Source organism: Moraxella sp. CTOTU48717 (assembly GCF_032057165.1).
GTDB lineage: Bacteria > Pseudomonadota > Gammaproteobacteria > Pseudomonadales > Moraxellaceae > Faucicola > Faucicola tetraodonis.
On sequence record NZ_DAMBBC010000011.1, the window covers coordinates 1 to 57671 of the forward strand.

Below are 57671 nucleotides of genomic sequence, written 5' to 3' on the forward strand. Positions count from 1 at the left end.
CTACAGTTTGTGGCTGTAGTCGCTGCCAGTGAGTGCGTATTATACGCTTTTCTTTCCCCCTGTCAATACCACTACGAAAAGTTTTTTCATTTATTTTGCAGTTGTTGATAACTCCCTTTATTTTGTGGGTATTTACTGCCATTTGATATATAATTGAATATATTGTTTAAGCAATTTTTCGTTAGGCGATGTTCGGTGGTTTTGCGGTTGTCGTCTTTCATTTTTTTATATTCATGTCAGAAAATATGTGAGGGCAAACAATGTCTGTACAACCTCCTTCCCCTGCTGGTAATGATTTTAGACTACCTGTCCACCAAGTAGATGCCACTAAAAAACGCGTACACCCCCGTTTTGTGACGGGTTTTTATCAAAACATCCGCGTTGTAAGTATGTATTTTTTATTGTTGTTGTTTTTGGTGTTGCCATGGATTCGCTATGGCGGACACCAAGCAATATGGTTTGATTTCTCGGGTTCTAAGATTGTGCTATTTGGGCTAACTTTTTTACCCCAAGACGTTTTTATTTTTGCGTTTTTCTTTATGGTTGCTGCCTTTTTATTGTTTATGGTGACCGTTTATGCCGGTCGTGTGTGGTGTGGCTATGCCTGCCCACAGACGATTTGGACGCATATGTACCAATACACTGAGAAGCTTATCATCGGTGATCGTAATAAGCAGTTTAAATTAGATAAAGCGCCTTGGAATGGCGAAAAAATCATGAAACGCGGCTTGGTGTATCTGATTTGGTTTATCATGGCGTTGGTGACTGCATTGACGTTTAGTAGTTATGCCGTTGGGACTGATTATCTTTATCATAGTTGGCAATGGTTTGGCGGTATTCCTGTACCAGATTGGACGCCATTAACTTGGGTTTCGGTACTTATTTTTACCTTTGCGACATTTGCCAATGCAGGCTATATGCGTGAGCACTTTTGTACCCATATTTGTCCCTATGGCCGCTTCCAAAGTGTGATGTTCGATAAAGATACGTTAATTGTAACCTATGACTATAAACGTGGTGAGCCACGTGGCGCGCGTAAAAGAGGCGGTGAAGATGAGAATTTAGGTGACTGTATCAACTGTCTGATGTGTGTGCAAGTGTGTCCGACGGGTATCGATATTCGTGATGGTTTGCAAGTTGAATGTATTCAGTGCGCGGCCTGTGTCGATGCGTGTAATTACATCATGGATAAAGTCAATAAACCACGCGGTTTGATACGGTATAGTACCGAACGCCAATTGGTAGAGAATGAGCCAAGTAAAATTTTGCGTCCACGGTTTTTTGCTTATTTGGCGGTGATTGCGTTGTTGATTGGGACGGGGGTTTATTTTTTAACCAGCCGTGTACCACTGCAGATTGATATTCGCCGTGACCGTAACCAGTTGTCGTCAATCAATGCGCAAGGTTTGGTAGAAAATAACTACATCATCAAAATTACCAATAAAACCCAGCAAAACCATGATTATGCGGTGACGTTGACACCACAACCCGGCTTAAAACTTGATAGTCGCTTTAAAACCATTCCATTAGAAGCAGGCGAAAGTTATGACTTCCCTGTCAGTGTGCTGGGCGATCCAAAAGTGATTACCCAAAGCAATATCCCTATCCAAATGCAAGTGGTGAGCGTGGATGATGGCGGCAAATATAAAGCGGTAAAAGATAACGTATTTACCACAGATAAATAAATTTAATTGCCTAAAGAAGCTGATTTTGATAATCGGCTTTTTTTGTGCCAAATTATTGGCGCACGTTATTGGGGCATGGGTTTTTCTGCTATACTAGCTTTTTGATTGTTATCTGCTGAGTGGTCTATGGCAACACCAACAAATTCTCCTGCTTCATCAACTTCTAATCAGTCGATATCCAAACTTTGGTATAAAAATTATATGGTTTGGATTTTTGTTATTGGTTTGCCGCTATTTGTGGTAGTCGCCTGTATCTGGTTCGTGTTTTACTCGGTGAGAATCCAAGACTCCACCGTGCGTGATGACTGGTACATGGATGGTAAGACCTTATATGCGGATGTGTCCAAAGACAAACTGGCGCATGATTTGGGGCTAACCGGTCAAATGCTGATTAGTCATCAGGCAGTCAATTTTAAACTTGAGGCGCCCGCTAGTGACAAGTTTAAAGCACCTGAGCAATTGGCAGTGGAGATTTCCCATGCCACCCAAAAGCAAAAAGACCGTGACATTATTGTCAAACGGTTAAGTGATGGCAGTTATGCGGGCAATGTGCAGCTAGATCCGTCTAAAGGCAAATACTATATTGTGGTGCATGACCCAGCCAATAGCTGGCGGCTGCGTGCGATTGAGGAATTGCCGATGGCGAAGTCGATTGCCTTTAAGCCACTAACTGCGTTTGATAAAAAATCTTAGTTTCAGTCAACTAATTAGAGGTACTGGGTTACAGGTACTAGGTTACAGCTACTTGGCTTCCTTGTACCTTTCATAAATATCCTCATCAGTAAAATGCTAAAAAATCTTGCTGGATATTTAGAAGCCCCTGCTTGTTAGTTAAAAAAATGGTAACTGAGGGTAAATTTTTAACAACTCTCCCAAATCCCCACTTGTCCTTCGTGCAATTTTGGCACACCGCCAAGCACGCGCCACGGCATGGTCGTGCCATGAAAATCACTACCGATAGACACCTTTAACTCATGCTCTTTAATCACTCTATCGACCATATGGCGGGTTGAAGTCGGCTCATTGCTGGCGGGCAATTCCACCGCATCGCCACCGCTACTGGCAAAATCTGCAATCAGTTTACGCACTTTGTTGGCGGTTAAATTATAACGGGTCGCATGAGCCAAAGACGCTTTGCCACCACACTCATGAATCAAATTGATGCAATCTTTAAGCGATAAGCCATCGAGTGCCACATAGCAAGGTTTATGGTCAGCCAAATAGCCGGTAAAGGCTTTTTGCACATCACTCACCAAGCCTTGATCCGCCATCACTTTGGCAATGTGGGTACGACCGACCGCTTGCGGATTACCTTTGGCTTGCACTAACACCGCCTGCCAAATCTCATCCATTGGGCGTTTAAAGGTACTTGCCACACGCTCGCACATCGCATAGCCGCGCGTTTCTCGATTGGCTTGGATGGCAGCGAGTTTGCTATGCATTGTTTCGATATCACCAAAGCCGTACCCCAATACATGAATCACTTTTTCATTTTGGGCAGGTTTTTTGGAGTAGCCGCCCATGACACGATGACGACAGCTGATTTCGACACCATGAATCAGCGTCATACCAAGACTTTCAGCGGTTTGGCGCGCCTCAAGGATACCAAGTACCGTATCATGGTCGCTTAAGGATAATACTTTCACCCCTTTATCATGCGCTTTTTGCACCACTTCGCTTGGGCTAAAAGTGCCATCTGAGCGGGTACTGTGGCAGTGCATATCAATCGGAAGTTGGGTATAAATAGGACTGCTAGACAAGATATCGAGATTTAAAGAATTCACAAATACGCCTTAATTACAAAAGCTGGTTGCCAACAATAGGACAAAAAGGGGTTAAGACAAAGAGGGGTTAACTCTGCGCTGGCTCGCTCACAAGGGCACGTGATTAATGAAGCAAGGAAAATCGCAAAGTTACTTTTCGATTTTAGCATATCCGTGTAAACTAGCGGCTAAGATTTTTGTTAGAGATGACTATGAGCGGTTTATTGGATTTGCTACCTTTACTGGCATTTTTTTACTTTTCCAAACAGCAAGGGGTATTGGCAGGTGCGGCGGCGTTATTGATTACCACACTGGTGGTATATGTCGTGCATTTTGCCCGGCAAAAAGGCAAGCTCAATAAACAGCAGTGGGTCACGCTGATTTTAACCGTGGGATTTTGTGGGTTAAGCTTAATTTTCCATGACGAAGCATTTTTAAAATGGAAATCAACCGTCATCAATAGCGTATTTGCGGTTGCCCTCATTATCAGTGTTGCGATAGGTAAACCGCTATTAGAACTGGCAATGAAAAATGTGTTTCGATTGACCCAATCGGGCTGGAATAGACTCACCCTTGCTTGGGCAGGGTATTTCTTGCTGATGGCAGGTTTGCAATATTATTTTGCGTTTTTTACCAACAACGATACCTGGATTAATTTTAAAAGCTGGGGATGGATACCGGTGATGCTCGTGTTTTTAATCGGGCAATTTGTGTTCTTAAAAAACCATCTAAATCCAGATATACAGCAACAAATCAATGATAAAGGAAAAAACTAAAGGAGAATATGGATGGCACTTTATATTATTATTGGTCATGACGTCCCTGATAGCCTTGAGCTACGCAAACAATTCCGTTCTGCTCATCTTGAGCGTCTTACGCAGTTAGATGAGCAGCGCCGTCTCATCATCGCAGGCCCTACGCCAATTGCGCATGGAGAGCCTGAAATGAGTGGCAGTGTATTGGTCGTGGATTTTGACAGCGATGAAGCAGTGCAAGCTTGGGCAAGTGAAGAGCCTTACTTATTAAATGGTGTGTATAGTCATGTGGATATCAAACCCTTTATCCAAGTTTTTCCTAAATCAGTGAGTTAATGTTGGGTTTAACAGTTGTTTGTAGTACAAAATTGGTAAAGTCTGGGTGGTGATAGGTGGTAAGCATGAAAAAATTAGTGGGCACGTTGGCAAGCGGCGCAGTGTTATTGACGGTATTACAGGTGACAAGCCTGACCCATGCAGCACCGCAAGTTGTCGTCACTGACCCAAAAACAGGACAACCACTCGCCAAACAGCCAGAGATTGCCTCAAGCGTTGCCAGTAGCACCTCACCCATGCAAAACCCCAAACAACCTACCCTTGCCCAGCTCAACCAGCCCACTGACAGCCAGTTGTCTAAAGCCAACCAACAACTATTGGCAAAAAATGCTGAATTACAAAACCAAGTCGATAGTTTAAATACGCAGGTCAAAGTACTTATCAATGAGCGCAGTGGACAAATTTTTATCTACGGGGCGGTCACTGCACTGCTCAGTGGGATACTTGGTATCGCACTGGGCTGGATGGTCGCGGGACGTAAAGGTCGTTGGTAATCGACTTTATAAGACTGACATTGACTTGCTATGATGCCAAATAACCAAACCGACTTGCCAAAAAAGCCCACCGTCGCCATCATTGGCGCGGGTCCTGCTGGCTTGATGGTGGCAGATTATCTGCGCCAGTTTGATGTTACAATCCACGTATTTGAACAAAAACCTTCCCCTGCCCGCAAACTGTTGATGGCCGGTAAATCTGGACTCAATATCTCGCACGCTGAGCCCGTTGATACCTTTGTCACACGCTATCAGCCCAACGACTGGCTAACGCCGCATATTGAAGATTTTAATGCGGCGCATATCCGTGATTTTATGACCCGCTTGGGGATTGAATCTTTTGTTGGCTCGACAGGTCGCATCTTTCCTACCATGATGAAAGCCTCGCCACTGCTGCGGGCGTGGTTGCAAGCGCTGCAGCAGGATGGTGTAACGTTTTTTTATCGGCATAGCTGTGACAACATTGAGGGCAAGCAAGCGACTTTTTCGGTAGTGCATGAAAGCGGTAACCTGACTGTTAGCAAAAGCTTTGATGCGATTGTGTTGGCAACGGGCGCGATGTCATGGTCGCGGCTCGGTAGTGATGGCAAATGGCAGGCATGGCTCAGCGATACAGAATTGACGCCGTTCTATGCCAGCAATGTCGGTATCTGTCGCCCACTGTCACAGCCTTGGTCAGCGCATTTGCACCGCGATTTTGGCAAAGCGTTAAAACGCGTGAAAGCTCAGGTGACGTTGCCCGATGGCAAAATTGAGCAGGGTTTTGGTGATATTATTCTCACCCATTATGGTATGGAAAGCGGGCTGATATATCGGCTCAATCGTGCCATGCGCGAGCAATTAAATCATACGGGCAAGGTATCACTACAACTTGATTTGCTGCCTGATGTGTCTGACGAAAAATTATTGAGTAGTTTAAAAAACCCCAAAAAACAATCGCTAGCTAACCTTTGGCGAAAGGCGGGACTTGATCCGGTCAAAATCGCCTTACTCAGAGAAATCGTCGCAAAAACGCACTGGCATGATGCCGATAAAATGACAAAGGCAATCAAGCAGTTAACGGTAGAATTCGATAGTTTTCGACCGATTGAAGAAGCAATTAGCTGTGGCGGCGGGGTAAAACGTACAGCATTAACCGAGGATTTTGCGCTAAAATCCAATCCTTATGTGTTTTGCTGTGGCGAAATGCTTGATTGGGATGCGCCAACGGGTGGCTATCTGCTGACGGCTTGTTTTGCCACAGGTCGAGCCGCCGGACAAGGCGTGGCGCAGTTTTTAGCGTTATCCAAAAAATTGACGCAATGCACTTGACGCAATGCATTGGACGCAATGCACTTGACATAAGGCACTTGACATAAGGCACTTATCGGCTGTGCAGATAGCGACTGTAAAAGTAGGCAAGCAGCAGCACGAGCGCACAAATCGGTAAGCAGACAGGCAAAAACAGCGGATTTTGCATACCGCCGAACACTACCATCAATGAGCCCAATGCCGCCAAAATTGGCGATATCACACCCAATAACATACTTTTGATATGACCTTGTTGCCATAATCGAAACACCGCAAAGTAAAATACCAAATACAGCAAGTAACTTACCACAATCGCGATTTCTGAGATATCCATATCGCCAAGCAGCTGACTTTTCATCACCACATAATGCACAGCCGCCCAAAACATAGATAAGGCAAAACCTAGCAGCGCTGAAGCAACCGATAGCTGATAGTTGGGCGAGACGTGACGCAATTGCGCGCTAAACGGAATCAATGATTTGAGCGCTAAAGAATGGGGCAGACGAATCAGCCCTAATACCAAGCCATTCACCGTACCCATCACCGAAATCACCACAAATACCAAAAAGGCCTTGGCAGCGGTTTCGCCAAATAATTGGGTTGCCACCACATACACGCTTTCATCACCCAATGCCATCACTTGCTCGGCGCCTAGATACGAGGTGAGTCCAACAAAGTACAGCAAATAGCCCAATAAAATCAACATAGGCGCGACGACTAAGGCAATGGGTAAATTACGTTTGGCATGTTTGATTTCCCCTGAAATACTGGTAGAGACCACCCAGCCATCAAACGAAAACGCAATCGGACCGATGGCGCCGAGCCATGCCAAAGACTGGGTCGCTTGACGCGCAGATTCACTTGGATGAGTTAACGCAGCCACAGGGTCACCATATACAAACGCCATCACCCCTAGCACAAATAACGGAATTAATTTAACGACAGTGGCAAAGACTTGGAAACGCCCTGCAAACACTGCTGCCATCACATTAAACAGATAACAAATGACAAACCATGTCAGACCGATGCCCATTTGTAATTCAAGCGATGCCTCTTTCACCCCAAATAACAGGGCGGTGTAAATACCTACTACCCACGTCACCACCACGCCAAGCGTCGGGTAATACAAAAACAATTGAAACCAGCCAATCATGGTAGAAAAATGTGGACTGACAAATTCATCGGCATAGCCAATCAAGCCGCCGTGGGCATCGGTACGTTTTGCCAGCTCAGCAATCGATAGCGAACCAAAAATAATCGCCACCGCTGCCAATACAAAAACCACCACGCCCAATGCCACATTGCCATTGGTATATTTTAAAACATTGTCTGCCTTAAAAAATATCCCTGAGCCAATCACAATCCCCACAATCATTGCCAATGCGGTGATTAGGTTATAACGCCCGTTACTTGATTGATTCATGTTGTTACCACACCCAAAAAAAGCTGCATGCCATGTTGCAACGATAAAAAATCAGTTATGCTATACCCCCTAATCGCTGTTTTCAAGTCTTGTATTAGTAATATTTTACTTAGCACTAACTTTTAGTTATTTATTATGGATCACTGATGCCACAATCTAGCCAACCTCCTGTCTCAAGCACTACCCCAGCATCAACCATTCAAACCGCCAAACTGCACTGGCAGTTAGACGATAACGGCGTGACTGTCCCCCTCTCTAGCGAATTTGATGATGTTTATTTTTCCAAAACGGATGGCTTGGCAGAATCTCGCTATGTTTTTATTGATGGCAACGACTTAGCCACTCGCCTCGCTAATTTGCGGAACTTTGAACGATTTGTCATCGGTGAAATTGGTTTTGGTACAGGGCTTAATATCTTGGCTATTTGGCAACTGTGGCAACAAATCAGACCTGACAATCACAGCCATTTACATATCATTACCACCGAAAAATTCCCCTTAAGCAAAACTGACCTTGAACAAGCGCTGAGCGTCTGGACAGCGCTTGCTGGGTTATCACAACAGCTCATTGACAACTATCCACCGCCACTGGCTGGCTGCCATCGTTTGAACTGGTTTGATGAACGATTGACGATTGATTTATGGCTTGGCGATGCGACGAGTAGTTTGTCGCAAGTGACTGGGCAAGGTAAAGTCGATGCGTGGCTGCTTGATGGGTTTGCGCCGAGCTGTAACCAAGAGCTTTGGTCAAAGGATTTATTGGCTCAAATCGCAAGATTATCCAAACCTCACACGACTTTGGCGACATTTAGCGTGGCAAGCGCAGTCAAACAGGGGCTAAAACATCACGGTTTTACTTTAGCCAAACGTAAAGGCTTTGGCAAAAAGCGAGAAATGCTCACCGCAAGCTTTCAACCTAAGTTAACATCCGCCAGTTTTTGCGAGCTTTATTTTCGCTATAACAAGAAAATTAAACCATTTTTTGTCACCCTACCCTTTACTGACACGTTTGAATCCCGACGTCGTCAGCGTCGAAAAGCCAATAACGTTAAAGGCTTTAAACTACCCAATTTTTCTGCTATTACAAAACCGCTGTCTGTGGCGGTGATTGGCGCGGGTGTGGCGGGGTTAAGCAGTGCGTATGCCTTAGCCGCCCGTGGACACAAGGTCACCATTTTTGATAAAGCGCAACCATTGGCAGGGGCATCGGGCAACATCCGCGGTTTTCTTGCGCCAAAACTTACCAGCCTAAAACGCCTTGAAACCAATCTACATGCGATTGGTTATTTGGCAAGCTGTCGATTTTACCCTTATTTGACCGCACAGACCGGTATTAACATCCTACAGACCACCGGCTGTTTGGATTTACTCTCACACAATCGCTTACATCTTGATGAAGTCAAAGATTTTCCCATTGAATTTGCCCGTTTATTGACCGCCGAACAAGCCAAAGCAAAGGTCGGTTATGAGATTGGGCAAGCAATATTTTTGCCCAATGCCGGATTAATCACTACCGCAAACTTTGCCAACGCTGTTTTATGCCACCCCAATATCAGCTTTCAAACCGAGGAATTAACCTATTTTCAGCAAGATTGCGACCAAATGCTATTAACATTCACTGAGCGTCAGCAGTTTTTTGATCATGTGATTTTGTGCATGGCATTAGACACCTGCGATTTTCTACCCACCGTCAAACGCTTTAATCACAGCCGTGGGCAAGTGACGTGGTTTGCTGTCGATGCGCATGATAAAGCACAGTTGCCAAAAATGCCGCTAAAGTATGGCAGTTATTACGCCAGTTTTAATGAAAACAGTAAGCTTCATGTCATGCTTGGGGCAAGTTTTGTTAGGGATACCTTGGATACCACGCCAGCAGTTGCTGACCATCAGATGAATGTGGCTGATTTGGCGTGTGCAGTGCCCGATTTGGTCAACAACACCGATATATTTACCGTCGAAAAAAACATACCCCATTGGCAGGGTCGCGCCAGTATCCGCAGCCAAACCGTGGATTATCTACCCCTAGTTGGGCAGGTGTGGCAAGCGGGTTATGAAAGCAAAAGCCGAGTCTGGATCTTTTCGGCATTGGGGTCAAAGGGCTATGCTTATGCGCCGATTTGTAGTGAGCTATTGGTCGGTTTACTGTGTGGGGAAATATTGCCGTTAGCTAACAACATGGTCAACAGTTTAAGCCCCAATCGCAAGGTCATTCGACGCTAAGTTATTTTCTCAGCAGTTTTTGATAAATCAAACTGCGTAAACTATTTGGCAATAATCGCACCGGTAAGCGAATGGCGAGATTTTTAAGCAATTGCGCAATAGGCAAAAACCCTTGTTGATAAAAGCTTTGCTGAATAGCCCACTCGTAACGGGCATACGCCAAGCCCCCGCGCCGTTCATACATCGCATCCCCTGCCCGTGCATACACCAGCACCTCGGACAAATTGGCAAACTGATAGTCAGCGACCAACAACCGCACCCACAAATCATAGTCTTCAAACAGCGGCGCATGCCGATAGCTACCGACCGCTTGTACCGCTGATTTTTTGAAGGCAACCGTCATGTGGTTGATAGGATTGCGCGACTTGGCTGCGGCAAAAATTGCCTCGTGTGAGGTTGGCACCGTGCGAGATTTTTTCCCCTGTGATAGCTGCTTTTCAAATTCAATGATTTGCCCGCCCAACACGTCAATTTCGGGATGATTTTGGATAAAGTTGATTTGCTGCTCAAAGCGGTTAGCCACACAGATATCATCCGTATCCATACGCATGACCCAGTCATGTTGACAAGCGTTTAGACCTGCATTCAAGGCTTGTCCAAGCCCGACATTTTTTGTTAAAGCGATAATCGTTAACGGTAGTTGCGGCTTAAACTCTTGTACCACTTTTTGCAATGCCACATTGATGGGACCATCAAAAACCAACACAATCTCATCGGCTTGGCGTGTTTGATTGACCAAGCTGGCTAGACATTCGGCTAGAAATTCGGGGTTTTCTTTGTCGTATAGGGACATCAATACAGAAAATTTCATGTTAATTCATCCAGCCAAGTCAATGCCACATCCTTTTTTACTTTACGCGCAAACCAATAGCCGTCAAATTTCGCCCGCTCAAGCTTTAATAAATCCAAATAAATCGGGCTATTGCCATTATTCACATTTTTGTCAAAAATAATCAGTCGGCGGTTATCATTGCTTAGGCGAATTTGATTGGTTAATTTTTCAGTAATTAGGGTTTGAAAAAAATGCTCATCAGGCACCAGTTTTTGACGGAAAAAATCACTGTATTCATCGGTAAAAGGCATAATTTTCTCCCAGTCTGCACGCGTCACTGAAAACCACTGTGAGCCAAAATAAATGGACGAGTGATAGGGTTTTACTTTTGCCACGCCTTGTTGCAGTTTGGTGATGATTTTGCCCGTCAATTGCCGTTGCCAGTCGCTGTCAGCATGGGGACTGTCCATAATAAAGCGATACGCATACTGTGGTGCCATCTCGCAGGTCATCATCGCCTGAAAATCAAACCGCTGTTGCCACTGTTTTTCTATCACTTCAAATGGTTGTAACACCACATCTTCACCGCTTAACAGGTGAAAATAAGCATTGTCCTCATTGGCAAACGCTGTTTCAAACAATTTTAACGTCGCTTCAATTTGGCTAAACCCGCCCCAACGTACCGATATCCTGTCGCTCAGCAAAACGACATTGGCTAGCTGTGCAGTCTGAGGGTCAGGAAAATAATCGGATTTAGCATCCATATGCACATAGAAATTGACATTGGGCTGAATTTTCGCCAGCTTAATAAAATAACTGATATCTTGATGGGCTTGAACCAGCACGGCGTGTTTTTTCATGCAGTTACCCTTTGAACTCATTTAGATTATCTGCGTCATCTAGATTTATGAGGGTAAAACCACGACTGCCAAGAAACTGATACGCATCAGGGAATTTATCCCACAGCGTTTGGGTATACACCATAAAAACTTGGGTGCGGGGGAATTCTTTGAGCGAGAACACGGCAGTGCTGATAAAGGTATAAATTTCAAAGCGTTGATAGGGGTTTTGTTGCAATGCCTCGCTTAGATAATCTTCAATGATTTTATCGCTATCAATCACTGGCAAAATGTGGCTAAAATCCAAGTTTTCTCGCGGGTGTGGACAAAATGCGTCAAGGTGAAATGCCTTGACCATTGTTTCTACAATATCAGCATAAGCTTTGTCACCGATAAAATTGTCGAGGGCTTGCCCCAATAACAGCCGTTTTACCGGCAAATTCTCATCTGGCTGATGGTCTACTTTATCAAACAAATAAACGGGATGGGTAGCGTCTATGATATTTTTTTCATGGGGAAAAATGGTGAAATGTTTTTTGGAGATAGCCAAAATACTAGGGATACTGGGATAAGTAATGCCCACGGCGTGTTTAAACAGTTGTAATGGCAAGGATTTTGGTAACGGTTGAAAATAGCTAGAATTGGGGAAAATATTAGCGGTGCCGTCATCAAAGGTATACAGCTGTTGGAATTTTACTTTAGAAATAACATATTGCAAAAACAACACGTCAATACTGGCAAGATAAACGTTTTCGATAGGTTTTTGCCAAATATCAAGCGTGTTAAGTGTGGTTTTGATGTGGTTTAGGGTGGCAAAACGTTCGCCCCAGGTTTTATTGTTTAGGTCGATAAAGGCGGATTTTTCGCAGACTTGCTCAAGTTGTTCAAAATAATAGCGGTGTTTGGGCTCGCTTTTTGAATGAATGCCATACGGCAAATAAAGCCCAATAAAGGGGGTACTGTGTTGCTTAATAATTTGCTTGGCAATCAACACTTGCAAGGGGGTGATACAAATAATGAGATTCATGGCGTTTTTTTGACCTTTTCCACCTGCAGCGTATAATAATATAACAGCGGCAAAATCACCACGCCACTAATAATAGTCGCATATGGCACCACCGCCAGTGATACGCCACTTAACACCCACAAGGCAAGCAAATATACCAGCGTTGAGATGACGGAACACAGCGAAATTTGGGCACTTTTGGCATGATAAAACAAAAAATTCACCAACAATAAATACGGAATCATCAGCGAAAACGCCAGTACAAACATCACCACATAATACTGGCTTTGGGCAAAATCTGCCCCCAATAGCCACGCCATCAATGACGACGGCATCGCCCAAGCCATGGCAGTCAACATAACAGGCACCATCAAACTTAGCCAAAACAGTCGATGCAATTGCATCACTGTCATGCGCTGCGATTTTAGCCGTTCATATAAGTGAGGCACCAGCGCAGAATTGACCGCCATAATCACAATGGTCAAGCTACTAGCGACTTGCACCCCTGCCGAATATACGCCTAGCTCATGACTGCTAAACCGCTGGTGAATCAACACTCGGTCAAGTTGCCCTTTGATGGTATAGCTTAACCCATGTAACAGCAGCGGCAAGCCTAGGGTTAAAATATAACCCAGTCCCAGTTTGAGCCGTTTTGGGGTAAAGCGAAATTTGATAGCAAATTGGTATTTTGCCCACGCCAACGCTGCCACAAAAGTAAACCCATGCGCCAAGATAATCGCGATAAGACGCTGGGCAACTTTATCCGTGGTATCGCCCGCAAAAAACTGAAAAATCAGCACCGTCCATAGCAAATTGCCCAAGGCTAAGCCCAGTTGGATGGTGAGATAGCTAAACGGGCGCTTTTGGCATTGCCGCAGTGCCAGTTGGTTTTGAATCAAGGTTTGCAAAAAGGCAGTAAAAAAGCAGTAAAATAGCAATTCACTACGTAACAGCCAACTAATCGCTGTGCCAATTAGCAGCACGCCCACGCTATATAGCCCGCCTGCCAATAAGATATTGCCCAGCCCATGCCTGCCATACACATAAAAATAACGGGTCAAAGCGCCATTTTGCGACAGGCTCATGGCGATTACAATAAATGCCGTGAGCGATAAATAATAGGACAAATCACCAAAGCCCGTGGTGCCTAAGACCCGTGTCAAATAGGGCAATAGCAAAAATGGCACAGCTTTGGCGGTCATCTCGCCCACCACATAAATCAGGCTGTCTTTGAGCAAGGCAGAGTGTGTTAAACGTTTGATTTTATTTAACATTACCTTTCAAGGACATCCCACGAGGTAGCGGTATTGGCGTGGATATCCGTTAGCACTTTTTTGCCCATTAATTCATCATAAAACTTCGGGGCAAGCCCAAAGCCAGGGCGAACGCTACGGATACAGCTTTCATCAATCACATCCCCTGCCGTCATGTCTTTGACAAAATACAGTGAACGGCGAAATTGCGCATTGCCGATTTCGCTTGATTTTCGCCCATAGTCCACTTGTCCGAGCGACTGCCAAGCGGTTTTGCTATCACGGCAGAGCGCGGTGAGTTCGTCTTTTTCCAGTGAAAAGCTGTCATCCGCCCCGCCGCCATTGCGATCTAGGGTGACGTGTTTTTCAATGATACACGCCCCCAATGCCACGCTTGTCACGGCGGTGGTGTTGTCAAGCGTATGGTCGGATAAGCCAATCGGCACGCCAAAACGGCGCTGCATATCGGTGATGGTACGCAGGTTATAGTCCTGTGCGGGAGCTGGGTAGCCACTCACGCAGTGCAATAACGCAAGCTGCTTGCAGCCGCCATCACGAGCGGCGGCAATCGCCTCGGCAATTTCGGTTTGGTCCGCCATCCCTGTGGAGATAATCATTGGCTTGCCGGTACTTGCTACATATTTGATAAGCGGTAAATCAATGGCTTCAAACGAAGCGATTTTGTACGCTGGCGCGTTCAAATCCTCGAGCAAATCCACCGCAGTAAAGTCAAACGGTGAGCTAAACATGGTGATACCGACTTTGTGGGCGTGCTCAAACAATGGTTTATGCCAGTCCCACGGCGTGTAAGCTTCTTGGTACAAGTCATATAAGGTACGCCCGTCCCACAGTCCCCCATGAATTTGGAAGTCAGCGGCGCTGCTGTTGAGGGTGATGGTATCTGCGGTGTAAGTTTGCATTTTGACCGCATCAGCACCGCACGCCTTTGCCATGTCAATGATACGGTAAGCGTTATTGATGTCGCCGTTGTGGTTGGCGGACATTTCAGCAATGATATATGGCGCATGGTCAATGCCGATTGGGCGATTGTTAATGCTGAAATTTTGATTCATATTTTGATTCATAGACACCCCGTTTTTTTCATATATACCCCACTCAGACCCACCCCTAAAATAAAAAATCTTGCGATTTTAATTCAAACTCAACCACATCATACACTTTGTCACCCACACCAAAATGCTGTTTTAACACACCTGTTTCGCTAAATCCCAATTTACGATGTAACGCCAATGACGCGGTATTATATGCCAGCACTTGCGCGGTGATTTTGCCAATGCCTGTGGTGTTGAAAATCCGTGCAATCGCCAAAACCCCCAACGCAAAGCCAAGCCCCTGCCCTTTTGCGCTATTAGGGGATAAATAAAACCCCCAACTGGCGGTTTTTTCATTCTGCCTTGATGAATTAGGATTTGATGAATTAGGGTTTGGCGTATGGGTATTTGCCAACTGCAGCCTCTGGTATTTATCCACCGTCATTTGGGTAACATTGACCAATCCCATCGGCTCGCCGCCTTTACTCCCATCCGTTTCAAAAACCAGCAAATGCACATTGGCACGGTCAAGCTGTTTGCCATACCACTTTTCATGGTCAGCAAGGGCAATTTCATCTTGCCCAAACATCCATTGGCGCACGTCAACGTGATTACGCCATTGCCAAATCATCTGGCTATCGGCTTGGGTCGCTTGTCTCACTTGACAATGTTGAAATTTTTGCGCAAATTCAATCCAGTGCGCAACCCGTTTCGCCCCTTGCCCATCGACCAACTTGGCAGATTGACGGCTGAATTTTTTATAATTGTCGGCCAGTTCGCTCAACAAGCGGGGCAATTGCTCATCCAATGTCGCCCTGTCAGTTACTACTTTGACCAGGTTTTTATCTGCCAACGCTTTGGCAATCACCTGCTGGTTATCGGCAAGCACGATCAGCACCATCGGCAAGCCCAAGCAACAGCGCTCCCAGGTGGTGCTGCCTGCAGCCCCAATCGCAAGGTCAGCATTTGCCATCAATTGCGCCATATTAGTCACATTGACAAGTACCGCACACGCAAAACTTGTGTGTTTGGCAAACCTTTGTACACTTTCGATATGCGGTGCGGTTTTGCCCATGACGACAGTCACGTTAAATGATTGCGTAGACTGGTGGATAAAGGTATTGAGACTTTGCAAAATCTTGAGTGTGATATTATCATTATCGACACCGCCAAGATTGACCAATATATTGTTGGGCGGCTGTACGCTTTTACGTCTATTTAGGCTCATCGTTCGCCAGCTGGCAAACTCATCACGTAATAGTGTATAACGTGTACCTAGTAGTCGCTGGCAATCACTTGGCACAAGCGGTTGATAATCTCCGTTTTTTCGCCCAAAATTTTGGTCGAGCAAAATCTCACAGTCGTGCGTTCTGTCGGCTAAATCGTCAATGGCTAAAATTTTAAGGTTTGGCAAAAGTCGTTTAGCTTGTTGCTCCCATTTTTCGCCAATCGCATAATGGTCGATAATCAGCCAATCTGGCTTTAACGCTTGCAAGATGGGTTTACACTCAGCAAAATCATCGCTTTCACTGGCGCCTAGCCACTCGCTATGGGCATGCTGTTTGATAAAATCTGCAATCCCACTTTTGGCTAACAGATGCACAGCAAAACCTTTTTGCCCAATCAAATCCGCCAAATGCCCGTCATGCTGACGACAAATAAACGAGATGTCATGCCCTTGCTGTTTTAACCGGTCAGCGAGCGTGAGACAACGCATGATATGACCGCTACCCATCGTTAAACTTGCGTCTGCTCGGACCACGATCTTCATGCTAGCGCCAATTGCGCTTGGTATAGACGCTCAGCAAATCGCCAATCATTTTCATCATCAATATCAACAACGCTGTATTTTGGCAACACATAGCCTAGGGCATGATTATGGATTTTATCCTCGCTGAGCCATGCTTCACGACTGCCCCAATAAAATTGCCCTGCGTCAAAATAAGCCTGCGTCAAATCTTGGGTTCTAGTAAGTTCATGTTGGCTAAACATGCTCGACACTTCACCGGCATCGCTTAATTTTAGTGAGCGTAATACATTGGATTCAAATTCTAAAACCGGAAAACAATACAAACTGTTGGATGACTGCCAACACTCAAAACTGTCGGTTAAATACTGCGATTTTAATAACGGCGTACAGGGGTATAGACAGCAGATATGGCTAGCTTTTGGCATGCTCTGCAGCACATGCCGAATCACCGCAGCAGTAGTGGCGTAATCATCGGCAAGCTCGGCAGGTCTTTGGCTGACAGTGGCACCATGGTGTTGAGCGATATCGGCAATAGCGCTATCATCAGTGGAGACAATAATCTGCTCAAACAGTTGGCTGTTTTTTGCCGTTTCAATGGCACGAGCCAGCATGGGTTTGCCACAAAAATCTTTGATGTTTTTGCGCGGAATGCGTTTACTCCCCCCACGCGCAGGGATGATACAGACCTTCATTATGCTAATGCCTGATAAATTGCATTGACCACTTGCGCTTGCGAGGCTTCGCTTAAGTCATAATATAATGGCAAACTAATCGCTTGGGCATAGTAGCTTTCGGCATGGGGAAAATCGCCTTGTTTAAAGCCCAGCTTGGCATAATACGGCTGGGTATGCACTGGAATATAATGCACATTCACCCCGATATTTTGCGCCCGCAAACTGTCAAACACTTGCTTACGCGTTTTGCCACTGTCCGCTGTTAGTTGAATAGGATATAAATGAAACCCCGAATAATTAGCAGGATTGCGATAAGGCAAAATAATCGGTAAATCTTTTAATAATTCATCATAACGCTTGCCAAGCTGATGACGGCGAGTGACAAAGTCATCCAAATAGTTCATTTGACTCACCCCCAATGCCCCTTGCAATTCGGTCATGCGATAGTTAAAGCCCAAATCAATTTGCTGATAATACCAACCACCGTCAGGTTCGTGGGTCATTAGATTGGCATCACGGGTGATACCATGACTACGGAGCAACTGCATTTTTTCCGCCAACACGGGGTCATTCGTTGTTGCCAGTCCACCTTCTGCGGTGGTAATGATTTTGACAGGGTGAAAGCTAAAGACGGTAATGTCGCTAAACTCACAATTGCCAATTGGTTGATTGTGATATTTGCCACCAATGGCATGAGAGGCATCCTCAATAACCTTAAAGCCATATTGTTGCGATAGCGCATGAATGGCCGCCATATCACAGGGTTCACCGGTGAAATGCACGGGAATGACTATTTTTGGCAAGCGGTTTTCAGCATCGGCAAGCTGTAACTTTTCTGCTAACGCGTTGATAGACATATTGAGCGTTAGCGGATCAATATCCACAAAATCAATGTTAGCACCACAGTACAATCCACAGTTAGCGGATGCGGTAAAGGTAATCGGCGTCGTCCACAGCCAGTCGTCTTTACCCTTTTCACCTTGACCAAGCCCCAATGCCAAACAAGCAATATGTAGTGCTGACGTCGCACTATTCACCGCCACGCCAAACTTTGCCCCCGTATAGGTAGCGACGCGTTCTTCAAACGCTGGTACTTGACTACCTTGGGTCAAAAAATCAGACTGTAGCACAGCGACCACGGAATCAATATCAGTTTGGGTGATATGCTGACGACCATAAGGGATAAATTGATTTGCCATAATATTTGCCCAAGGGGTTCGTTATTAAGTGGGTTTGTTATCAAGGGTTAGCGTTTAAATTTTACCAATTTTTGCTTTGTTGGTTTCAATCCATTCTTGGAGCTGCCCAGTTGTCATCCACTCACTGTTATTATCACTGGCGTACACAAAGCCTTCTGGCACCTTAACACCATCTTTGATACGCTCAGGCGTTTCATCCCAGCCATTAATCGCAGGCAAGATTTTAAAATGCTCAGGATATTCGTAGGTATGAAAAGAATCTTCGGCACTAATCATTTGCTCATGCAATTTCTCGCCAGGACGAATACCAATGATTTTTTGCTCAGCAGTGGCAGAAACGGCAGTTGCCAAATCTGGCATGGTCATAGAAGGAATTTTTTTGACATAAATTTCGCCGCCCACCATGTCGTCAAATGCATGCCAAACCAGCTCCACGCCTTGCTCAAGCGAAATCATAAAACGGGTCATACGCGGGTCGGTGATGGTCAGCACGCCACTGTCTTTAATTGATAGAAAATACGGAATCACCGAGCCACGACTTCCCATGACATTGCCATAACGTACCACCGAAAAGCGTGTGCCATGCTCCCCTGAATAGGCGTTGCCTGCGACAAACAGTTTGTCCGACGCCAATTTGGTCGCGCCATACAGATTCACGGGGCTAGATGCTTTGTCAGTCGATAAGGCAACGACTTTTTTCACCCCTTTATCAATACAGGCATCAATTAAATTCATTGCCCCGTTGATATTGGTTTTAACACATTCAAACGGATTATATTCGGCAGTGGGCACGATTTTGGTTGCTGCGGCATGTACCACATAATCCACCCCATCAAGCGCGCGATATAAACGGTCTTTATCACGCACATCACCGATAAAAAAACGTACACGCGGGTCGCCTTGATACAGTTTTGCCATTTCCCACTGTTTCATCTCATCACGCGAGAGGATAATCAATTTTTTGGGATTATATTTTTCAAGCGTCATCGGCACAAAGGTATGCCCAAATGAGCCTGTTCCGCCTGTCACTAGAATGGTTGAATTGGTTAACATAGTGCACTACCTATTATGGCTAAAGTTATTTGTCGCAGTTTATCTAGCCCCAAAACCTGTCAGCATGGTTTGAATGGTTTTGAGCACAATCAAGATATCTAATGCAAAAGAAATATGTTTAATATAATAAAAATCGTACTGTACCTTAAGCGCTGTCTCATCGGTATCACTAGCATAGCCTTGTGTGACCTGCGCCCATCCAGAAATACCGGGTTTGACGATATGTCGATAATTATAAAAAGGGATGGTTTTTTCAAAGGTTTTGACAAAACTTAGCTGTTCGGGTCTCGGTCCAATCAGGCTCATATCGCCTTTAAGCACATTCAAAAATTGCGGCAGTTCATCGATACGGGTTTTACGAATAAATTTACCGACTTTAGTCACACGCGGGTCATTTTGTTGCGCCAGTTTTGCCCCGTTTTTTTCTGAGTCAAAGCGCATACTGCGAAATTTATAAATTTTAAACAATTTGCCGCCTTGCCCGACCCGCTCTTGGACAAATATGGCCTTACCTGGACTTTCCAACCGTATCGCAATGACAGTTATCAGCGCAATCAGCAATACAAAAGGCGAGACCAATAAAATCGCTATAATATCAATCAGTTGTTTAAACCATAAATAGGTTTGCGATGGCAGCAATGAACCCAATTCGTTTTCATACAAATGATGAATCGGCAGACGACCCGTCAAAGACTCATACACTTGGCGATTATTATACACCGGTCTGCCCTGTAACGTTTGTTCGGTTAAAAATCGTTGCCAATCTTCATCGAGTGCAGGCGATGACAGGTCTGCTACTATGGCTTGCACTTTTTTGGATTGTATGGCATCCAAATGCGGCTTTTCAAGGCGCAGCCAATGGATTTGAAAAATCGCTTCAAAGTTTTGACAATGTCCCAGTGGAATATACGCCATATAAGGTTGATGCGCTTTTTGCTCAAGTAAAAATGATAAAAAGAAAAACACTACCCCGATTGCACCCGATAAGCCAAAATAATACAGCGAATACGGCAACCGAAAAACGATAATCACCATGCCTAGCAGCATCATCACCAACAATAAAGTTGGCAACACAAAGCTGATGGAGCGTTGACCTGGAAACTGGGTGAGTTTGCGCAGACCAAGGGTAACTAGCAAGACACCCAAGGTGGCTAACACCATACTATTAAATTCAGTAATGAGCCAGCGCCCCTGCAAAAAGCGCATTCGCCACATCAGCAAGGCGGGCAACACCACCACAACCAACCAGCCCACGATGAGGCGGAATACAAGATTTTGCCATAACAAGAAAATTACCCGCTGCATTATGGTTTAAGTCCTGTTTTTTCAGGGTTGGCGTCACGCCATTGTTGAAACTCACGGTATAAAGCTGCAAATGTCGCAGGATCTTGTTTGGCAAGGTTACCCAAATCGGTCTCGACATTGTCACAATCCGACAAATCTTTGACCATGACACAAGCCGCTTTGATATGGGTTAATGCCGCTTGCTTTTCACCTTTATAGGCTAACAACTGTGCATAAGCTAATATATTATACTGGGAAGAATCGGTATTTAGCACCTCTTCAAAGATGGCTTCTTTGACGCTTGCCTGATGGCGATTAATCGGCACTTGCATGGCAAGGATACGGTCATGATACGCGCTAAAGCCAAACACCTCATTTTGGTATTGAATGCCAACATCTTGGTTTAGATGATTGGTATGCTTGATAAAGCGATTATAATCCAAATAATTAAGATGAAAATATTGCCAAATATAGTAGCCTGATAACATTGCCAAACCAAGCATGACAACAGACAGGGCTTTTGTTAGTTTGGGTTGCCACACAAGTTGCCATTTGGGCTGATCAATCAACGCCAAAAATAAGGCAAAAACCGCGAGATAACGAAAATACCATAACGGGTATTCGACACTGGCATACAAGATACTGGCAATGACAAACGCCAGTGCAATCGCGCTTTCGCTACTATGGCGCAGATGAATCGCCCGCACCAGTAGCCAAACAATCGGTACAAAACAGAGCGCGCCTAACACCCCTAGCTCCGCCAAAATCATGGTGGCAAAATTATGCGAATGGTCGGCAATCTCTGGCCATTTAAAATATTGGGCATAATCAACGCTTGCGCCCATGTAGTTGTTCCAGCCGACCCCGGTGAGCACATGGTCATGAAATATCATCATGGCGCGTTCGCTCATCGCCGAGCGGTTCCCCTGCCCGCCCGCCATACGGCTCACCGCCCCAAGCTGATTGGCGCTGCTATAATTACTAAGCCAGCTTGCGCCCATGTAGTACAGCACAAATACGACAAGACCAAAAACGCTAGCCGATAATTTGCTTTTCCACGCTATCGGCTGGGTCAAAAAGAAAATGGGAATCACCGCCAGCATCATCACCAGACCTGCCCGACTTTGGGTCAAGGCAAGTCCGATGGTAAATATCACAAACAATACCATCAAGCCAAACCGCGCATATTGTCGGTATCGACCCATCAGCCACTGCGGTGCATTTAACCTTTCTTGAAACGACTGCTGCAGTTGATAAATCACCCCACACAGCGCCAGCACAAACGCGTAGCCTGCGTGATTGGCTTGTCCAAAGTTGCCGTCATAGCGTCCGCCATTGGCGTTACCACGCGCAATCACCCAGCCTTTATAATCAATCTGATAGCCGCTCATCTGCATCATTTGAATCATAAAGGTGATGATTGCCATGAGATATACCGCAATAAACAGGCGGTTTAATAAATTCGCTTTATTGTCAATGTTTGTCCCAACGACCGCGGTCAATGCCACCACCAGCAAGCTTGTCACGGGGAATATCAGCGCATCGGGGTAAGCGATATAGTTGAATAGTGGCTGACATACAATCAATAGCGCTAGCAACAACCAAGTAAGTACAGATTTGCTAACCTTTGTAATCGGGTTTTGCCAAAAAAAAGCCGCGATTGCCAAACTCACAAACCCAAATGCGGTGGCATTGACGACAAAATCTCGACCGAGCGGCGAGTGCCAAGGCATGAGGTACGTCAAAATGGCTAAGCCCATCCATAGGGTAAATAGACGAATATCTTGATTGAGGGTTTGGTTTGATGTCGATAGTAGCATGGTGTTTTTCGTGGGCTTTAAACGCAAAAATGCTAAACGGGGTAGTTTAGCATTAAAATTAATTACACACTATAATTTCACTTCCTCACCAAAAATAAAAAGGGCTAAAACTTAGCCCTTTTTATAAAACACTTAAACATTTATAGTAACTGTATTATATACTTCAACTAGAGTTATTTAGTCGTAGAAGTCGTAGAAGTTGTAGTAGGATTACGACATTCCGAAGGTACATATTTATACATAGCTTCAGTAGTAGAACATACCCAAGTTACATTACCCCCTGTATAAGTAGGTGTCATAGTAATAGGAACTGATTTTGCTGCTTCCGTAGTATTAACTAAGATTACGCCAGTACTATCAGTACACGTAGAGGATGCAACATTTTTTGTTACTCCGCCAGCAGTAGCATTAATCAGTTTAACTCCTGAACAGTTACCGGTACTAGGAATACTAGTACCACCAGCATTCATAATATTTTCTGATACAGTGGCTTTCATCGAAGCAGCAGTTGAAACTGCTTCTGTAACACGTGCACGGGTAGTGTAATCAGTATATGCTGGAATAGCAATCGCAGCCAAAATACCGATAATCGCGATAACAATCATTAATTCGATAAGGGTAAAACCTTTTTGAGCGTTCATAATGAACTCCTATTTTTGAGTGTATAAAATGGATAACCTAATCATATAGTTAATTATATAGCCTGTCATCCAAGTAAATGAGTCAATCTGCAAAGTTTGGCTAACCATCACTTTGCCTTGGTAATACAATCACTGCAGTTTGTGTGCCAATTTCTTTTTTTAGCCAAGTTAACAATAATATGCCTTCTACTTGGCGACTAATTTCACACTGACTTAATATACCAAAAATTATTTAAGCGTAAAGTTTTTTTAACCATCACAATTTATTCATCTATCCATATGTTATTGTCAAAGATATGACAATCTTTGTCAGTATTTTATGTCAACCAACATGAATGTTGTCCATGCTGCCAAAAATTGTTCAATGTCTAGCTTGATAAGCTAGTTATTCCACTCTTGACCTGTACCACATGAGGTATTTCGGCATTTTATCCCTTGCGCGTTTAGCGTGAGCGTACCATCATTTGCCATCTGCGATGAACTAATAGGTGTGGCTGTAATTGTCCAACGGTCAGTGAGGGGGGTGGGTGCTAGGGTGATAGTATATAATGCTGTACCACTTCTAGGGAAACTCCCATCTAATCCTGTGCCTGCGTTCGTGTAACTGCCTTGTGCCAGTTTACGTGATTCAATTTGCGAGGCGATATTTTGCATCTCTGTCATCATATCAGTGCGTTTGGTTTTGATGACGTAGCGTTGATAATTGGGATAAGCAATCGCCGCCAACACACCGATGATAGCCACCACTATCATAAGTTCAATTAGGGTAAAGCCTTTGTTGGATGTACGGTTCGCTGTTATCATTAAAGTTACCATTTTACTGACCCTGTTTCGTTACATGTAGCTTCTAAGCTAAACGTCGACGATTTATTTTTACATTGGCGACCTGCACTAGTCATTAGTAGTCGTGACGCCCCATAATTTGCCAAACTTTGGCTAGGCTCTGCAAACATCACCCAACTAGCGCCTGTTGCACTATCGACTGTAGTCGCTGAATCCGAGCCTACCAGTGTAATTTCTTTACTAGCCGTACTGCTCCCGTCCAATACTTTGATAGTGTACCGCGTATTGGTACTATCAGGTACATTAATGATTTTGTTGTTGGCATCAAATGTATAACTTATCGAGCTACCAGTCGCTTTTTGGGGCATAAATCCTTTATAAGTCAATGCCTTGCTGCGCCAACGTTCTAACTCAATTTCAAGTTGCTTCATCCGCGCTTGGGTTTGAGCTTCAGCATTCTTGATGGTATATTGGCGATACGATGGTATCGCAATAGCTGCTAAGATAGCCACCATCGCTACTGTTACCATCAATTCGATTAAGGTAAACCCTGACTGCACCTGCCGCATAGTGATTCCTTTATCTGAAAGTCTCATACCAAGTTCTAGGTGTTAGCGTATAGCGTTCTCTATACAGATACTCAGCTGCTGAGCCATCGCCGCCTTGCTGAGTGATTAATGTATTGCCACCAGCCAGTTGATTACTTTTTATCAAACTACTATCTTTGCCGCTATCTGTGCCATAATCAAAGCGATTATTGGCTCTATCTGCCAAGATGACATTACCAATCAATAATCGGATATTTGTTTTATTACTGCTATAAGGTCCCAAAGTCAACTCTTGAATGCCTTGCCCAGCCCGCAAAAATCCGCCTGTACCTGTTTTAGAATCGGCATCGGTACAGATACCCCATGGCAAGCAGTATAGTTCTCTCTCTGAGCCTCCCACTACTTTAGCAGAGCAAGGATCGGCTGTACCATAAGACATATCTGGATTGTAGACGGTCGTGTAGAGCATACTATTCACCACTTCGGACTTGCCCACCCCTTTGTTATACAATACATTACTATAGCCATCAAATCGCGTTAGCGGATAATACCAGCCTTTTTTGCTACCCGATGTCATATTGCCAATTGCTGTGGTACGAGTAGCACTTGGCACAGGTATGGTAGTACCTAAAGCCGTTGGTATATTGGTAAGGTCACTATCACTCAGGTCAACAACAGTCTGTTTGTTGGTGTTGGTGGTCGTAAAATCTTTGGCAAAGAATATACTGTTTGCCTTGGTGATATCAGTATCTATAAGACCATACACACGATCAGCATTAGTGCTACTTGTACGTATTTTTGATAGTGGAGAACTGCGATCACCTGAAATGACGTTTACTAGCGCAAACAACGCATTGTTTTTTTGCTCATTCCTATAAAAACTCACCACAGGACGCTCATATAGGCGAAGGTTGAATTTGGCATTGGTATTGGCAGTGATGGCACCTGTGGTATTGGCGACAGGATAAATTGGTTGTAACAAGCGAGTAATACGCTGCCCAGCAAAGCCCGTCTGTTTAGTACCGACATAGTTACCACTCGAATTCTTTTCATAGATGCTATCACCTGCGTTGGTGAAATCTGCACGGAACACTTGCCCTGCCAAGTCTGCAAAATAAATATGATCAACAAAGCCATCATTGTTGCGGTCTAGTGTGGTAATACCACCTACAATGCTACTATTAAGATAAGGATTGGTGGTGTTCGCGCCTACACTGTTAGCTGACTTAGTAGCCGACCAAATAAGTGCCCCTGTTTTGGCATTTATCATATAGACGGCATTGCCCGCAGTTTTGGTCGTCGCTTTGGTCTTACAACTGTCTGACCAGACCTTGATATTTTTACGCGAGCCTTCGGCAAGGGCTGCATCGGCTGTTGCTTCGGCAGTAGTTGGCGATGTGGCGCCTACTTGAAAGTCTTGCGCTTCATAACAAGGATCATAGCCACCACCAAAAATCAGCACGTCTGTCCCCGTATCCGTGCTGCTCGTTGTGGTCTTAATTTTTGCTTTGGTAGGTTTTGACCAAATTTGTCCCATATCAGCAAATCCAGCGGTCGTTGGGGTGATATTGAACACAATACTAGGCGTACTATAATTGTTCAGATTAAGTCCATAGAGTCCTGTACCACCCAACCTTAGCCCACCATACGCAAAAACACCTTTTTGGGTACTGCCACTACCTGAGTTATCAATATTGACTTTTTTGTTGGAGAAGTCATATTTGTAGTCGGCTGTGACTAGCCAAGGGGCATCAATCCCTGCCACGGGAGCACCAATGCTACTAGAGGTTGTCGAGTTAATTTTCGTTGAGTCTTTTTCAAGTGCATACGGTTGGTTTTGCAACATAGTACGAGGAATAAAAGCAAATACCTCTTTACCGCCATTGCCATTACCATAATTATCGGCATTCACCAGATGCAGTGCGCCTTCCATCGAACCAAACAACACATAGTCGTCTCGGGTATCAGTAACGCGCCCATCATCATCTAGTGTCGCTGAGTAAGAAACGGCGGTTGGTGCTGAGTGCAGCGTTGCCCCTACTACCTTTGTGGCAGATGTAGCATTATCAGCAGTAGTCAGTGTCAGTCCGCTTAATTTTTGTACATCTGTCCCTGTGGTAGCAAAGGATACATTGCTAAAACCCAAAAAATTAAGGAGCTTTGCGACGTTATCAAGGGAGTAAGTACTGGTGTCATTAAATGTGTTACTGGTAGTGATTAAATTGCCATCTAGGGTCAACTTACCGTTGGTATTGACCGCAAATTTCCGTAACTTAGTAGTGGCTGCGCCTGTGGCTATTAAATCTTCAATATAAAGTGTGCGCACTGAGCTCACTCCTGTATTTGGGGTGTTTAGCTGGGCATAATAACCACCTGACGTGACTGAGTTATTACTATTTTGATAGTCTATATCGCTCCATAAGTCTTGAGTAGTCTTGACTAGGTTGCCTGCCGCATCGGAGAATAATGGCTGTTCATTTTTGCCATACAATGTACCTTGATTTAAGTTATATTTCTTGACATTGCCTGGCCAGATAGCTCTTGCTTCGGCAACTTTTGCTTCGACCATTGGGTAATAGGCGACTGCAAGTTGACTATCAGCACGGTAGGGGTCATCAGGGATGGTTATGGTGCCTGATGGAGTCGCAGGAATGGTTTGATTAAGGTCACTGACAAAGTTAACGATACTATTAATGACATCTTCGGTGGATTGGGCTGAGTAAAAGCCGCCTTCACCATAGCCGCCTACCCCTATTGACAATAAGGGATTGGATTTAGCGCCCCAGTTACAAGTATTTCGGATATCACCACTTGGCAAAAGACTACAATTAAAGTATTTGGCAGTTTTATCTTGATATAAATAGTTGCCTGCAGAATCTTTTACCGGTAGAGCAGTCACTTGATCCAGTACAGGCATTTTTAACGTTTTTAAAATATCGTTATAGGCAGAAACATTATAATCCGAACCAAAACCTACCACTGCTGTTTTAATATTTAATCCCATAGGGTTGCTGGTTTTAGTGCGCAATGCTTTGGCAAAAACACTAATCGCATTCCAGCCTGAATCACTACTACCAGTGAGCGTTCCTGTAGAAGGAATATTGAAATCATTACCTTTGCTGCCTAAGGCTAGTTTCATAAGTCCACTAGGATCACTGTTGTTATTGGGCACACCGTCAGTCAGGAAATAGATGCCTTGTCCATCGCATTGGGAATTTGTGCTACTTAATGGGGTTTTATATTTATCAGAGTTTTTTGCATCGGCATATGAGTTGGGAAAGCCACTATCCGAACGGGTACCCATATAATAGTTACCATTGTATCCAGACAGTGTACCACTACTGCCTTTTACAGTTGTACCTTGGATGAAATTGGAATACCAACCCTTCCAATTATTACAAGTTGCACCTACCCAACTATCACATTTAGCGTAATTATTATTACTTCTCACAAAATATAGTTGGCTATATAAGGCAGTTGTTTCACCCATCATATAGCCACCTGCTTCTGCATAGGCATTGGCTGAAGGTGTGCCATTGTAGGCTGTCAATCCGGCAATCGCGTCTCTTATCTTTTGACGCTGTGTATCATCTAGCAATGCTGCTGGCACTAGGATTTTACCACTGATACCATCTGCGGTGAACGCTTCATTATTACTATCACTTTGTGTTGAAAATTGTCCAATTCCAATTGAGACTTTATTAGAATCTAAGGCAGTGCTGTCCATTAACGTAAAAATAGCATCTTTGAGCCTCGTAATACGGTCATAGAATTGCTTGTTTTTATAAAAGTAATTACTAGTATTAGTCAAACCTGTTGTAGTGGGGGCAGCTTCTAGTGGAATTTTACAATCTGTTTTGGAAGTAGAACCATCACTTGTACTACCACATTGAAACCACTTGCCTGAGGAATCTTTATAATAGTAGTAGTTAGGTATATTATTCGTAACCTTGCAAAAATAGCGTTTATAACTTGGTGTAGTTGTTGAATTTTCATAACTATAAGAGGAATAAGTCACACCACTTGGTAAATCACATGCCTCATAACCCACGTTTGACTGTGTAAGCCCCATACTTCCAGAGGTATCAAGCATCATAGTAATGGTAACTTTACCACCTTCAGCCGCCTTATAAATCTCCAAGTCCCCAACATTTTTTTGAACCACATCTGCCTGTGATAGTGGCATGATACCGATAGATGCCATCGCCACCACTAGATATTTTAGTGATGGTAATAACCGCTGAACAGAAGACGGATGACGCTTAGTAATTTTCATATTATCAATCCTTTCTTTATAATCAAACCTAGGTCAACGAAGGCTTTCATCATGACAGCTGACACGCTGTGTCAAGCGAGCCTCTGCCATAAGTGATACATTTGATACCTTCGGAGTTGTTCTCAACGTCAGCTTGCTCATATAACATCTTGGTTGGTGTACCTGCATCATGCAAACAAGTTAATAGTGGAATCTTACCATCGGCCATTGGCACACTGGACTTGGTAAGACAACTGGTATTACTACTATCTTTGGGTGGATTAAAAGCTGGCAATACGGAGGTGGCACGAATATTAAATTTAAATTTTTTACTAGAGCGGTTTTCTACTTCTTTGCCAATCACCACATTGGAGAATACTTCATCATCATTCGACCCTACTGGTATTGATACGCTCATCTGTGTCATTACCGTATGGCGGGCACTGGTGTATCCTGCTGGGCTGTTATAATCACAGATACCATTATTAAGACCACTCCATGTCCCACCTGTGGAAGTATAAATAGTGGCATTACTGGTCAAGTATTTGCGCGTACGCGGGTTATAACAATAGATGAACTCATTGCCTTGGTTGTCTGGGTTTAGTAAAAAGTGTCCAAACACACCCGATACGCTCATTACATCTTTATACTCTTGCGAACTAGGGCTGCCATTCAGCATATTTTCTAATTTTTGATTGGCACTGTCAGAAGATTGTAATAAAAGTGTGTTGATTTGGTCGGCGGTTGCTGTCTTTAAATCAGTACTACTACGGCGGACTGCCATCACACCTGCCAACATAATTAGCACCAAAAATAATAACACCACAATCAGAGCCGCTCCTTGCTGATTAGGGCGATACAGCACTACAGGTGGTTTAGCGAGTTTGGTATGGCAATGATTGGGCATACTGGTCGGCATACTGTACATCTCAAGTTGCTAAAAAACGGCTGAAAATAGGATAAATAATGGTGAATACTAAGGCGTCACACTAATAACACGGGCATTGCGTAGTAGTGTGGTTGACTCATAAGTAGTACGTACCAATTGTTTGCGTGTGGTGTCTGTTTTTAACTCATGGGTTTGACCTAATAATGTAAAGCTAGTTTTATCACTACTACCTACAATAGGCGTACTACCTCTCACTATCAGCCCAACACGCACCGCCACAATCGATGGATGCGGTGATGTTGTAAGACTGATATAAGTAGAGCTTGGCAAGTACATGATTCTATTGGTTGCGTCTTGAACACCTAATAACACTTTAAATTGATCGACACCCGTAATCAGTTCATTACCACCCGTTTTATAATTTGCACTTAAATCCGTAATCGTTGCACCATCAATTCTACCTGCATCACACACCAAGGCAAGATTTTTGACTGCCCCTGTACTGGTGTCACCCGTCACTTGTCGCACAAAATAGCGCTCAATCACTTTTGTATTTGGAGGGATATCTACGCTTTCACAATCTGACATCGTTTGCCCTGTGGTATTGGTAAACTGTATAGTCAGTTGGTCACTATTGATATTATTAATATTTGAAGTACTAGTAAACCCTTTATCACCTGCGGTATGCGTCAAAAAAGGGAGTATTATTGTATCAGTCACCCCTAGATTTTTTAAGGATAACACGATACCGCCATTTTCGGTGGTATCCGTTATTTTATTTACTGAGTTTCCAAGGTTTGCCAAACGTATGTGAGCTTCTAACTGCTGAAGTCCAAAAATACTAGCATCTTGCAGCTCACTGCCACTTTTTTGTGTTGTAGTCGTTCTGACATTGGTTAGATAAATTTGGATAACGGCAGCCGATATCAGCAATCCTAAGACAATAGAGATCATGAGTTCGACAAGGGTAAAACCTAATTGAGGCGTGTAGTGACGATTAGAAGTCAACATCATCAATAAGCCTCCAGAATAAAGCACTGTGCACCAGAGTTGTAAACACCATCTGTATTGGCACAGTCATTATTGCCCGATCCTAATGTCGCTGTAGTTGTACCCCAGCTAGTTACAAAACATTGACGCGCCTGGCCTGAGACTGTTCTTGTCGTAGTGACAGTGCCAACGGTCGTAGTAGTGGTTGTTGTACCCGTGCCTGGACAAGTCACCATTGAGATAGTTAACTCATTATCATTCGCATATTGCTTTAGCGTTAGCGCATCTTTCGTCGCTGTTTGGTTTATCGTACAAGGCGTTGGGACAGTACTATTGTTTGTCATACAACTATCTTTGGTAATAGATGTGCCATCCACTATAATAGCAGTGGTCACCGCACTTGAATTTAATGCATCACTAAATTTAGCGATGCCAGCAGGATTCGCTCGCATCATTTCTGCGCCACCCCGCATGACAGTTAATGCTCGGGTACGCATCAAGCTCTCATCGGTAGCTTTGACTGCGGTCATCTGCATCGCAGTAAATCCAAGCACCGCGATTGCTAACAACATCAATGCCACCAGCACTTCTATTAAGCCAATGCCTTTTTGTGAGTTCATGAACACGTCCCATTTTTGCTAGTGACAATATTACTGCTTGCATCGACCATGATGGTATATTTATCAGACCCAGCGCCATAACACACTGAAAAATTGGTCGAGCTATCTGTGACAGTGCCCGTTCCGGTGTCCCCTTGGTAAGCTTTTTTATAAGGGGTAAAACTAACTGCAGTTAAGGCACTCGGGCTAGCGGTAATCGTCAAATTTTTGTCTAGCGTATAGTCAGACAGCATTTCATCAGCATCTGTTGCCGACCTTTTTACATACAATACAGTGATTTTTTTGCTTGATGAGCTATTGGTTAGCACTACCCTAGTAGATCGCTGAGCAATCATTGCTTGGGTTCTTGCATCTTTTAGCGCAGCTTCAATGATGTTTGCCCCATCTTTGATTCTGGCTTGCTGAATCTGTCGTTGCATACTAGGTGCTGCCATCGCCGCAATGATAGCTATAATTGCAATGGTGATGACAAGCTCAATCAGCGTAAAACCTTGGTCTCGGTCACGATGATACTGTCTTTTCAAAACTTTCATCACGATACCCACCCATACCCCTTGATAAACGACCTATCATACCATGTTTACTAGCACAAACCATTCTAACATTAAAGCAAAAAACATACCTATTATCGCAGTATTTTTGTTAATTGTCATACCTAAAGCTTACTACCCATAGTTTACCTGAGCCACTTATCGTTGCTAAGCGAATTAGGACGAAAGGGCGCTCACGTATTATCAAATCATTTTTAGCTTAGTATTTTAAAGAATCCTTCCAATAACCCACTGGTAGCCCGCCTTTATCTGCGAGCTTTAACGGTATGGCGTTGCAACTTTGGTCGCAAAACAGTCACAAGCAGGACCTAATGCAAAACCTTACCATGCAAGACTGAATACGCATGAATATGGGAAGATGGGTGATAATTCGTGAGTAGATTAGCCAATTCAGACAAGGTGGCGCCTGTCGTCACCACATCATCAAACAAAATCAAATTTTTGCTAGGAGGCATATCTGTTAGAGAAAACGCATCTTTGATATTATCCAAACGCTCCTCTCGGCTTAGCCCCTGCTGGTGAGGTCGCTCGAATCGCTGCACACCCGTAAAAACAGGGATTTGCCAATGAAAGCTTAGATAAGCGGTTAACATGGCAAGCGGATCGAAGCCGCGTTGCCGAATGCGCTGTAAACTTGTTGGCACTTTAATAATTAAAGAGTTTTTGGAATGACAACCTTTGGGAATATTAAGCTGTCTGATAGCTTGAACCAAAACGGGCAGATGATGTAACTGCTGCCCATTTTTGTACCCAAGCATGATTTGATTGAGGGGATATTGATAGTAGCTGCTGGCTACGCCACGCAGTGACGTTTGGCTCAATTGCAAAGTAAAGCATGACGCTGACCATGCAAACCGGCTATGGCATGGCTGACAAAGAAATTGCTGTCGATTGAACCAATGGTCATGATGACGCGGTGCTAACTTATCAAAGCCTGCTGCAGCGCAGTCATTGATGCCACATAGTTGGCAACGGTGATGAGCTTTCGCTTGATATACCAGCGCCATGGCAAAGGGCAATCGCCACCAAGGCAAGGGGGCTATGATTGCCATAAACGCAGTTAAAGCCCTTTAAAATCATTGAACATGATACCAATACCAACATTGGTGCTCTTATGATTATAGTCTTGGATATTTTCACCATAGCCATGGAATACTTGTAAAATCGCTTTCATGCCGCCTGTCAATGGATAGGCGTAGTCCACCTGTATAGCGCCTTTATTGGTACTTGGATTATAACGCATCACACCGCCGACTGTGCTTTGGTCATTGAGCGGATACAACCAACGCACATCGCCATAGCCCATGTAGTCCCCGATATCTGGGTTATCCGAGTCTTTACTGTTTTCATATGCGATGAGCCACAGTCTTGGAATCACGGTGAGTTTGCCCCACTCCGTCCCTGCCATCGCATAGATACGATTCCAAGAACGGGATAACGGGTCTGATTGTCCATTTGATTCATGCACGAGCCCCGCGCCTAACATTCTTAATGACCCATTTCCAGGCAGATTACCCTTGATAGGCTGTGTCAAAAATATCTCTGGCTGATAATCTGAGCTGCGAAAAGGTCTTGAATACTTACCATTGTACACCTGCCAATAAGACTGCTGGGTATAGCCAAGCCACACATCGGCATTGGTATCAAACACATCTTGGGCAAGCTTGGTTTTCATTGAAATTTGCAGCTTGCTATCTAGATGCTGAAGAGAATCTTTCGATGCGCGAACATGATCTTGGGTGGGTGAATGAATATCATAGTTTGGCGTCGCGTTGTACCAAAGCGGCATGACATACATGGGCAAATGTGGACGTATCGTCAGTATCCCTTTGGGATCATTTTTATCCAAGTCATATAACACACTCAGTGGCGTATATTTTTCCACATCCGTTGCAGTCACCCCCACTTGTTTTAAGATGGTTTTGTCAAGCTTGTTGGGTACCAAATGATCCAGTTTTTTTTGCTCGTTTTTAGTGGGAGTCGTGACGGTTGTCGTTTGATCCACGGCTAACACGGGCACTGCTTTACCTTCTTTGATACTCACTTTCAAGGTTTTGGCAATATCAAGGGGCGCCTTGGCTTCGGGTTCGATTTTACCAACGCTTATCTTGTCAAAACAAGCCAACCGCGCGATATTGTCAGTGATTTTTGAACAGGTTAGCAGCGTTTGCTCGTCGACAGGAATAACGGTTGTTTTTATTAAAGTTTTTGTTGAATCTTGTGTTGAGGGTTTTGTTGCATTTTTTGCTGAGGATTTTGTTGAAGCTTTTGTTGAAGTTTTTGCCTGCGCCGTTGCTGTAACTGTTAGTGTGGCTAGTATAGCAAGCGATAAAGCGGTACGGTAAAGCGTAAGTTGTGACATAGGTTGACCTTCTTACAAAAATATCGTTCATGATAGCAAAAATTGATGACAAATAGTTAACAAATGCATAATAATTTTTAACAGTAAAGTAAAGTTTCAATCAACTATTGGCTCGTCAATTATTGGTATTTCTATGGGTGCTTGTATGGGTAATTCTAATGATACTGCTGACCTTGATACTCAAGCCAACCGTCTTGATGACGGCTAGCGGGGTCACGGTGTGTCCAATGTACAACGCCACCTTTGTCGTTATAAATATATTCACCATAAAAACGAATGGGATTTTTGGTTTTGATATCCTCGATGCGCGGTGCCAAATCAATATTATGGGCAATTAACACCGTGATGTTTGGGTAGTTATCAATTTTGACCAAAAATTTTTGATGCCGGCTACCCTCATTATCGTCTTTTAGCACTTTAATCACCGTACCGCATCCTAAAACTTGTCGTTTAACGCTGGGATTTTTGGCTTGATAAGCTTGATTAATGACGGCGTTGTTGCATTGAATATTTGTTGCCTGACGTTTTTTGTCAGTATAACTTGCTGAATTTTTAGTCGTCTCTTGATTGGACTTTGAGTTCGCTAACGGTGAATTTGGGCTTGCTAACTGGCTATTTCCGCTTTGGTTTTGGCTTTGATTTTGGCTTGGCTGTTGGTCGGCATTGCCTGCATGGGAACACCCAGTGACAAAAATTAGCATCCCGAAAGTTAACGGGATGGCTATAGACTTTGCTAAGTGATAGTTCAATTTTTATTTAACCTTTATGGTTGAATGGGTCAATGAATCATTTGACTGAGTTTTCTTGAACTGAGTTTTCTTGAACTGAGTTGTTTTCTTGAACTGAATTTTCTTTAACTGAGTTTAGAGTTAATTTAATTGGGACAAAAGTTGCTCAAAATCAGAGCGTTTGACTGCACCGTTTTGTCTTGCTACCAGTTGACCGTTTTGGTAAAACAACAATACAGGCGGACCGAACACGGCTAGTTGTTTATAGATTGCTTGGCTATCCGCCGTATTGTCAGTCACATCGAGTTTGACAACTTGCCAGCTGGCTAAACTTTGCGGCGGGTTGACAAAAAGTGTTTTATCCATGATACGACATTCAATGCACCACTCTGCGGTGACATTGACGACTAGCTTTGGATATTGCGTAAGCAAGGGTTCAAGCTCTGACAGTTTAGTGATTGTAATCGTTTGGGTGGTCTTTGTTGCCGTGAATGCCGATTGCGCTGAGGTATTCACAAGCTTGTTAAGCGGCTGCCAACTATCTTGACTACCTGAGGCAGTGCCTATCACAAGACACGCTGACCAAATCCATGCTAGCAATGCTAGTGCTTGAGTGAGTAATTGACCTTTTTTGCCCTGCCAGCGCCACAGCCATAAGCCAATCACAGCAAACCACAGCGCCCATAGCATCAGCATCCAGCTTGATAGCCATATACGCTCTATCATCAATAAAGCGACGCCAAATAACAGCAAACCAAAGCTAGTTTTGACCCAGTTCATCCACTCGCCTGCTTTTGGCATAAAATTACCTTGGGTGGCGCCCAGTAAAATGAGCGGTGTGGATAACCCAAGCCCCAATAAAAACAATGCGGCAAACCCCATCACAGGATCACCCAGCGCTGCCACACCTGCCAACGCACCTGCAAGGGGTGCCGTCACACAAGGGGAGACAACCAGCGCAGAGAACAAGCCCGTCAAATAACTACCACTTAAGCTACCCAGTCGATTTGCCCCAATTTGGCTGATTTTTTGGAACTTAACACGAAGCGCATGCGGCAGTTGCCAGCGAATGACATCCAACATGTACAGTCCAAGCACGATAAATAGCCCTGCAAAAATTAGCAAAATAACAGGGTTTTGTAGCCAGTTTAATATACCCAAAGATTGCCCAAATAACGCAATCACTGCGCCCAAAATGCCATAACTGGTGGCAACACCCAAACCATAACTGCCCGTGAGTAATAACCCTTTTTTGGCAGATGGACGATGTTGACGGGCAACGATATTGGCTACAATCGGCAGCATAGGTAACACACAAGGGGTAAAAGCTAACCCCAATCCCGCTAAAAACAACAGCAATAACGCAACACCGCTATGCTTGGTCAATCCAAAAATATCTTGATTGCTAGCGCTAGCTGTCAAACTCGTTGCCGCCGCCGATGCAGCCGCGGGTTTAGTCATGACAGTTGTTTGGACAGGTTGAGACGATGCCATAGATACGACAGGGGCGGATGCCGTTAACTGCGCTGTGGTTAAGACATCGGTGGCTGAAGCATCGGTCACTGGGGTCAATGCGACTTGCTGCCCCGCTGCGGCTGTACTGCCACCGGAAATCGCTGGTTTGGCAGACGGTGGGCTAGTTGCCTCATCGACGGTTTTAGCAGGGGTCAAGCTAGCAGATTGCTGAGTCGTTGTCGGGGCGGCATCGCTGGTCGTCGCCACAGTATTGGTGACTTTTGCTTGGGCGGTTTTTGACGACATTGCGTCTGATTTTTTTGCGCCATTTTTGGTGGAAGCGGCCAATTGGGTGATGACAAATTTGGTCTTTTCAGGGGGATAGCAAAGCCCTACTTTGGCACAGCCCTGCCATTTGACTGTAGCAGGTTGTGAGGTGATTGCTTGATCCGCGCTCAAGGTGGTTGTGGCAGTAAAGGGTTGTTCAAACACAGGCACCCGACCAAAATCCGGGTCATCCACGTAGGTCGGTGCTGCACTAAATTGTAGCGGCGTCGCTGTTACCCCGTCAGGCAATTGTAAGGTTAACTTATCCCGATACGCATAATAGCCTGCTTTGACATCCACATGAATGGTCACTACTTGCCCTTTTTGCTCAGTATAGACTTTAAAAGCCTCATATACTGGTAGCGGCTTGTCTTTGACGGTCAAGCTGGGATTGTCACTGCCGCCAAAAACCTCGCTTAAACTAATCGCTTGCGCGCTTGGCATAGTGAGGCTAGTGACAGCCAGTAGCGTGCCAAGTAAAGAGGCATGACGACTCACGGTTCGAAAACAAGATAAGGGCGTGGGCATAGGGGGTAGATTTTTCAAAGATAACTTCTCATACGTTTCAAATTCATAGGTTTTAAATTTATACGTTTCAGATTTATACGTTTCAGATTTATACGTTTTCAGCCACGTAATTATACTATGACGGCTAATTTTAGCTAATCCCTGTCCAAAAACCTAGCAAAAAAAATCAGAGTGCGTGACTCTGATTTCGTTAACCCAGTAACAGCACTAAACTATAGCTTAGCAAAAATGTCTGCGTCTTGTCCTTCGCCGCCTTCTTTGCCATCAGCCCCCAATGAGAATAAATCATAGGTTCTGCCTTCGGTACCTGGGATAACGTATTGTAGCTCATTATCCCAGCCATCTTTCGGGAAACCGCCTTTAATATACCCGCCCTCTGGCCAGTTTTTGGCGCCTTGTGGTGGCTTATTTAAGGCTTCTAAGCCTTCTTGGGTGGTGGGATAGCGACCATTGTCCACTTTAAACATATCAATGGCATTTGAGGTGTTGGATAAAGCCGTTTCGGTGGTTTTGACGCGGGCTTTGTCACTTTGACCCACCACTTTGGGTACCACCAGACCTGCCAAAATTGCCAAAATGACAATCACCACCATGACTTCAATTAAGGTAAAACCCGCTTGACGATTTTTTGATACATGAGCACAACACATACGAATTTCCATTTTTTAGATTTTTAGCGCTTTTGATAAGGTGTTAGGATTTTACACGGCTTTTTTGACAATTTGCATACCGATTTGGTTAATTTTGTCGGATGATTTAGCCATTAATTATTTAGCGATTAATTATTTGGCGGTTTTAGGGTTTACCCTGCCAAATCATTCATATTGATAATCGGTAGCATCACTGCCATCACAATGGTCATGACAATCACGCCCATCAGCACCAACATCAGCGGCTCAAGTAGCGACAATAGCGTGCTAATCATATTGGTGGCTTCATTTTGCTGCATCGCTGCTGCACGCGTCAGCATGTCATCAAGCTCGCCTGAATTCTCGCCGCTTTTAATCATTTGTACCATCATCGGCGGAAAATAATTACTGCGCTCAAGCTGGCTTGATAGGCTCGCGCCTTCGGTGACTTTTTCTGTGGCGCGCGCGATGGTATGTTTGATATGGGTATTGGTAGTGACTGCCGCGCCGATGGCCAGTGCTTCCACCAATGGCACCCCTGAACGTACCAAAATCGCTAACGTACTGGCAAAACGTGAGGCGTTCAGATTTCGCGATAATTTACCAAAAACCGGTAACCGCAAGACAAATTGGTCAAAAGTGGCTTTGCCTGCCGCCGTTTTAATAAACTTCACAAATAAAAAAACCCCACCGATTAGACCACCTAATATCAGCCACCACCATTGGGTTAAAAGATTAGACAATGCTAACACCACTTGGGTGATCCATGGCAGCGCTTGCTCAGATTGTTCAAACACTTTGACAATTTTTGGCACGACAAAGCTCATCAAGCCCATCACCACTGCCACTGCCATCATCAGCAAAATTATCGGATACACCATCGCGCCTTGTACCTTTTTTTGCATGGCAAAGCGATTTTCGGTGTAATCGGCTAACTGGTTTAAAATCAAATCCAAATGCCCTGAGCGCTCACCTGCGGCAATGGTGGCGATATAAATTGCTGGAAAATTACCGGAGTCTTGTAGCGCGCTCGCTAGGCTATAGCCTTCCAATACTTTGGCACGCACGCCATGCATCAACGCTTTGACATGCGGTTTTTCGCTTTGTTTGGCAATCGCTTGTAACGCTTGTTCAATCGGTATCGATGCTGCCAATAACACCGACAATTGGCGGGTGATTAATGCCAAATCATACGCACCCACCCCTTTTTGCCACAATCGGTTGCGACTGACATCGGTTTTTTGTACAGGTGAGACTTCGACAGGCAGTAAATTTTTATCACGCAGTTGTTGGCGGATTAGCCTAGCAGAATCGGCTTCAAGAATACCTTGGTGTGACTTGCCTTGGGTATCCATGGCTTTGTACTGAAATGCGGGCATGTGAGTTCCCAACGGGTAAGATTAGCGTTATTTTAAAGGCTTAATAGGCTGAAATAAAGACTCGTTTTCATTGGAATCATATTGTACCAACACCGATAGCTCATCGCGCAAGTCTTGTTTGTTAAAGCTATTGACCTCAGTAATCAGCATTTTCTCGATTCGTTTGTCAACGGCGTATTCACTGATTTGCGCACAATAGATGGCTAATTGATAAACTTGCGCTTTGAGCGACTCATCGAGTGATTGCAATAGTCTCACCAATTCTGCCACATTGATGACTTGGTAAGGGTAATTGGGAATCGCTGCCTCTTTTAATGGGGTGACCGAATAGTTGACACCGAGATGGGCAAAATAATAACAACTAAATAGATAACCTAAAATATGCCCCACAAAATAACCCCGGTCATTGTGATAGCATGCCACCCCCAAAAACTGAATCACGGTCGCCGCCAAACTATGCTCAAGACCGCGAAATTCAGCTGATGATGGCATCAAGCCTACGGTTGGCAGGTTCATTAAATTTTTGTTTTGGCTGACAAGCTGCCAACCAATCGGTCGCTGCGGCGGTAAATGATGGCTAATGGACATCACCAAATCATCAACAATATGTAAATTATTGAACAAATGCTGCAGTTGCATCAGCCCAACATTATCGCGCATATTTAAGTATTTGGCGACTTGCAGTTTTTTAGTTTCAATAAACTGGGATTTTTTACTGGAGATATAAAATAACAGTTGGTTGGGATGGGAGTGCTCAAAATACTGGGTCACCGCGTTTTCTTGGGCATGAAACACGGCGGTGTATTGACTGGTAACATCCATTGGGTTAATACCACGATGGTCCATCGCAGGGTCTTCTGGATTGGGCTTGATGTGCAAGCCATGTGCTTCGACAGGTTGACCTTTGGTAGTTGAAGTTTCCATGTTGGCAATCACAGCTGATAATATATGGGACAGTGCTTGTCACTATATCATACCCCTGTCGACATAACCTAACAGATATTGCTATGAAAATAGACTGATCATTCTTAATTGCGATAAAACTCGCTATAAGATATAAAACTTGCTATAAAAATGGGAATAACCACAAAACCGCAGCAAACCTGCTTTTTTGTGGTTACTCAGGGTTCTCGACTACTGACTCATTCCTCGCTCAAGCTGTCAGCAAAATGCACATCATCGGTTCGAAACGACTGGCGATATTTTCGTGGTGACATTTTATAGACGCGTTTGAATGCTTGGCTAAAGGTACTATCGGAGGCATAACCCACTAACTCACTGATACGGCTGATGCTATTTTCTTGTAGCCGTAAATAACGCGCCGCAAGACGAAGTCGATAGTCCGTTAAATAAGTCAACGGCGGCACCCCCACCACCTCACGAAAATGTTCGGCAAAACTACTGCGTGACATCCCGGCGACTTCAGCTAGCTTATGAATGGTCCAATTGGTTTCAGGTCGATCATGCATGACTGCCAACGCCTTGGCAAGGTAAGGGTCTTTCACAGCTTTTAGCCAATTATCTGTCGCTTCAGGCAAATCCTCAATATAGTTGCGCACACACTCAATCATCAAAATACTGGCGATACGATTGATAATGGTCATTTTACCAAGTCGATTCTGCTCAGACTCTAATGCCAAAAATTTGACACCCAACTCAAGCATAATCATTTTTTGCTCATCTTTTGATTCGCTTTCTGGCAAAATTTCTGGTAAAGCGCTGAGTAACGGGCGCGTAATCTCTCGATCGTAATGGCATACAATCGCCACCATTTCAGTTGTTTGCGCTGGCTCATCACCTTTGCTAGAAATCGCAGGTTTACCCAAGTTGATAGTTTCAACAGTCTGGTTGCTTAATAACGGGGCAATGTCAATTGATGGGATATCCGATTGCCCCACACCACAAACAAGGTGTTTTTTGCCGCCTGGCACCATGACCACATCGCGCGCGTGTGCGTTGCGATATACATCATCGACCTTAATACTGATCCCACCTGTGGTAATCAAATAAAACACGATACAATCTTTTTTATCTAACTCAAACGACCACTCCCCAGTGGCGTGTATATAGTGATACTGAGTTTGATACAAATGTATATCTTCAAGCAACATACTGAGTGCATCCATTAATTTTTCCTAAGTTATTAACACGGCAATTTAAAAAAAATGCAACATAAACTACAAACTAGCTAACTTACAAGTCAAACTTTGGTAATTGGACTTGAGATAAAAATTTAAAGACGTATACATAAACCGTCATCCTCGTTATCAGCAATCATATCATCTTTTACAGGCGCTGCTGGTTAAGTTTGAGTCCGTAGGGCTACTAAAATTCAGTGTTACAGGCCGCAAAAATGCTTTATTTTTCAACGATTTCAAAGGTAGTGGCATAACAGGTAATAATAATTAGTGGACACTTGTTATGGGTTATACACTAGCGGTAGGATATTTGGGTGTTTAAGCAAATAAATAAGTAAAGAAATAGCTAAGCAACTAAACCTAATCAGCCAAATCAGCCATTTGGCTTTTTTTTGATTTTGATTTATTATCATGCTTTATTATCAATGGCTTAACTATAATCTATAACCATTACATCATCGCTATGAATCTATGAATTCTCATCACTTGCGTAAACAGTTACGTCAACAACGTCTACGCTTATCCAGGCGCCACCGTAATCGCGTCGCTTATCAAGCACGACGAAGTTTAAATCGACTACAGCATCCTGCTTTAACTGGCAAAAACGTCAAGATCGGGATTTTTGCCGATGCCTTTGGGGAGATGCCTACCCAACCGCTGATGGATTGGGCGAGACAGCGCGGTTATCGTATTTATTTACCTGTCGTCACCGGCAAACATCAGCCGCTGGTATTTATCCAATTTAGCCAAAAAACTTGGCGACAATCTCGCCTACCCAAACACCCACTGGGTATGCGCCAACCTGAGAAAGGAAAAATGCTTAACGTCGCGGCGCTTGATGTATTGTTTATGCCGTTAGTGGCAGCGGATAAAATTGGCAATCGTATGGGGATGGGTGGCGGTTACTATGACCGCACCTTAGCCAAGGCTAAAAACAAACCGCTTAAAATTGGCTGGGCTTATGATTTTCAATTGGTTGAAAAATTAAATGCTAATCCTTGGGATATCACGCTTGATGCCCTTATCACGCCGAGTAACCTATGGATATTCCGACGCTATTTGGTGGAACAATCCCATGCAAAAAAATGACAACTCCCTGTTTCAACATGTGGTGATGACCTCACCTTCCGTAACCGACAATGACGCTGATATTGAGATTAATATTGATAGCGATACCCATACCGACACTAGCCAAGTCCATCAACCCTTATACCCATCAAGCGGTGAATTAAGCAATTCAGAAATTGCCAGTGTCATGAATCCCGCTAGATTAACGCAACTTTTAACCCAAGCTGATGCCTTTACCCGAGTGAATTCTGAAGACTTGGACGACTTTTAGATACGTATAAGCTAGACATGCATAAATTGAACACGTATCAACTAGCCTAAAAAATTAGATAAATATAAATCAATATTACAGCGGCATTAGGCTCAGTGCACGATTGCGGTGGTTATTTTCAGCGCTTTGTTACCAATTTATTGCCCTTGGCTGGTCGTTTTTTTCCCCTTTGTGTGACCAGCCTTGCAATTTTTTGCATTGACGCCATTTATATTTTTAAGTCTATCAGCAAGCCATCATTTGCTCACAAATGGTCAGTTGCTTGTTGTGTTATTTAAGGGGACATAGTATATGCAAGATGATGTTTTAATGACAAATCCAGAATCATCTGAGTCGCAAGAATTCACTACGCTACCATTGTTAGCTTTACGTGACGTTGTGGTGTATCCACAAATGCAAATTGCTTTATTTGTGGGTCGTACGCCCTCAGTCAAAGCAGTCGAGCTTGCGCAAAATGAATTTGACAATAAAGTATTGGTGGTGGCACAAAAAGACTCACTATCTGAAGACATTGATGCCAGCAATCTATTCGAATATGGTACGGTGTGCCGTGTCGTCAATACCATGCCACATGAAAATGACGAAAATTGCATCAAAGTGCTGATTGAAGGTCTTTACCGTGCCAAATTGGTCGATATCCAAGACACCGATGAGGAAGAAGCGGTATTACTGGCCGATTTTGAAAAAGCGCCTATCACCGTGAATATGAGCGCTAAAACGCAAAAATCGCACAAAGAAGCGTTAGTTGCTTTGTTTAGTAAATATGCCGAAAACCGCCTACGTAACTCACGCGAGTTAATTCGTGTGGCTGAGCGTATCACCCAACTTGAAGAGTTGGTATATTTCATTGCGACGCGTGTCTCACTCAATTTATCGATTAAACAAAACTTTTTGGAAGTCGATGATTTGACTGCGCATATCAAAGAGTTGTCAGACTATTTGATTCAGCAAAGTGCCGAGCACAATATCGAGCAAGAATTACAAGAAGCGGTCCGTCGCCAGATGGAAAACAACCAGCGCGAGTATTTCTTAAATGAAAAAATGAAAGCGATAAAATCTGAGCTTTCTGACCTTCATGAAGAACGTGGTGAAAATTATGACGATGACGACATTGCTGAGCTAGAAAAACGTTTAGCGGAAGCCGATTTGCCAGAAGCGGTGCGTAAAAAAGCAGAAAATGAGTTTCGTAAACTCAAAACCATGCCTGCTGCCTCTTCTGAGTCATCGGTCGTGCGCAACTATGTCGAGTGGATTTTAGACACCCCTTGGAACAAAACCAGTGATGTCTCAATCGACCTCAATAGAGCCCATGACGTGCTTGACACTGACCATTATGGTTTACAAGACGTGAAAGACCGCATCTTGGAGTTTTTGGCAGTGCAATCTCGCGTGGATACCTTAAAAGGTCCGATTCTTTGCTTAGTAGGTCCGCCTGGGGTGGGTAAAACTTCTTTAGGTGAGTCCATTGCCCGTGCGACAGGTCGTGAGTTTATCCGTATGGCATTGGGCGGCGTGCGAGATGAAGCCGAAATTCGTGGGCACCGACGTACCTATATCGGTGCTATGCCAGGTAAAATCGTACAATCACTTTCAAAAGTGGGCGTAAAAAATCCGCTATTCTTACTCGATGAAATCGATAAAATGGCGCAAGATTTTCGTGGTGACCCTGCTTCAGCGCTGCTTGAAGTGTTAGATCCATCGCAGAATCATAGCTTTAACGATCACTACTTGGATATGGATTTAGACTTATCACAAGTGATGTTTATCTGTACCGCCAATAGTATGGATATCCCGCCTGCGTTACTTGACCGTATGGAAGTGATTCGTCTGCCAGGTTATACCGAAGATGAAAAAATCAGCATCGCCGATAAATACTTAGTACCAAAAGCGATTCAGCAAAATGGCTTAAGTGATACTGAAATTGATATCACCGATGAGGCACTCAAAGCAATTGTACAACGCTATACCCGTGAAGCAGGTGTGCGTAACCTTGAACGTGAAATCAACAAAATCGCCCGCAAAGTGGTGAAACAAAACGTTGAATCATCGGGCAAAGACAAAGCGGAAGATAAAACCGCGGCACACAAATTAACGGTCGATAGTTCAAATGTCGCTGATTACTTGGGTGTATACCAATTCGATTATGGCTTGGCGGAGCAAGAACCTGAAGTCGGTCGCGTCACAGGTTTGGCTTGGACCCAAGTCGGTGGTGAGCTGTTGACCATTGAAGCGGTTGCCGTGCAGGGTAAAGGTGAACTGAGTTTTACAGGTTCACTAGGCGATGTGATGAAAGAGTCGATTCGTGCGGCGATGACGGTAGTTCGTGCCCGTGCTGATAGCTTAGGCGTCAGCTATGATAAGCTCAAAGGCACAGATATCCACGTGCATATGCCAGAAGGTGCGACTCCCAAAGACGGTCCATCTGCCGGTATTGCGTTAACGCTTGCGTTAGCCTCTGCGATGACGGGTATTGCTATTCGCCCCGATATTGCCATGACGGGTGAAGTTACCTTGCGCGGCAAAGTGTTACGTATCGGTGGCTTGAAGGAAAAACTGCTTGCAGCGCATCGTGGCGGTATCAAACACGTGTTGATTCCAAAATCCAATGAGCGTGACTTGGTTGATATTCCTGACAATGTCAAACAAGGCTTAAGCATCCAGCCAGTAGAAACGATTGATGAAGTATTTAAAGCCGCTTTGGTATCACAGCCTGTGGCGTTAAAACCCAATCAATTGCCAGTCGATGCCAGTGACGTTAGTTTAAAAAGTTAATTCACAAAGCTAAGCTCACACTGAAGTAAAAACTGAAATTAAATAATAATGAAATACAAAAAAAGCTGAGATTGATTCTCAGCTTTTTTTATGCAGGCAAAAATTATTCCACCGATTTTTCACGCGGCAAATCACCTTCTTGAGAGGCTGATGCCATGTCTTTATCCAACTCATAGAAGCTTTGATTATCCGCCTTATCTTTTGATGCCAAGGCAAATTTATCACGTAGATTATTGATTAACGCTTCTTCTTCGATTTGTTCTTTGACAAACCATTGTAAGAAATTAAACGTTGCCCAATCGCGCTCTGCCATGGCTTGGTCCACAAGTGCATAGATTTTTTTTGAATTTTCTAACTCATGTTGCCAAACGTCTTCGATACAGGTTTCAAGACTGACAGGATTATCACGCGGTGCAGGAATTGCTTCAATTTTAGCTTCGCCACCACGCTCATTGATATAGGCTAAAAATTTGAACATATGGTTACGTTCTTCAGCGGAATGCTTGTAGAAAAAATCTGCAATGCCTGGGTAATTGTTCACTTCCGCCCAGCTACCGAGCGCAATATATGCTTGCGCTTGTGTGGCTTCTTCCATCATTTGCTTGTTTAGCGCTTGTTCCATTGCGTCTGAAATACGTTTATCGTTTGACATGTTATTTTCCTCTGATGATTTTTTTTGTGGCTAATTTTATAAGATGGCTAATCTTGACTAGACAACGTTATCTTATGATTGGCTACCAAGATTGGCTATATAGTTGTTAAGGATAAAACAGAGCATTACCAACACTATTGCAGTTATTTAATTGCATTGGTAATGACGCTCACAGTATAGATAAAAAGCTGGCAATAAACAGGATTTTTTACTCAATTTAGCTGAAAGATACACAAGCCTTTAACATAAAAATACGGGGTAAAACGCGCAAGGTTATTACGAATTTTTCCTCGCTATTCAATCGCTTTGTTTTGCGTTGCCAACCAACTAAACACACAATTAAGCGCCATTAAAATGGTTAAAAACCCCATCGATAACGTCCAAGTATGACTCAAGTCTTTAAGCCACCCTGTCACAATCGGACCGGTTATCGCGATGCTATAACCCACGGTTTGTGCCATTCCCGACAGTTCAGCGGCTTGTTGGCTATCTTTTGATTTTAAGGTAAAAATCATCATACATAAGGTGAAAATCACCCCACATCCAAAGCCTGATGCAATACTCCAAACCCATACCCAGCCTTGTAAGGGCAAAAACCCAAAGCCAAACACGCCCACCAAATTTCCCACTGCGGCAAGCAACGCTAACGTGCGTAAATTCCACTGGCTAGAGACCCATTTAGTCAACAGTAAAATCGAAGGAAAAGCGACCAATTGAAACACCATGCCCACGTTGCCTGCTTGCGCTTTGCTCAGCCCTTTATCAATGAGTAACGACGGTAAAAAACTGGCGAGCGTATAATAAATTAGTGATTGCAAACCCATAAACGCACTAATCCACCATGCCATCGGGATTTTCCAGACTGATTTTCGGCTTAGTTGTCCTGCTTCGGCAACCGCTTGATTAATGACTTGAGCATCATGGCTGCTAATTTTTTGCCGAAGCCGCAAATGGGCGACCATTAGCCAAGCCGCTACCGCTGCCACAGAGACCCAGCCCCATACCCCCAGTGCAAATTGCCAATTGGACAAGCTGACAAGCCACATCGCAATGCCTGACGCAAAGCCAGCAAACACCGACAAAAACATCGAATAGCTTCCCATCACAAGCCCAATGTGATTGGGGGTGTATTTTTTGATGACGGCCGGGATTAATACATTGCCGAGTGAAATCGCCAACGATAGCAGCACCGTACCCGCTAGCAAAAATCCTAATTGCGGATGCGCCACCCGCACAAAAATACCGATAGCAAGCAAACTGGTTGCCAAAATCATGGTGTTTTCTAAGCCAATCCGCCGTGACAGCATAGGCGCAACAAACGAACTCGATGCAAATGCCATGACAGGAATCGTACCAATCAAACCAATGGTTTTGGTCGTTAACCCCAAATCTTGCTGAACCAGTTTTGCTACCGCACCAAACCCAATAATGGGCGCGCGCATATTGATAGCCAATAATAAAATGGCAATGACTACCGTGATAATTAATGCCTTGATCGGGGCAGTTGCTACCGACATCTGAGACGCGTTAGCAGCAGGGGGAATATTCGACTCGCTCGATTGCGACGCTGAGAATTTCATACATCTTCCAAAATTTTAACTAGGTAATCTATTAGCACGGGTGATTTAATAAGCTTATTTTAACGGGCTTAGTTTAACGGGCTTGAGTTAAAAGGTTATCTTTTAACATATTCGTCAAGCCAGCGCACGGTTTATTCACATAACGGCTAAAAATTCACTGTCTATCCGTCTTGCTCAACCGTTGAGCCCAAATTTTATGATATTAGTGGGCTGCGGTAGATAAATTTTTAACCAATTTATGCTACTATGTATTGTTTGTGCCAGCCTTTGGCGCATTGGTTTGGTAAATTGACTTAGCAAATTGACTGGCCACATTGATTTAACACATTGATTATCTTGTAAGGATTTGTCATGGTGGATACGCTTACTTCAAACGCAGATGCAACACCCGAAATTAACACTCGACTGTGGAGTACCTTGATTCGCAACCTAACGCCCTATACACCGGGTGAACAGCCCAAGCATGACAATCTGTGTAAGCTTAATACCAATGAAAACCCTTTTCCACCCTCCCCCAAAGTCGCTGAAGCCATCGCACAAGTTTTGCTCAATCAAGCCGATCATTTAAAGCGCTACCCCGCCCCAGAATCCGATGAACTCCGTGCGGTGATGGCACAAGTTTATCAGGTAGCCCCCAATCAAATTTTTGTCGGTAATGGTTCTGATGAAGTTTTGGCGCATATTTTTGCTTGTTTTTTTGTCAAAGACCGTTCGGTATTAACCCCTGATATTGGTTACAGTTTTTATCCTGTGTATGCCGATACTTTCCACGTGGATTTGGTGACCATTGCGCTCAAAGCCGATTTTAGCATTGATGTTGATGACTATCGCCGCCCGTGTAGTGGTATTATTATTGCCAATCCCAATGCACCAACTGGGGTGCTTTTGCCGCTGGCGGATATTGAAAAACTTCTACAAGAACATCGCAATGCGGTGATTGTGATTGATGAAGCGTATATCGATTTTGCAGACACACCCAATGCCTCTGCCGTCAGTTTGATTGATAAATATGATAACCTAGTGGTGACCCAAACCTTTTCAAAGTCTCGCTCGTTAGCAGGGCTGCGTGTCGGCATGGCGTTTGCCAATCACTCACTCATTGAAGCATTAAATCGCTATAAAAATAGTTTTAACAGCTATCCCCTAGATCGCCTTGCCCAAGCAGGTGCAGTTGCCAGCTTACAAGATAACGATTATTTTGTTGCCTGCAACCAAAAAGTCATCGCACTACGCCATGATGTCACGCAAGCTTTGACCCAATTAGGCTTTACTGTCTTGCCTTCACAAGCCAACTTTGTGTTTGCCAAACCACCTGCTTTAATGGGGGAAACCATACAGGTATTTGAAAAATTGCGGGCGCAAGGGGTGATTGTTCGTCATTTTAACAAACCAAAAATTAGCGATTATTTGCGTATCACCATCGGTACGGCAGAACAAAATCAGCGCTTACTAGATACCTTAACAAATTTGGTTTGACCGCTGTGAGTGACCCTAGCATGCAGTTTTTTATCAAATGCCAAAATATCGAGACAGGCGAGGTGGTGACTTATCGCTTTGCTCATCAAGCACAGTTATTGGCATTTAGCCAAAAACTGGGTCGCAAAAAATTGGCGATTGTGGATACCCATATCGCCTTTTATGATATTGAGCTAGTGTTTAATCCATTTGAGGACGAAAGCGTGCCCATCAGTGCAGCTGAACTCAATACCGCACTTGATGGCAAATTTTGTTAACCGTCATTTTGCAAAATTTTTAGTAAATTTCCTACTTTATCAAAACATTCTTGGTATTCTGCATCACAGTCTGACGCAATCGTGATGCCGCCGCCTGCCCACAGACTGACATTACTATCTGAAGCTTGTAGCGTACGAATCAGCACATTCCATTGCCCTGTGCCATCAAAATTGAGATACCCCATGGTACCACAGTAAGCCCCGCGCGGTTTGGCTTCCAATTCATTGATGATTTCTACCGCGCGCTTTTTGGGGGTACCCGTGATTGAGCCCGCGGGCAGACTTTCAAGCAATACCGTCCAAGGGCTGATGTTATCTTTGAGGGTGGCGGTGATAGTGCTCACCATATGGTGCACATTGCTAAAACTTTCGATATCAAACAGTTTTGGAACTTTTACCGTTCCAGTCTTGGCATATTTTCCCAAATCATTGCGCAGCAAATCGACAATCATGACATTTTCGGCGATGTCTTTTTCGCTACGGGCAAGTTCCTTTTTATTGGCTTGGTCAGCGGCTACATTTTGTCCACGTGGGCGTGTACCTTTTATCGGTTTGGTAATGATGCAATTTTCGCCTTGGGCATTGTTGGCAAAAGTAAAAAATAACTCGGGCGAGCAGCTTAGTAGTTCAAAATTGTTTAACCCAAGATAGCCTGCAAACGGGGCGTTAGTCGAGTAATGCAAGCTTGGTAGATAATCCACCAACTGCTGATTGGACAACTGACCTTGCCAGCACTGAGTAAGATTAATTTGGTAGCAATCGCCTGCTGTTAGGTAGTCTTGGACTTTGTAAAAGGCTTGCTTATACGCAGATTTTTGCCATAAAGGTAACAAGCTAAGCGGCTTTGGTGTAGGAAGCTGGGCGTCACTGACTAAATCATTTAGCCAGTTTTCGATATTGACGGCTTGCGCCATGGCTTCCTCAGTGGTGGTATGTAAATGCCACTTCTGGTGCTGATAGGTCAAATAAATATCATAATGTCCCAAAAATAGCTGCGGCTGATTGGGCGTTAAGTAACTGGCTTCCCCGTGAGTTGCACTTGCTTGCACATGGTTTGCATTTGCTAAATGATGCGCTGATAAATCGTAGCTAATAAATCCCATCAAGCCATCTTGGTAGCCCACATTAGCCGTATGTTGGATAGCAGACTGCTTAAGTGATAGCTGTTGATAAGCCTCAAGCGCAGCAGTTAATTCGCCAATATCAATAGCCTTAGCTGCCCTATTAGTGGCAGTATCAGCCCCAGTATTAATCACGGTATCACAGTACCCAAAATCGTCGAATGAGCAATTTTGACGATTTTGGGTAAGCTGATATAGCTGATTTTGAGAATGTATTTCAAATATTGTTTTGGGCAATAAACCAATAACATTTTGACCCTCGTTATTGAGCCAAAGCGGATAGATTGCTTGATTATTTGTCGTATTAAACTGCTGTAACAGGGTGATGAGTTGAGAGGGCACAAGATGTTGTAAACTTGGCATTGGGTACATGCTTTACCTTTATGATTATATTTAGCGTCAAAAAAGCGATAACAATCGGGTAACTGTCATCGCCTATTTTTATCAATTATGATCGTCCATCAGTATTTATTCAACAAACTTTTTGATGATTAAACTTGCATTGGTACCACCAAAGCCAAAGCTATTGGTCATTATAGTGTTTAAATTGACTTGACGCGTTTCACGGACGATATCAAAATCTGTGGCTTTCTCATCCAAGGTTTCAATATTGATATTGGGCGCAATAAAGCCTTGATTGAGCATCAATAAACAATAAATCAATTCTTGCACCCCTACCGCACCCAAGCTATGACCTGTCATTGATTTGGTCGAGCTAATCGGTGGCAACTCACTTCCAAACACTTGGCGAATCGCTTCAAGCTCAGTGATATCCCCAATCGGCGTACTAGTGCCATGAGTATTGATATAGTCAACGGAGTTTAAGCCTGCTTGTTTAAGCGCTTGTTTCATACAGTTGACCGCACCTACCCCACTGGGTGCCACCATATCCGCCCCATCAGAGCTTGCGCCATAGCCAACAATCTCTGCCAAAATAGTCGCGCCGCGTTGTTTCGCAGAGTCTAGGCTCTCAATCACCACCATGCCACCACCGCCGGCAATCACAAAGCCGTCTCGATCTGCATCGTAAGGGCGACTGGCGAGTTGCGGCTTGTCATTATATTGTGTGCTCATCGCACCCATACCATCAAACATACAAGATTGTGTCCAGTCTTCTTGCTCGCCGCCCCCTGCAATCACGATGTCTTGCTTACCCAATTGAATCAGCTCCATGGCATGACCCACACAATGCGTTGAGGTCGCACAAGCTGAGGCAATAGAGTAGCTAACCCCGCCAATCTTTAACCCCGTTGCAACACTGGCTGATACCGTACTTGCCATGGTTTTTGGCACTGCCATGGCGCCGACACCGCGCAAGCCTTTTTCACGCATTGCATCGACCGCTGCCGCCACATCGGCACTCGATGCCCCACCCGAACCTGCTACCACGCCAATATTGGTATTGTGAGCAATATCTGCTAATGACAATCCTGCTTGCTCGATTGCTTGTAGCGCACTTAGATAGGCGTATAAACTGGCTTTTGACAAAAAGCGTTTAAGTTTGCGATCGATATGCGAGGTATCTAGGTTATCGTCATCAATACTACCTGAGACACAGGCTTTAAAGCCTTTTTCTTGATAAATCGGATTGAATACCAAGCCCGATTTGCCTTGCTGTAGCGACTCGCTGACTGTGGCTAAGTCATTACCAATACACGAGATAAGTCCTGCCCCTGTGATTACAACGCGCTGCATATACCATTCCTTTTGGTTTAATCAATTGATGATAAATATCACGCTATTGTACCCCTCTGAATTTCACCTGCCTAGTTTTTCCCCAAAAATGTTACAAAATATTTCTTAGACCACGACTATGGTTAGTTATGTTGTCTTAATCCAATATAGCTACACGCACAACATTCAACTAAATCGACAAAAGATATCATTGTGTAACGTCTCTTTACGCATTAAAGTTGAAAAGTGCGGTCACTTTCTTTACGCTGTTTTACTACGACAGTATTTTCCAATAAAAAAGCATAATCTTAAGGATAACTCTCATGTCAGCCTCTACTTCTATTAGCCGCCGTGTTTTTGAAGCCCTAGGTCACAAATTAGCACAACTGAGCGCAAAAGATACGATACAAACCAAACCCTTAGCGGATATTGATTTTGATAGCCTTCAACAAGCGTTATCAAATGATAAAAACGCGTTTCATGAGCATATTCCCAAACTATCAAAAAAACTACTTGGTAAAACCCCATTTGGCAGCTATACCAAAATGGCCACCTCACTAATCCCCAAGACAAGTTTTGATAAAGCAACGGATGCGGTTTTTTCCCAAGTCGGCAAACTGTCGCAAAATTGGGCGAATTTTGATTTGGCGCGTGATGCGCGTTTTAAAGACACTTTGGTTGCTAGTGAACGACAAGCCCTAGCCCGTAGTATTGGCGATCAAAACCGTGCTTTAGCTACCTTGGGTGGACTTAGTAACTTGGCGGGTTTACCCGGTATTTTGGTAGATACAATGTGGTTGTTGGCGGTGTGTTTGCGGACGATTTTCCAAATCAGTGCAATTTATAACCGTCCGTTGACGGGACAACAAGGTATCGCCATCGCTTATGAAATTTTAGCTAAAGTGGATCTCAATAAATTGCAAGAGAAGCAAACTTTGCTCGCAGGTTTGGGTATATTTGAAGCGATGACCGACCAGTCAATTGAAGAGTATAGAGCGGCAGTACTTGCCGAAGAAGACAGCCAATCAGCGATGGGGATATTAACCAAACTAGAAGAACTATCGACGCAGTTTAATATCAACATTGAGCAGTTTAATTTCGGTTTTTTACATAAAGTCATTCCACTCACTGCGGTTGGCTTGGGTACGGCTTACAACAATATTATTATCAATGAAGTGATTGAAATTGCGATGTCGGTATTTGCCCCCGCGCCAAAGTTGACCCATATGACTGAAGAATAATTTTGCATTAATATACCAAGGTAAAAGCTAGCTGTTTGGCTTTTGCCTTTTTTATTGGCTATAGCTAGTGCTGACTAATTTAAGGCTAGTTACTATTTACTATTTACTATTTACTATTTACTATAAAGCTTGTTAATTTAAGTCATGTTATACAAACTTTTACACAACCCGTCAGCAACGTCACATTTTTAACCATCAATATCAACGTTATTCACCAAACCTAAAAAGACTAACCCGCTTAAATTTGGCAAAATAGCTTTAACAACGGATGACAAGCTTAATAACCAATAACGATGATAACCCCAATAAATAAAAATAAAATGTCAGTACATCACGTTGTTAGTTTAAAAAAAATTATAAAAAAAATAAGAAATTTAAAAGTACAATTATTTAAAATTATCGTCATTAAATTGAATTTTTTGCAATCATTGAATAATAACAATAAGTAATAAATGAGCTAGAACCAATGCGTTGACTTTTAACCGATAATTTATTTAAGGTTTTCAAAGTTAACGCATTGGTTCTTTTAGTTTTAGTCTTTTTTATTTTAGTCTATTGTGATGTATATTCACAGTGTGTTAGATACTCTGTGCTCGATAAGCACGATGTTTGATAGTTTACCTTCCCCTACTTTTTTCAAATTTTTCTAACAATCACCATCTACATCATCTGAGTAATTTTTTAGTTGATAAAACCAACAAAAATCTCTATAATACGCTGTCCTAAAAATAGCTTATCAGCGGTTTTTAGAGATTTTTTGACAACAAACGGGAGAGAGTGCCTTATGGCAACTACAAATCAATTAATTCGTAAAGGTCGCAATACCATTACTGAAAAATCAAAAGTGCCAGCATTAAAAGCTTGCCCACAACGCCGTGGCGTGTGTACCCGTGTATACACTACCACACCAAAAAAACCAAACTCAGCGATGCGTAAAGTATGCCGTGTACGTTTGACGTCAGGTTTTGAAGTGTCAAGCTACATCGGTGGTGAAGGTCACAACCTACAAGAGCACAGTGTTGTACTTATCCGTGGTGGTCGTGTAAAAGACTTACCAGGTGTTCGTTACCATACAGTTCGTGGCGCACTTGACTGTGCAGGCGTAAAAGATCGTAAACAAGGCCGCTCAAAATACGGCGCAAAACGTCCTAAAGCATAATTTTAGCCGTTTTTTACCCCATTTTTTAACATTGTTTGCATAGTTGATTATAGTTTTACAATACTATGCAGTAAGGCTGGTGAAAAGCAACCGCTTAGCTACCAGACTACCCTGAATACACAAGGAAATTATCATGCCTAGACGTCGTGTCATCGCTGCCCGTGAAATCCTACCAGATCCTAAATTTGGTAGCAAAACACTTGCTAAATTCATTAACCATGTAATGGTTGACGGTAAAAAATCAGTTGCAGAATCAATCGTATACGGTGCATTAGACCGTGTTGTAGAAAAAAACTCGGGCGTTGATCCTGTCCAGTTTTTTGAAGATACGTTAGAAAGAGTTCGCCCAATGGTGGAAGTAAAAGCTCGCCGTGTGGGTGGTGCTACCTACCAAGTTCCTATGGAAGTACGTCCCTCCCGTCGTACTGCATTAGCAATGCGTTGGTTAGTTGATGCGGCTGCAAAACGTTCTGAAAAATCTATGGCTTTACGTTTAGCAGGTGAATTGCTAGACGCAGCTGATGGCAAAGGTAATGCACTGAAAAAACGTGACGAAGTTCACCGTATGGCTGACGCAAACAAAGCGTTCTCACACTATCGTTTCTAATTGATACTGATTGCTATCACCTAGGTAGCAATTAGCTTATAATAGATAGATGATATTGGGTGACTTGAAGTTTGCAAATTTAGCCCAATATTGCATATTGAAAAAGAAGCTTGTCATGCATTTGTCATGGCAAGCTCTTATCATACAGCACTTATGTCAAGAGTAAGGCTTTCTTTTATCTAGTTGGTTGTCGATCTTTCAATCAAACGTTAAAACTAATTATTATTCATTTTAAGACATAACTGTTTATTGATAATGGAATAATTTTAATCTTTAGTCCTTAGGAATTAACTATGGCACGTACAACACCCTTAAATCGCTACCGTAATATCGGTATCTCTGCACATATTGATGCGGGTAAAACGACAACAACTGAACGTATTTTGTTTTATACAGGTAAAAACCATAAGCTAGGTGAAGTGCATGAAGGTGCTGCAACCATGGACTGGATGGAACAAGAGCAAGAGCGTGGTATTACTATTACCTCAGCGGCAACGACTTGTTTTTGGTCTGGTATGGGTCATCAATTCCCAGAGCATCGCATTAACATCATTGACACCCCCGGCCACGTTGACTTCACCATTGAAGTAGAACGTTCAATGCGTGTACTTGACGGTGCATGTATGGTTTACTGTGCGGTTGGTGGTGTACAGCCTCAGTCAGAAACAGTATGGCGTCAAGCGAACAAGTATAAAGTACCGCGTCTTGCGTTCGTAAACAAAATGGACCGTACAGGTGCAAACTTCTTCCGCGTTGTTGACCAAGTAAAACAACGTCTTGGTGGTAATCCTGTGCCTGTGGTTGTGCCAATCGGTGCAGAAGATACTTTTGAAGGGGTTGTTGACCTTCTAGAAATGAAAGCCATCATTTGGGATGTCGCTTCTCAAGGTATGAAATTTGAATATGCAGAAATTCCTGCTAACTTGGTTGATATCGTCGATGAATGGCGCAACAACATGGTTGAGGCAGCTGCTGAATCTTCAGAAGAGTTGATGGATAAATACCTAGAAGAAGGTGATTTATCACGTGAAGATATCGTAGCAGGTTTACGTGCACGTACCTTAGCGGGCGAAATTCAACCAATGCTTTGTGGTACTGCGTTTAAAAACAAAGGCGTACAACGTATGCTTGACGCGGTTATCGAATTCTTACCAGCACCAAATGACGTTGATGCGATCAAAGGTGTGTTAGATGACAAAGCCGAAACTGAAGCGACTCGTGAATCATCGGATGATGCACCATTTGCTGGTCTTGCGTTCAAAATCATGAATGACAAATACGTGGGTAATTTAACCTTCGTCCGTGTTTATTCAGGTGTTGCTAAACAAGGTGACTCTGTTTATAACCCAGTGAAAATGAAACGTGAGCGTATTGGCCGTATCGTTGAGATGCACGCTAACTCACAAAAAGAAGTGGATGAAGTTCGTGCAGGTGACATCGTTGCATTTGTAGGTCTAAAAGATGTAACCACAGGTGATACGCTATGTGACGAAAACAATATCATTACGCTTGAGCGCATGGAATTCCCAGATCCTGTTATTTCATTGGCAGTGGAACCAAAAACCAAAGCTGACCAAGAAAAAATGTCAATCGCGCTTAACCGTTTGGCAAAAGAAGACCCTTCATTTCGTGTTCACACCGATGAGGAATCTGGTCAGACTATCATCAGCGGTATGGGTGAGCTGCACTTAGAAATTCTTGTTGACCGTATGAAACGTGAGTTTAGCGTTGAAGCCAACGTAGGTGCACCACAAGTAGCTTACCGTGAAACGATTCGTAACACCGTTGAGCAAGAAGGTAAATTCGTACGCCAAACTGGTGGTCGTGGTAAATTCGGTCACGTATGGTTACGTCTTGAGCCACTTGACACGGCTGATGGCAAAGAATATGAATTTGCTGAAGAAGTGGTTGGTGGTGTGGTACCAAAAGAGTACTTTGGTGCGGTAGACAAAGGTATTCAAGAACGTATGAAAAATGGTGTTCTTGCAGGTTACCCAGTCGTTGGTATTAAAGCAACACTGTATGATGGTTCATACCATGACGTTGACTCAGATGAGTTGTCGTTCAAAATGGCAGGTTCTATGGCCTTCCGTAAAGGCTTTATGAATGCAAACCCTGTTCTACTTGAGCCAGTTATGAAAGTAGAAGTTGAGACACCGGAAGACTACATGGGTGATATCATGGGTGACTTAAACCGTCGCCGTGGTATGGTGCAAGGTATGGATGATATGTTTGGCGGCGTTAAACAAATCCGTGCGGAAGTACCACTAGCCGAGATGTTTGGTTATGCAACCCAATTACGC

49 protein-coding genes (1 of these 49 running past the window's edge) are annotated in these 57671 nt (G+C 43.8%); 16 read left to right on the plus strand and 33 right to left on the minus strand.

Features of this window, described 5'->3' with window-relative positions; translation table 11 throughout:
- Positions 1-260 precede the first annotated feature (260 nt).
- Together ccoG and RT084_RS07725 are read left to right on the plus strand one after the other, a co-directional pair.
- Positions 261-1685 carry a cytochrome c oxidase accessory protein CcoG gene (ccoG, locus tag RT084_RS07720; protein WP_312385863.1) on the plus strand — a complete coding sequence of 475 codons (1425 nt, stop codon included), beginning with the start codon at positions 261-263 and terminating at the stop codon, positions 1683-1685.
- Between the two features lie 126 nt (positions 1686-1811).
- Positions 1812-2378: a FixH family protein gene (locus RT084_RS07725; protein ID WP_040403153.1), complete on the plus strand. Its 567-nt coding sequence runs from the start codon at positions 1812-1814 to the stop codon at positions 2376-2378.
- Between the two features lie 167 nt (positions 2379-2545).
- Here RT084_RS07725 and RT084_RS07730 read toward each other — a convergent pair whose 3' ends face one another.
- Positions 2546-3469 (minus strand): PHP domain-containing protein, encoded by a 924-nt coding sequence (locus tag RT084_RS07730; RefSeq protein ID WP_312385862.1) that lies wholly within the window; start codon positions 3467-3469, stop codon positions 2546-2548.
- A gap of 191 nt (positions 3470-3660) precedes the next feature.
- Here RT084_RS07730 and RT084_RS07735 point away from each other — a divergent pair, with 191 nt between their 5' ends.
- The 4 genes from RT084_RS07735 to RT084_RS07750 all read left to right on the plus strand — a co-directional run bounded on the left by RT084_RS07735 (position 3661) and on the right by RT084_RS07750 (position 6344).
- Positions 3661-4224: an inner membrane-spanning protein YciB gene (locus RT084_RS07735; protein ID WP_007115181.1), complete on the plus strand. Its 564-nt coding sequence runs from the start codon at positions 3661-3663 to the stop codon at positions 4222-4224.
- Positions 4225-4236: 12 nt separating this feature from the next.
- Positions 4237-4539 carry a YciI family protein gene (locus RT084_RS07740; protein WP_007115180.1) on the plus strand — a complete coding sequence of 101 codons (303 nt, stop codon included), beginning with the start codon at positions 4237-4239 and terminating at the stop codon, positions 4537-4539.
- Positions 4540-4604: 65 nt separating this feature from the next.
- A complete protein-coding gene (locus tag RT084_RS07745) occupies positions 4605-5033 on the plus strand; it encodes an SH3 domain-containing protein (protein WP_007115179.1) in 429 nt (142 codons plus the stop codon).
- A 30-nt stretch (positions 5034-5063) separates the two neighbouring features.
- A complete protein-coding gene (locus RT084_RS07750) occupies positions 5064-6344 on the plus strand; it encodes a TIGR03862 family flavoprotein (RefSeq protein ID WP_312385861.1) in 1281 nt (426 codons plus the stop codon).
- A 52-nt stretch (positions 6345-6396) separates the two neighbouring features.
- Here RT084_RS07750 and RT084_RS07755 read toward each other — a convergent pair whose 3' ends face one another.
- Entirely contained in the window at positions 6397-7746 is a 1350-nt protein-coding gene (locus RT084_RS07755) for an APC family permease (protein WP_312385860.1), read from the minus strand.
- Positions 7747-7892: 146 nt separating this feature from the next.
- Between RT084_RS07755 and mnmC1 the strand changes: the two genes are divergently transcribed.
- Positions 7893-9965 carry an FAD-dependent 5-carboxymethylaminomethyl-2-thiouridine(34) oxidoreductase MnmC1 gene (gene mnmC1, locus RT084_RS07760; protein ID WP_312385859.1) on the plus strand — a complete coding sequence of 691 codons (2073 nt, stop codon included), beginning with the start codon at positions 7893-7895 and terminating at the stop codon, positions 9963-9965.
- Position 9966: 1 nt separating this feature from the next.
- Here the strand turns inward: mnmC1 and RT084_RS07765 are convergent, their stop codons facing one another.
- From RT084_RS07765 to RT084_RS07895, 27 genes are all read right to left on the minus strand, one after another.
- Positions 9967-10776 (minus strand): glycosyltransferase family 2 protein, encoded by an 810-nt coding sequence (locus RT084_RS07765; RefSeq protein WP_312385858.1) that lies wholly within the window; start codon positions 10774-10776, stop codon positions 9967-9969.
- A complete protein-coding gene (locus RT084_RS07770; protein WP_313098946.1) occupies positions 10773-11597 on the minus strand; it encodes a beta-1,6-N-acetylglucosaminyltransferase in 825 nt (274 codons plus the stop codon). Before RT084_RS07770 ends, RT084_RS07765 begins: the two co-directional genes overlap by 4 nt.
- A gap of 4 nt (positions 11598-11601) precedes the next feature.
- Positions 11602-12603 carry a glycosyltransferase family 52 gene (locus RT084_RS07775; protein WP_313098950.1) on the minus strand — a complete coding sequence of 334 codons (1002 nt, stop codon included), beginning with the start codon at positions 12601-12603 and terminating at the stop codon, positions 11602-11604.
- Entirely contained in the window at positions 12600-13856 is a 1257-nt protein-coding gene (locus tag RT084_RS07780) for an oligosaccharide flippase family protein (protein ID WP_313098952.1), read from the minus strand. Before RT084_RS07780 ends, RT084_RS07775 begins: the two co-directional genes overlap by 4 nt.
- Complete coding sequence (gene pseI / locus RT084_RS07785; protein ID WP_312116490.1) at positions 13856-14908, minus strand: pseudaminic acid synthase; 1053 nt, start codon at positions 14906-14908, stop codon at positions 13856-13858. Before pseI ends, RT084_RS07780 begins: the two co-directional genes overlap by 1 nt.
- Positions 14909-14963: 55 nt before the next feature.
- Positions 14964-16658, minus strand: coding sequence for a UDP-2,4-diacetamido-2,4,6-trideoxy-beta-L-altropyranose hydrolase (gene pseG, locus RT084_RS07790; protein WP_313098964.1), 1695 nt, complete (start codon positions 16656-16658; stop codon positions 14964-14966).
- Positions 16655-17329: a pseudaminic acid cytidylyltransferase gene (pseF, locus tag RT084_RS07795; RefSeq protein WP_060994599.1), complete on the minus strand. Its 675-nt coding sequence runs from the start codon at positions 17327-17329 to the stop codon at positions 16655-16657. The genes pseG and pseF overlap by 4 nt, the downstream gene beginning before the upstream one ends.
- Positions 17329-18510: a UDP-4-amino-4,6-dideoxy-N-acetyl-beta-L-altrosamine transaminase gene (gene pseC, locus RT084_RS07800; RefSeq protein ID WP_313098969.1), complete on the minus strand. Its 1182-nt coding sequence runs from the start codon at positions 18508-18510 to the stop codon at positions 17329-17331. Before pseC ends, pseF begins: the two co-directional genes overlap by 1 nt.
- A 54-nt stretch (positions 18511-18564) precedes the next feature.
- The gene (gene pseB / locus RT084_RS07805; protein ID WP_007115167.1) at positions 18565-19563 is read right to left on the minus strand and encodes a UDP-N-acetylglucosamine 4,6-dehydratase (inverting); all 999 of its coding nucleotides are present in this window, start codon (positions 19561-19563) and stop codon (positions 18565-18567) included.
- Positions 19564-19602: 39 nt separating this feature from the next.
- A complete protein-coding gene (locus RT084_RS07810) occupies positions 19603-20868 on the minus strand; it encodes an exopolysaccharide biosynthesis polyprenyl glycosylphosphotransferase (RefSeq protein WP_313098973.1) in 1266 nt (421 codons plus the stop codon).
- Complete coding sequence (locus tag RT084_RS07815; protein ID WP_313098976.1) at positions 20868-22667, minus strand: PglL family O-oligosaccharyltransferase; 1800 nt, start codon at positions 22665-22667, stop codon at positions 20868-20870. Before RT084_RS07815 ends, RT084_RS07810 begins: the two co-directional genes overlap by 1 nt.
- A 173-nt stretch (positions 22668-22840) precedes the next feature.
- Entirely contained in the window at positions 22841-23308 is a 468-nt protein-coding gene (locus RT084_RS07820) for a pilin (RefSeq protein ID WP_312385848.1), read from the minus strand.
- Positions 23309-23689: 381 nt separating this feature from the next.
- Positions 23690-24112: a type IV pilin protein gene (locus RT084_RS07825; protein ID WP_312385847.1), complete on the minus strand. Its 423-nt coding sequence runs from the start codon at positions 24110-24112 to the stop codon at positions 23690-23692.
- Between the two features lie 5 nt (positions 24113-24117).
- Positions 24118-24660, minus strand: coding sequence for a type IV pilin protein (locus RT084_RS07830; RefSeq protein ID WP_312385846.1), 543 nt, complete (start codon positions 24658-24660; stop codon positions 24118-24120).
- Between the two features lie 10 nt (positions 24661-24670).
- Complete coding sequence (locus RT084_RS07835; RefSeq protein WP_312385845.1) at positions 24671-28915, minus strand: pilus assembly protein; 4245 nt, start codon at positions 28913-28915, stop codon at positions 24671-24673.
- Positions 28916-28964: 49 nt separating this feature from the next.
- The gene (locus RT084_RS07840) at positions 28965-29813 is read right to left on the minus strand and encodes a pilus assembly protein PilX (RefSeq protein WP_312385843.1); all 849 of its coding nucleotides are present in this window, start codon (positions 29811-29813) and stop codon (positions 28965-28967) included.
- A gap of 57 nt (positions 29814-29870) precedes the next feature.
- Positions 29871-30797 carry a PilW family protein gene (locus tag RT084_RS07845; protein ID WP_050325839.1) on the minus strand — a complete coding sequence of 309 codons (927 nt, stop codon included), beginning with the start codon at positions 30795-30797 and terminating at the stop codon, positions 29871-29873.
- A complete protein-coding gene (gene pilV, locus RT084_RS07850) occupies positions 30797-31393 on the minus strand; it encodes a type IV pilus modification protein PilV (RefSeq protein WP_312385840.1) in 597 nt (198 codons plus the stop codon). Before pilV ends, RT084_RS07845 begins: the two co-directional genes overlap by 1 nt.
- Positions 31390-31926, minus strand: coding sequence for a GspH/FimT family pseudopilin (locus RT084_RS07855; RefSeq protein WP_144918136.1), 537 nt, complete (start codon positions 31924-31926; stop codon positions 31390-31392). Before RT084_RS07855 ends, pilV begins: the two co-directional genes overlap by 4 nt.
- 326 nt (positions 31927-32252) lie before the next feature.
- Positions 32253-32996 carry a ComF family protein gene (locus tag RT084_RS07860; protein WP_313098986.1) on the minus strand — a complete coding sequence of 248 codons (744 nt, stop codon included), beginning with the start codon at positions 32994-32996 and terminating at the stop codon, positions 32253-32255.
- Between the two features lie 8 nt (positions 32997-33004).
- Positions 33005-34306, minus strand: a complete 1302-nt coding sequence (locus tag RT084_RS07865) for a phospholipase A (protein WP_312116522.1) — start codon at positions 34304-34306, stop codon at positions 33005-33007.
- Positions 34307-34461: 155 nt separating this feature from the next.
- Positions 34462-35007, minus strand: a complete 546-nt coding sequence (locus RT084_RS07870; RefSeq protein ID WP_313098990.1) for a DUF3465 domain-containing protein — start codon at positions 35005-35007, stop codon at positions 34462-34464.
- A 168-nt stretch (positions 35008-35175) separates the two neighbouring features.
- A complete protein-coding gene (locus RT084_RS07875) occupies positions 35176-37344 on the minus strand; it encodes a cytochrome c biogenesis protein CcdA (protein ID WP_409519594.1) in 2169 nt (722 codons plus the stop codon).
- Positions 37345-37556: 212 nt separating this feature from the next.
- Positions 37557-38006 carry a type II secretion system major pseudopilin GspG gene (gspG, locus tag RT084_RS07880; RefSeq protein ID WP_203172166.1) on the minus strand — a complete coding sequence of 150 codons (450 nt, stop codon included), beginning with the start codon at positions 38004-38006 and terminating at the stop codon, positions 37557-37559.
- A gap of 140 nt (positions 38007-38146) precedes the next feature.
- Entirely contained in the window at positions 38147-39352 is a 1206-nt protein-coding gene (gene gspF, locus RT084_RS07885) for a type II secretion system inner membrane protein GspF (RefSeq protein ID WP_201665962.1), read from the minus strand.
- A gap of 27 nt (positions 39353-39379) precedes the next feature.
- Positions 39380-40276 carry a hypothetical protein gene (locus RT084_RS07890; protein WP_313098997.1) on the minus strand — a complete coding sequence of 299 codons (897 nt, stop codon included), beginning with the start codon at positions 40274-40276 and terminating at the stop codon, positions 39380-39382.
- Positions 40277-40494: 218 nt separating this feature from the next.
- Entirely contained in the window at positions 40495-41478 is a 984-nt protein-coding gene (locus RT084_RS07895; protein ID WP_313098999.1) for an AraC family transcriptional regulator, read from the minus strand.
- Between the two features lie 483 nt (positions 41479-41961).
- Between RT084_RS07895 and RT084_RS07900 the strand changes: the two genes are divergently transcribed.
- The 3 genes from RT084_RS07900 (at position 41962) to lon (ending at position 45601) form a co-directional block, all read left to right on the plus strand.
- Entirely contained in the window at positions 41962-42579 is a 618-nt protein-coding gene (locus RT084_RS07900) for a 5-formyltetrahydrofolate cyclo-ligase (protein ID WP_312385578.1), read from the plus strand.
- Positions 42566-42829 (plus strand): hypothetical protein, encoded by a 264-nt coding sequence (locus RT084_RS07905; protein WP_312385577.1) that lies wholly within the window; start codon positions 42566-42568, stop codon positions 42827-42829. Before RT084_RS07900 ends, RT084_RS07905 begins: the two co-directional genes overlap by 14 nt.
- A 291-nt stretch (positions 42830-43120) precedes the next feature.
- Positions 43121-45601 (plus strand): endopeptidase La, encoded by a 2481-nt coding sequence (gene lon / locus RT084_RS07910; protein WP_312385576.1) that lies wholly within the window; start codon positions 43121-43123, stop codon positions 45599-45601.
- Between the two features lie 103 nt (positions 45602-45704).
- Here the strand turns inward: lon and RT084_RS07915 are convergent, their stop codons facing one another.
- Both RT084_RS07915 and RT084_RS07920 read right to left on the minus strand, forming a co-directional pair.
- A complete protein-coding gene (locus tag RT084_RS07915; protein WP_060994576.1) occupies positions 45705-46253 on the minus strand; it encodes a ferritin in 549 nt (182 codons plus the stop codon).
- 293 nt (positions 46254-46546) lie between these two features.
- Positions 46547-47833 carry an MFS transporter gene (locus RT084_RS07920; RefSeq protein WP_312385574.1) on the minus strand — a complete coding sequence of 429 codons (1287 nt, stop codon included), beginning with the start codon at positions 47831-47833 and terminating at the stop codon, positions 46547-46549.
- Positions 47834-48184: 351 nt separating this feature from the next.
- Between RT084_RS07920 and hisC the strand changes: the two genes are divergently transcribed.
- Together hisC and RT084_RS07930 are read left to right on the plus strand one after the other, a co-directional pair.
- On the plus strand, positions 48185-49309 hold the full coding sequence (gene hisC, locus RT084_RS07925) for a histidinol-phosphate transaminase (protein ID WP_219331568.1): 1125 nt from the start codon (positions 48185-48187) through the stop codon (positions 49307-49309).
- A gap of 20 nt (positions 49310-49329) precedes the next feature.
- Positions 49330-49566 carry a hypothetical protein gene (locus tag RT084_RS07930; protein WP_227716800.1) on the plus strand — a complete coding sequence of 79 codons (237 nt, stop codon included), beginning with the start codon at positions 49330-49332 and terminating at the stop codon, positions 49564-49566.
- On the opposite strand, the gene RT084_RS07935 is transcribed toward RT084_RS07930, so the two are convergent.
- Both RT084_RS07935 and RT084_RS07940 read right to left on the minus strand, forming a co-directional pair.
- Positions 49563-51050 carry an anthranilate synthase component I family protein gene (locus RT084_RS07935; RefSeq protein WP_312385573.1) on the minus strand — a complete coding sequence of 496 codons (1488 nt, stop codon included), beginning with the start codon at positions 51048-51050 and terminating at the stop codon, positions 49563-49565. The two genes, RT084_RS07930 and RT084_RS07935, sit on opposite strands and share 4 nt — an antisense overlap.
- A 105-nt stretch (positions 51051-51155) precedes the next feature.
- Positions 51156-52382 (minus strand): beta-ketoacyl synthase N-terminal-like domain-containing protein, encoded by a 1227-nt coding sequence (locus RT084_RS07940; protein WP_096489217.1) that lies wholly within the window; start codon positions 52380-52382, stop codon positions 51156-51158.
- 302 nt (positions 52383-52684) lie between these two features.
- On the opposite strand from RT084_RS07940, the gene RT084_RS07945 reads away from it, so the two are divergent.
- The 4 genes from RT084_RS07945 to fusA all read left to right on the plus strand — a co-directional run.
- Positions 52685-53602, plus strand: a complete 918-nt coding sequence (locus tag RT084_RS07945; RefSeq protein ID WP_312116551.1) for an EcsC family protein — start codon at positions 52685-52687, stop codon at positions 53600-53602.
- 784 nt (positions 53603-54386) lie between these two features.
- A complete protein-coding gene (gene rpsL / locus RT084_RS07950) occupies positions 54387-54761 on the plus strand; it encodes a 30S ribosomal protein S12 (protein ID WP_007116468.1) in 375 nt (124 codons plus the stop codon).
- 133 nt (positions 54762-54894) lie between these two features.
- Entirely contained in the window at positions 54895-55368 is a 474-nt protein-coding gene (gene rpsG, locus RT084_RS07955; RefSeq protein WP_007116467.1) for a 30S ribosomal protein S7, read from the plus strand.
- Between the two features lie 293 nt (positions 55369-55661).
- A protein-coding gene (gene fusA, locus RT084_RS07960) for an elongation factor G (protein ID WP_219334243.1) crosses the window boundary here: on the plus strand, positions 55662-57671 show its 5' portion. The gene runs 117 nt beyond the window's last position; 2010 of the gene's 2127 nt are visible here — the first part of the coding sequence; the start codon lies at positions 55662-55664; its stop codon lies beyond the right edge, outside the window.

Bases quoted from the DNA above. Each gene is read 5' to 3' on its own strand.
- RT084_RS07725 (WP_040403153.1), top strand. From the start codon at position 1,812: ATGGCAACACCAACAAATTCTCCTGCTTCATCAACTTCTAATCAGTCG.
- RT084_RS07745 (WP_007115179.1), top strand. From the start codon at position 4,605: ATGAAAAAATTAGTGGGCACGTTGGCAAGCGGCGCAGTGTTATTGACG.
- RT084_RS07865 (WP_312116522.1), bottom strand. From the start codon at position 34,306: ATGTCACAACTTACGCTTTACCGTACCGCTTTATCGCTTGCTATACTA.
- lon (WP_312385576.1), top strand. From the start codon at position 43,121: ATGCAAGATGATGTTTTAATGACAAATCCAGAATCATCTGAGTCGCAA.
- rpsG (WP_007116467.1), top strand. From the start codon at position 54,895: ATGCCTAGACGTCGTGTCATCGCTGCCCGTGAAATCCTACCAGATCCT.
- RT084_RS07750 (WP_312385861.1), top strand. From the start codon at position 5,064: ATGATGCCAAATAACCAAACCGACTTGCCAAAAAAGCCCACCGTCGCC.
- mnmC1 (WP_312385859.1), top strand. From the start codon at position 7,893: ATGCCACAATCTAGCCAACCTCCTGTCTCAAGCACTACCCCAGCATCA.
- pseC (WP_313098969.1), bottom strand. From the start codon at position 18,510: ATGGCAAATCAATTTATCCCTTATGGTCGTCAGCATATCACCCAAACT.
- pseB (WP_007115167.1), bottom strand. From the start codon at position 19,563: ATGTTAACCAATTCAACCATTCTAGTGACAGGCGGAACAGGCTCATTT.
- gspF (WP_201665962.1), bottom strand. From the start codon at position 39,352: ATGCCCGCATTTCAGTACAAAGCCATGGATACCCAAGGCAAGTCACAC.
- hisC (WP_219331568.1), top strand. From the start codon at position 48,185: ATGGTGGATACGCTTACTTCAAACGCAGATGCAACACCCGAAATTAAC.
- RT084_RS07945 (WP_312116551.1), top strand. From the start codon at position 52,685: ATGTCAGCCTCTACTTCTATTAGCCGCCGTGTTTTTGAAGCCCTAGGT.
- pseG (WP_313098964.1), bottom strand. From the start codon at position 16,658: ATGAAGATCGTGGTCCGAGCAGACGCAAGTTTAACGATGGGTAGCGGT.
- RT084_RS07905 (WP_312385577.1), top strand. From the start codon at position 42,566: ATGCAAAAAAATGACAACTCCCTGTTTCAACATGTGGTGATGACCTCA.
- pseF (WP_060994599.1), bottom strand. From the start codon at position 17,329: ATGAAGGTCTGTATCATCCCTGCGCGTGGGGGGAGTAAACGCATTCCG.
- RT084_RS07845 (WP_050325839.1), bottom strand. From the start codon at position 30,797: ATGATGTTGACTTCTAATCGTCACTACACGCCTCAATTAGGTTTTACC.
- pilV (WP_312385840.1), bottom strand. From the start codon at position 31,393: ATGAACTCACAAAAAGGCATTGGCTTAATAGAAGTGCTGGTGGCATTG.
- RT084_RS07825 (WP_312385847.1), bottom strand. From the start codon at position 24,112: ATGATAACAGCGAACCGTACATCCAACAAAGGCTTTACCCTAATTGAA.
- RT084_RS07935 (WP_312385573.1), bottom strand. From the start codon at position 51,050: ATGCCAAGTTTACAACATCTTGTGCCCTCTCAACTCATCACCCTGTTA.
- RT084_RS07860 (WP_313098986.1), bottom strand. From the start codon at position 32,996: ATGGCAATCATAGCCCCCTTGCCTTGGTGGCGATTGCCCTTTGCCATG.
- RT084_RS07870 (WP_313098990.1), bottom strand. From the start codon at position 35,007: ATGCTAATTTTTGTCACTGGGTGTTCCCATGCAGGCAATGCCGACCAA.
- RT084_RS07855 (WP_144918136.1), bottom strand. From the start codon at position 31,926: ATGAAAGTTTTGAAAAGACAGTATCATCGTGACCGAGACCAAGGTTTT.
- RT084_RS07920 (WP_312385574.1), bottom strand. From the start codon at position 47,833: ATGAAATTCTCAGCGTCGCAATCGAGCGAGTCGAATATTCCCCCTGCT.
- RT084_RS07740 (WP_007115180.1), top strand. From the start codon at position 4,237: ATGGCACTTTATATTATTATTGGTCATGACGTCCCTGATAGCCTTGAG.
- ccoG (WP_312385863.1), top strand. From the start codon at position 261: ATGTCTGTACAACCTCCTTCCCCTGCTGGTAATGATTTTAGACTACCT.
- rpsL (WP_007116468.1), top strand. From the start codon at position 54,387: ATGGCAACTACAAATCAATTAATTCGTAAAGGTCGCAATACCATTACT.
- RT084_RS07780 (WP_313098952.1), bottom strand. From the start codon at position 13,856: ATGTTAAATAAAATCAAACGTTTAACACACTCTGCCTTGCTCAAAGAC.
- RT084_RS07875 (WP_409519594.1), bottom strand. From the start codon at position 37,344: ATGCCCACGCCCTTATCTTGTTTTCGAACCGTGAGTCGTCATGCCTCT.
- RT084_RS07840 (WP_312385843.1), bottom strand. From the start codon at position 29,813: ATGCCGACCAGTATGCCCAATCATTGCCATACCAAACTCGCTAAACCA.
- RT084_RS07895 (WP_313098999.1), bottom strand. From the start codon at position 41,478: ATGGATGCACTCAGTATGTTGCTTGAAGATATACATTTGTATCAAACT.
- RT084_RS07915 (WP_060994576.1), bottom strand. From the start codon at position 46,253: ATGTCAAACGATAAACGTATTTCAGACGCAATGGAACAAGCGCTAAAC.
- RT084_RS07815 (WP_313098976.1), bottom strand. From the start codon at position 22,667: ATGCTACTATCGACATCAAACCAAACCCTCAATCAAGATATTCGTCTA.
- RT084_RS07765 (WP_312385858.1), bottom strand. From the start codon at position 10,776: ATGAAATTTTCTGTATTGATGTCCCTATACGACAAAGAAAACCCCGAA.
- RT084_RS07820 (WP_312385848.1), bottom strand. From the start codon at position 23,308: ATGAACGCTCAAAAAGGTTTTACCCTTATCGAATTAATGATTGTTATC.
- RT084_RS07900 (WP_312385578.1), top strand. From the start codon at position 41,962: ATGAATTCTCATCACTTGCGTAAACAGTTACGTCAACAACGTCTACGC.
- RT084_RS07775 (WP_313098950.1), bottom strand. From the start codon at position 12,603: ATGAATCTCATTATTTGTATCACCCCCTTGCAAGTGTTGATTGCCAAG.
- RT084_RS07735 (WP_007115181.1), top strand. From the start codon at position 3,661: ATGAGCGGTTTATTGGATTTGCTACCTTTACTGGCATTTTTTTACTTT.
- RT084_RS07810 (WP_313098973.1), bottom strand. From the start codon at position 20,868: ATGCAGCGGGTAATTTTCTTGTTATGGCAAAATCTTGTATTCCGCCTC.
- RT084_RS07755 (WP_312385860.1), bottom strand. From the start codon at position 7,746: ATGAATCAATCAAGTAACGGGCGTTATAACCTAATCACCGCATTGGCA.
- RT084_RS07835 (WP_312385845.1), bottom strand. From the start codon at position 28,915: ATGAAAATTACTAAGCGTCATCCGTCTTCTGTTCAGCGGTTATTACCA.
- RT084_RS07890 (WP_313098997.1), bottom strand. From the start codon at position 40,276: ATGGAAACTTCAACTACCAAAGGTCAACCTGTCGAAGCACATGGCTTG.
- pseI (WP_312116490.1), bottom strand. From the start codon at position 14,908: ATGAATCAAAATTTCAGCATTAACAATCGCCCAATCGGCATTGACCAT.
- gspG (WP_203172166.1), bottom strand. From the start codon at position 38,006: ATGGAAATTCGTATGTGTTGTGCTCATGTATCAAAAAATCGTCAAGCG.
- RT084_RS07930 (WP_227716800.1), top strand. From the start codon at position 49,330: ATGCAGTTTTTTATCAAATGCCAAAATATCGAGACAGGCGAGGTGGTG.
- RT084_RS07830 (WP_312385846.1), bottom strand. From the start codon at position 24,660: ATGCGGCAGGTGCAGTCAGGGTTTACCTTAATCGAATTGATGGTAACA.
- RT084_RS07770 (WP_313098946.1), bottom strand. From the start codon at position 11,597: ATGAAAAAACACGCCGTGCTGGTTCAAGCCCATCAAGATATCAGTTAT.
- RT084_RS07940 (WP_096489217.1), bottom strand. From the start codon at position 52,382: ATGCAGCGCGTTGTAATCACAGGGGCAGGACTTATCTCGTGTATTGGT.